The following is a 57,080-nucleotide window of genomic DNA, read 5'->3' as shown; positions in this document are numbered from 1 at the left end:
GGGCTCCGTACCTGCGCGAGCGCCTCGACGGCCACGGCCCCATCATCAACGGCTTCGAAGCCAACGGCTGGAAGCTCGTCTACAACGACAAGCCCTCCGCCGCCACCAAGGCCGTGGAAGCGCGCCTGGGTGGTGCCAACCTCACCTACTCGCTGGGTGTGGCGCTGGGCAAGGGCGGTGACATCGCCGATGTGCTGTGGGACGGCCCCGCCTTCAAAGCTGGCCTGTCGCCGGGCATGAAGGTGATCGCAGTGAACGGCAAGGAATATTCCGCCGATGCCATCAAGGATGCCGTCACCGCCGCTGCGAAGGACAAGAACCAGCCGGTGGAACTGCTGGTGAAGAACTTCGACGAGTACAAGACGCTGCGCATCGACTACCACGATGGCCTCAAGTACCCGCACCTGGAGCGCATCGCCGGCAAGCCCGATCGCCTGTCGGAGCTGCTCAAGGCCCGTTGATGCCGCGGTTCGGGACGCTCCCCATAGGGAGCGTCCCGACACCCGTCATCTCGCGCGTCTCGGCAACCCGCCGTTCGCCCGTCATGCCTGCGAATGCAGGCATCCAGTGCCTTTCCGCCACGCGAAAAGCGCGGCACAACCCGCCCCGCGTGCGGCCCAGCATCTCTTGAGAATGGCGCCCGGCTTGGGCTGGCGAAAACGGGAAGCCCCCCGGCGATCTTGCAAGCCACACCCGCCCCAACTCCGCTATACTGCGCGTCCGCCGTGCGTCCCAACGCACGTGCACACGCTTATGCGCCCGTAGCTCAGCCGGATAGAGTAGTGGCTTCCGAAGCCATTGGTCGGGGGTTCGAATCCCTCCGGGCGCGCCATCTACGTACCAAAACGGCCCCTGCATGCAGGGGCCGTTTTGGTATCCGGGATAATGCGCCAGCCGACCGCGCCAGCGCCGCGCTTGCCCTCAGGGCTCGACCTGCCAACTCGCGTCACCCTCCGGCAAGTTGCCACCGTGGCTGGTCAGGCAACCGACATAAGCAACGCCCGCACCACCAAACGTCGACGACGAACCCGTGATGATCGTGGCGCCGCAGCTAGTTTCGTCACCTATGCGCGCGGCAGCGCGACCATTCACCACCACGCCGCTGGTGCCGCTGGTAACGGTGCCTTCGCCATGCATGGGGCAGCTATGGCGGTGACCGACGAGAACAATGGCAGGCATGCGCAAACTCCTTGTACAAGAAAAATGAGAGTGCCAGGGCGCTCGCGCGCCTCAATGCAGCAACGCATCCGCAGGCGGCATATCGTCCATAGGCAACTGCATGAGCAAGTGATCAAAGATCACCTTTCCCACGGGCGATGCCTCCTGCCAAAGCGTTTCAGAGGCCTCGAACGTGCACCACCGCAACCGATCAAACGCCTCCTCGGCCAACATATAGCGATGCACAATGCGCGGCGTCGGGCTCAGCACGCTTCGAAAGCGAATAACCCACGATTGCATGCCCTCGTCGGGCGCACGTTCCGTCTCCTGCAACACCCGGTGGCGATGGCGTATATCGGCTATCCCTCGCTTGCCGTAAGCGCGTGCAGGCATGCCATATCGGAGCGAGACGTTGTTGGCCACATTCATCGACAACGCTCCGTGGCAATCGCCGCGGCCGTCGTAACTGGGCAGGCAAGCCAGCATACCCGGGTGATGAGGCGGCCCCATCTCGTGCACGATCCAATCCTGCGGAATCAATACCATCGCCTGCACTGTGTCGTGCTGATGCCAGCGAAAACCTTCGGGGGCGGAAAGGGGGATATCCATTGAAACGCGCTCCTGGTGCGTTGTACGCCGCATGCCGTGCGCCTGCGCATGCCTATGTAGTGCACTGACAGGCCATGCCGCAGCAGAGGCGCGCCGAGGCCGCATGGCGCAACGGGTGTTCGCCTGACAAGGCGTTCGGCGGGGCTCTGCTACTTTTCGTCTCGTTGCGCGCGGGGTTCCTCAACGTGTCTCTCGCGCAACACATGACCCTTGGGTCATGAGGCGCGGGCCGTGAGAGTGTGGAGCTCACACGACCCGCTAACCATCACCAACTGTTAGGAAGTTGATCATGGCTGTCCACGATCATACGGCACGCGCACGCCCGTCTTTCCCGCCAGAGGCTACGCACGCGACCTCCGCCGACACGCTGGCTCCCCCAGCCGAGGCGCAGGACGCAGAGCAGCGGTTGTTAACGCTGGTCGGCATTGCCCGCTCCGCAGACGCCTTGCTGGGTCTGCTGATGGATAGCGAGGAGGCTCTCCTCGCCCCGTCGCGCCGAGTTTCCCTGCCGGTACGCAAGCTTGCCCTAACCCCGTTGGAATCCACGGGGTTATCGTTGGCTGTGCATTACCTGCACTCCTATGCGCGCTTGTTGGGCCAAAAAACCGCCGCCAGCACCTGACCCGTCCGTTGATCGCCCCGCGGCGCACCGGGCGTGTTGCCGGTGTGCCGCACCTTGGCGATCACTTACGACCAAACCGGGCAGTTACCTACATTTATCGCTGCACTCGCGCCGGCGTGTTTAAGCGTGCGCGCACATTAACCAAGGATAGTGATGAGTCGGATTTCTCTCACCCCGCGCATGCACGTTGGCCACCGGGTGCCGCTGCGCTCGCCAGCGCAGGTGCTGCTGCACGATTTTTTGCTGCCGCAGCGGTTGCCGTGGGGACAAGCGGCCCGGCGCATGGGCGTCACCAGCTTGACGCTGCAGCGTTGGATGACGGAGGGCGAGCGGACCACACCGGAGTTTGCGCGCGCGTTGGCGCGAGGGTTTGGCACCACGGCGTTTTATTGGATGGTGCTGGAGGCGCGTTGGGTATTGGAGGGGGAAATGAGAGTTTAGATGACGCGTTGATGTTGCCCGTCACTCCCGCGCTTGCTGCTTCTTTGGGGTTCACTGGGATGACGAGAAAAATGTCGGTTCATCGAAACTTCCCTAGCTCAACGCATCAAAAAACAGAGCCCCCGTAGAGCGGGGGCTCTGTTTCGCACCGGTTAGAACTTGATGCGGAACTCCGCGCCGTACATGCGGGGCGGTGTGATGTAGGCGTACGGGGTGCCGAGTACCGATTGCGAGACGGTACCCAGCCCGTTCACGTATTGCTTGTTGAAAAGGTTGTTGACGTACAACGCCACGCCCCAGCGGTCGCCGGGCGCGCTCCAGTCCAGCCGCATGTCGGTGCGTTCCTGTGCCTTGTTGAGGCTGAAGTTGCTCGCGATGGAGCACTTGCCCTGGTACACGGAGGCATCGTTGCAACGTAGCGGGCCGCGGAAACCGTAGTTGGCGCTGTAGGTAAGGTTGCCGCCGATCACGTCGTGCCAGGTGTAAGCGCCGTTGACCGAGTAGTTGATCTTGGGTTCGCTCACGGGTTGGCCGGAGACGTCCTGGTAGACGATCTGGTTGGCGGTGTTCAGGCCAATGGGTACCTTGGCGCTGGTGTACTTGGAGTCGATGTAACCGCCGTTGAAGTTCAGGCGCATGTTGTCGAACGGCACCCATGACACCTGCAAATCCACGCCGCGCGCGTCCTGGTCGGTGTTGCTCACCTGGTACTCCGGAACGTTGAAGCCGGCGGTGGACGGGATCACCGTGAGTGTCTGCACGTTGTCGTAGCGGTAGTAGTACACCGAGCCGTTGACCAGCAGGTTGTACTCGGGGAACGTCGCCTTGAAGCCGGATTCGAAGTTCCACACCTTTTCGGGCGAGAACTCGGCGCCTGGCTCGGTACCGTCGAAGCCGCCGGCCTTGTAGCCCTTGGCCACTGAGGCGTAGCCCATCACGTCGGGCGTGAACTTGTAGGAGAGCACCAGGCGCGGGCTGGTGTCATTCCAGCGGCCTTGCTTCTGGATGCGCTCGTTCACCGCCGTGGCGAAGATCTGGTTCTGTTGCAGCAGGCTCACCAGCTGCGCGCCGGTCACCTTGCCGCCGGTGAGCAGCGACACCAGGTTGAGCAGGCCGGCGGCCTGCATCTGCGCCAGTGTGTTGTCCAGCTCCGGTGCATAGCGCGTGGGCGTGTACCAGCTGAAGTTCTTCTCGTCGTGGGTAAAGCGCAGGCCGGTGGTGAGATCGAGCTTGTCGTTGAGGTGCCAGATTACGTCGCCGTAGCCAGCCACGGCGCTGTACTTGCCGTTGTTGGTGATGGTTTCGGTCCACGGATCGCCGAGCAGGCGATAGGGCAGGCCAAACGACTGCAACACCGAATCGAAGTAACCAAAGATGGTGCCGGTGGGCGTGTACTGCTTGCCCACGCCGGTGTTGAGCGCGAGCGTGTCGTAGGTGTCGGTGTTCACGCGCGCCAGGTTGGTCTGGTTGGCGTGCTCCTGGTAGTAGCTAGCGCCGGCCACCCAGTCCATCAGGTCGGTGTTGCCGGTGAACTTGAACTCCTGGTACCAGGTGTGGCCATCGCCGATGACGCCGGTGTTGAGGTATTCGGTGACCTGCTGCAAGCCGGTGCCGTTTTCCACGTGCGACATGCTGTAGCTGGTCCAGTTGGTGGTGGAGGTGAAGCTGCCCCAACTGAAATTGTGGTCGATGGTGAGGGTGGCGTCGTTGTAGTTGCGCTCCTCGCGGCCATCGGTGGCGCTGTTGTAGAACGGCGCGTTGATCGGGTTGTAGAAGGTGGACGGGTTGGCGGGGAAGGGCGCGCGGGCGTAGAGGTTATCCGCCGGCATGGGCACCAGGCCCATGTCGATGCGCGAGGGCTGCTTCACGCGGTCGTGGTCGTAGGCCAGCTGCACCTGCGTGTCGGAGGTGACGTTCCAGCGGTACACCGCGCGGGTTCCCCATTCGTCGTCCTTGCCGTAGTGCTGGCCGGTGGCGGCATCCTTGAGCCAGCCGTTGCTCTGGTTGTCCACCACGCTCACGCGCAGCGCCATGTCGCTGTTGATGGGGATGTTCACCAGCGCATCGCCGTAGCGCTTGCCGTAGTTGCCTAGGCGCACGCGGGCGTCGCCTTCGAACTTGTCGGTGGGCTGGTTGGTGACGATGGAGATGGCGCCTGCCGCCGTGTTGCGGCCAAACAGCGTGCCTTGAGGGCCCTTGAGCACCTCCACACGGGCGATGTCGTTGAAGGCCATCAGCGAGCCGCCACTGCGGGTCTGATAGATGCCGTTGATGTACACGCCCACGGCCGAGTCGGTGCCGATGCCGAAATCGTTGGTTTCGATGCCGCGCAGACGATAGGTGGGTTGGGTGGCGTCGGTGTTATCCACCACCAGGCCGGGCACGAACAGGTTCATCTGGCTCAGGTCGGTGGCGGCCACCGTGGCGATGTCCTTGGCGGTGACGATATCCATGGCGATGGGTACGTCCTGCATTTCCTGGGTGCGGCTCTGCGCCGTCACCGTGACCTGTTCGAGCTTGGTGGCATTGGCCGCGGAGGGCTTCTGGCCGGTGGTGTTGTCCTTGCGGGCGGGTGTGCTGGCGTCCTGCGCGATGGCCGTGCCGCTAAAACCCATGGCGCCCATGAACAGCGCGCAGCCGATGGCGGAGGCGAGCCCTCTCTTGCGGATAAACATAAGTTGGAAGTTCCCCGTAGTAGTGCGGACAGCTGGTGTCGCCATCGCCGTGCCATGGCTCTCCCCCGAGGCGGCGACGATACGTTCGCGCATGTTCACTTGGGCGATGGCGGCATGTACAGATGCGGCGCAGCATGAGGGCCGAGGCGCGCGGGCTGAGGCGGGCTTGATGGGCTTAGGGGAACTCTGATTTTGATCGTCATCCCAGCGAACCCCAAAAAGGGGGCGAGAGCTGGGATCCAGTGCCTGTAAATCGCTGAATGTAAAGGCACTGGATGACCAGCCCTTCGGCTGTTAGAGAGCACCTCCTGCTCTCGCCCCCTTTTTGGGGTCCGTAGGAATGACGGACAAGAAGTCGATTAATCAGACCTTCCTTAGGTTGCGGGTGTTCCTGGCGGTGTGTGCCGGCGCGACGTTTCGTCCACTTGCCCGCCGATTGGGAAGGCTATATATTAGTATAAGCTAATATATGAATATGTGGAGGCTGTGCCATGCATCCCTGGTTATTGGCGACCCTGGGCGGTGTCCTCATCGGGTTGTCGGCGGTGCTGCTGATGGGGGCGCTGGGTCGCATCGCCGGTATCAGCGGTATCGCCAGCGGCTTGCTGGCCGGTGCGGGCGCGGGCGATCGCGCCTGGCGTTACGCCTTTGTGCTGGGCTTGGTGGCAGCGCCGCTACTGCTGGTGTTGCTGCGTGGCGACAGCGGGGTGGGCCTGCCGCAGGTGAGCTGGCCGTGGATGGCGGTGGCCGGCCTGCTGGTCGGCTTTGGCACTCGGCTTGGCGGTGGCTGCACCAGTGGTCATGGCGTTTGCGGCATCGCGCGGTTGTCGCCGCGTTCGCTGCTGGCGACGATCGTGTTCATGTTGCTGGGTATCGTCACGGTGTTCGTGGCGCGTCACCTGATGGGAGGAGCGGGCGCATGAAAGCCTGGGTAGCTTTGCTGGCTGGCGTGTTGTTCGGCCTGGGCCTGAGCGTGGCCGGTATGACTCAACCGGCTGTGGTGCTGGGGTTCCTCGATTTGTTTGGCGCCTGGGACCCGCGCCTGATGTTCGTGATGCTCGGTGCGGTGACAACCACCGCCGTGGGCTACCGGCTGGTGTGGCGCGGACGACGCCCCTGGCTGGCGGATGGCTTCAAGTTGCCGGTGTCGCAGGATATAGATGCGCGACTGATCGTGGGCGCGGCTGTGTTCGGCATTGGCTGGGGCATCGCGGGCTATTGCCCCGGGCCGGCGCTAGCGTCGCTTGCTGAGGGCAACCCCGCTGTATTGCTGTTGGTCGCTTGCATGGCGTTGGGCTGGTGGCTGGCTGCCAAGCTCACCGCATCCACCGTTTCGACGAAGTAAGGAGCCACCGTATGCAACGCCCCGAGGTCAAAGCCTTCTTCGACGCCGCTTCCAACACCTTCAGTTATGTGGTGTGGGACCCGGCCACGCGCGAAGCTGCCGTGATCGACAGTGTGCTGGATTTCGACTCGGCCTCCGGCCGCACCAAGCGCGACTCGGCCGACGTCATGATTGCCTTCGTGGAGGCGCAGGGCCTCAGCGTGGCCTGGGTCATCGACACCCACGTGCACGCCGATCACCTGTCGGCCGCGCCGTATATTCAATCGCGCCTGGGCGGCAAGCTGGGCATCGGCGAGCATATTCGCCAGGTGCAGCAGACCTTCGGCAAGCTGTTCAACGCAGGCACTGAGTTCCAGCGCGACGGCAGCCAGTTCGATCATTTGTTCGCTGACGGCGAACACTATCGATTGGGCAATATCGATGCCGTGGCTCTGCATACCCCCGGCCACACGCCCGCGTGCATGGTGCACGTGATTGGCGATGCCGCTTTCGTCGGCGACACGCTGTTCATGCCGGACTACGGCACGGCGCGCTGCGATTTCCCTGGTGGCGATGCCGCGCAGTTGTACCGATCCATCCAGCGCATCTTCGCGCTGCCGGATGAAACACGTGTGTTCATGTGCCATGACTACAAGGCACCGGGGCGAGACCACTTTGCCTTCGAAACCACCGTGGGCGAGGAAAAGCGCAGCAACATTCATGTGCACCATGGCGTGAGCGAAGGCGACTTCGTGAGCATGCGCACCGCGCGCGACGCCACCCTGGCCATGCCACGCCTGTTGCTGCCCTCGGTGCAGGTGAACATGCGCGCGGGCCAACTACCGCCCGCCGAAGACAACGGCATCCGCTATCTCAAGCTCCCGCTGGATGCGGTGTAAGGCAGCGTATATGAGTGCATCGCGTACCCGCTCGCGCAAGCCGGATATCAGCATCGAGGCCATGCAGCGTCACGCCGACGAGGCGGTGGCCGTGCTCAAGGCACTGGGTAGTACCAATCGCCTCATGCTGTTGTGCCAGATGCTGGAGGGCGAGCGTTCGGTCAACGAACTGGCCGATGCCCTGGGGTTGGCGCAAAGCGTGGTATCGCAACATCTCTCGCTGTTACGCCGCGATGGCTTGGTGGCCGGGCGTCGCGATGGTCAGTCCATCTATTACGCCATCAGCGACGAGCGCGTGCACGCCCTGATGGATCGGCTGTTCGAACTGTACTGCCGCGAGCCATGAAGTCTCCGGCCAGGGCTGGCCGGAGACTTCAATGATGCCTGTAGCTCGTTTATCGCGCCCCACTCGGAGTTAGAAGGAGTGAGGCGCGCACATTGTCAGTGGTGGTGAATCTTCTTCTCAAAGGCCTTGATTTGCTTTTCCGCTTCGTCGCGAGCCATGCCGTAGCGCTCTTGCAACTTGCCGGAAAGGTATTCCGCATTGCCATCGGCGACCTTGAGATCATCGTCGGTGAGCTTGCCCCAGTGCTGCTTGATCTGACCACTGAGCTGTTTCCACTGGCCCTGGATAGTGTCTTGATTCATGGCATGTCCTCTTGGGTGGGGAGTGCAATGCGCATTGCGGGGATCGATTCGACCAGCCTCTGGGTTAAGTGCGCGTGGGCATGATGTTTTTGGTGCTGGCAACGGTTCACGCGCGTATGGCGTAGCGTGATACCGCTTTCGCGCCGCCTCGACATGGAAGATGCGTGGATGGCGTCTCGTAGGGGCAGGCGACACCGTATTCGTGACATATCAAGCGGCACGAATGCGCCACACACTCGGGGAGTACATCATGGGCTCTGTTCTGCAACACGGCATGGGTCGTACGGGCTGGCTGCTGATCATCTACGGCGTCATATCGATTTTGTTCGGCTTGAGCGCGTTGATTTGGCCAGGCAGCACGGTGATCGCCCTGGCTTGGGCCTTTGGCGTGATGGCTTTGGCGGAGGGTATCGCCAGCCTCTTTGCCCTGTTCCAGAAACACGGAGGCATGTCGCGAGGCTGGCTGGCACTGTATGCCCTGGCTTCCATCGTGTTCGGGTTGCTGGCGATCTGGCATCCGCTGGCGGTCGTGAATGTGTTGCTGATTTTCCTGGCGGCATGGTTGGTGGTCGCGGGCATCTATCGCATCTTGTTTGCTATTCGCGTACGCAAGGAGATCGAAGGCGAGTGGCTCATCGCCTTGAGCGGCCTGCTAGCCATAGCCCTGGGAGTATTGTTTGTGGCGTATCCGGTGGCAGGGCTGCTCACCGTCGCGATCTGGATCGGCGCGGCGGCGTTGGTCTATGGCGTGTTGCAGCTTGTGGCGGGTATTCGACTCCGTCGCTGGAGACGGACGTTCTAGAGCGTTCTGGTGCGGATGAGAAGGGCGCCGAATGGCGCCCGTTCTTTTTTCAGCGGAGCAGCATCACCGCGTGTTGATTCGAAGCTGTTTCGCGAGTCGAGCTTTGCCGTACCCAAAGGCTGGGGTGACAAGCGCAGCGCTTCCCTATAGCGTGTGCGACGCGCCAGATGGGGCGGCGTCATCCACGAATACGCCATGACACCTGTGTTGCCTTTCAGTCGCGCACCGGCGGGCCATCGTGGGCGCTTCTCTTACCTCAACCCACCGTGCACCACTGTGGTGTCGCGCGGATGCTTCCAGGATATTCATTGCTCATGCGTCTACCCGGACTCGACCTGCTACGCACACTCGCCATTGCCTGGGTGATGGTGTTTCACTCGTACCTGGTGGGCGGCGTGGGCGATTATCTGGGTGGGGCCGAGCGTTACGGTTGGATGGGCGTGGATCTGTTTTTCGTGCTCAGCGGCTACCTGATTGGCACCCAGGTGCTAAGGCCATTGGCGGCGGGGCGCCCGCTGGATTTGGCGGGGTTTTATCGTCGGCGCGCGTTTCGTATCTTGCCGGCGTTCTTGGTGGTATTTGCGCTCTATGCGCTATGCCCGGCCTGGCGGGAAACGTCGGGCATGCAGCCGCTATGGCAGTTCCCGAGCTTTACGTTCAATCTGTTGTTCGATCAGCCAGCCAACTACGCGTTTTCGCATGCGTGGTCGCTGTGTGTGGAGGAACATTTCTACCTGCTGTTTCCTTTCGCGGCGTTGCTGATGCTGCGCCGCGCTTCGATGGTTCGCTTCATCGTGCTCTGCGCGATGCTTGTGCTGGGTGGCATGGCGTTGCGTGCATGGTTGTGGTTGCACTTTTACCAGCCTGCCACGCTCGCACAGGATGGCCCGCCTTCGGGCTTGATGTTCCTGCGCTACATCTATTACCCCACCTATTCGCGTCTCGATGGTTTGCTGGCGGGCGTGGTGCTCGCGGCTTGCGCGGTATATCGCCCCGAATGGATGGCGTGGCTGTGGCGTCGCGGGCACGCGGTGTTGATGGTTGGGGTGTTGTTGCTGGCGACAGCGGTGGCGGTGTTTACCGATCGAACGGGTTTTGCCGCGACAGTCGTCGGCTATCCGCTCTTGTCGCTGGGCCTTATGGCGATCGTGACCGCCGCGAGCGGAGGCGTGTCGTGGTTGGCGCGGGCGCGTGTGCCCGGAGCGGGATGGATCGCTGGGATTTCTTACAGCCTGTATCTCAGCCACAAGGGCATGTTTCACCTTGTGCAGCAGAGCTGGGCTGATGGCCTGCAACAGCATCCTTGGCTGCTGTTCGCTACTTATGCGGCGACGACGCTCGCCGGCGGTGCCGCCTTGCACTATGCGGTTGAGCGACCGTTCCTCCGCTGGCGCGACGCGCGACGATCGGTGATGCCCTTAGAGGTGGTAGGGCGGACCGCTGGTTGACCGCGCCGTGCTTTCCAAAAGAACAAGGGCGCACGCGGCGCCCTTGTGCTCGGCGAAGGTTCGGTTCGATCAACTACGAACTTCGAAATCTTCCGTGGCGACCGGTTTGCCGTTGAGCGAGATCTGCACGCGGTATTTGCCCTGTGGCCAGGTGTTGGGGTTTTGCACCTTGAAGGTGGTGGTGGCCGGGCCATCGGTGGCGATGGATTCGGTGGTGCTGCTGAAGGTTTGCCCCTTGCCTTCCACATAACTCCAGGTGGCATTGAGGGTGGCGTTCTCGGCGCGGCCTATGGTTTTCACCGCGGCGTAGATGGCCTTTTCCTCGGGCGCGAAGTGGCGCTGTTCCTTGCTGACGGCGAACGAGCGGTCAACCGCACTACCGAGCGTAACGGCGGCTACCTTGATCTCGTCGGCGGCAGCGTTGCTCGCCATGCCGCCACTTGTTGGCGCCGTGGTGGCGGGCGCGGGTGCCGTGCTCGCCGGCGGCGGAGTCGCGGGGGCTGGCGTCGGCGGCATGGCCGGCGCCGGCGCACTGGTGGCCGGTGCAGGTGGAGGTGTGTTTGATTGCTGCTCGTTCTTGCCGCACGCGCTGAGCATCAGCAGGCCGGCAAGGGTCGCGCAGTACATGGCGGTGTTGCGTACGTGAGCGTTCATGGCTGACCCCGTGGCTGGTGACGGAACAGCGGCTCACTGCCCGGGCAGTGAGCCGCAGTGTCACGTCAGCCTAATACGGCGGCACTGAAGCCCCCTTAAGCGAGGGGCTTTTGCTACGTTTGTTTCACGCGATTGAGACATTTCTACTATTGACGCGCACCACGCGGATTGGCCGGCGCTTCGGTGCCTGTGCTGCGGTAGGGGTTGATATCCAGGCCGCCGCGACGCGTGTAGCGCGCGTACACGCTGAGCTGTTCAGGGCGACAGCGTGCCATGACGTCCACGAAGATGCGTTCCACACATTGCTCGTGGAATTCGTTGTGGTTGCGGAAAGACACCAAGTACCGCAGCAAGCCCGCGCGGTCGATGGTTGCGCCGCGATAACGAATCTGCACGCTGCCCCAATCGGGTTGGCCGGTGACGGGGCAATTGGAGCGCAACAGGTTGGACACCAGTGCTTCTTCCACCACGGGCGCGATGATGGTGCTCAGATAGTCGGCGCGCGGCGGGCCATAGTCATCGATATCAATGGCCTGTTCGTCGATCAACGCGCCTTCCAAATCGATGACCGCGTGATCGCGTGCCTGTGCGTCGCTCAGTGTTACTGCCACGGGCGCGCCAGCGGCAGCGGAGAGGTCGCGCACCATGGTGTCGACCAGTGTGGCCGAGTCGGCCATGCGTTCTTGCGAAAAGCCGTTGAGGTAAAGCTTGAACGACTTCGATTCGATGATGTTGGGCGACGTAGCCGGTACGCGGAACTCGGCTAGCGCGACTACCGGCTTGCCGCGCGCGTCCAGCCAGGACAGTTCGTAGGCGTTCCAGATGTCTTCGCCATGGAAGGGCAGGGGGTGGGAGACGCCGATCTCATCGCGCTTGGCGCTACGCGGGATGGGAAACAGCAAGCGGGGATCGTAACGGTCGGCGTAGACAGTGGTCTTGCCGAGCGGGGAGTGTTCGGGAGTGCTCATGGCGCCATTGTAGCGCCCCGGCGCCGCCCTCTCAGGGAGCCAAGGTCAGCCGCAGTTCCGGGCGATCCCAGGCGACCCGACCTGAGGCTGGACGGGTGCCTACCCGTACGGCGCCCATGCGCAGGTAGAACGCTTCGGCGGGCGGATGCGACACGATGCGTACGGCGGCGATGCCCAACGCCAGCCCGTGCTGGCGCAGGTGCGTCATAAGTCGTACGCCTACACCCTTGCCTTGCAAGCGATCGGCCACGAACAGCAAATCGAGTTCGGCATCGTCAGCGGGCCCGGTCAATGCGTAGAAGCCGCCGATGACGCCGTTGTCCTCGTAAATGTAGACCTCGTCCCGAGCGATCTGAGCGGGGCTCACCGCGTAGTCCTCCAGCATGGCGGCGTAGCCCCCCTGATAGGCCTGCGAGGCATGCATGAGTGCGGTGAGCGCGGGGGCGTCTGCGGCGTGGGCGCGGCGGATGGCGTGCATGAAAGCAGAGGCTACGTCTGGGCAGTGCACGACTGTGGAGCAGGCGGGTGCCGTAGGCAAGTCCCGCAGGTTGCCTATCGGTGACCGTGCCGGCTTGGCTACCATCGCGCGATACCTGGGGAGACAACGTGCAATGCGGAGCGAGTGCATGAGCAAGCGAAACACTGGCGTGGCCGGTCTAGCGGCAAACGTGCGACGGGGGCGACTCGTTCCTGGCCTGTTGGCGGGGGCGCTCTGCCTGGCATGGGGCTTGCCGGTATCCATCGTGCACGCGGACGGCGCGGAACAGGCGCGCTGGGCGCATCAGGCGCAGGCCGTGAACATTACGCGCGACGATTGGGGCATTGCCCATGTGCACGGCAAGACCGATGCGGACGCGGTGTTCGGCATGGCCTATACCCAGGCCGAGGACGACTTCAACCGCGTGGAGACCAACTATCTCAACGCCCTTGGCTGGCTGGCCCAGGCGGAAGGCGAGCAGGCGATCTGGTCTGATCTTCGCCAACAGTTGTGGGTCGATAGTGCGGAACTCAAACGCCTGTACACGCAAAGCCCGGCGTGGCTACGCACCTTGATGGACGCATGGGCCGATGGCCTGAACTATTACCTCGCCAAGCATCCATCGGTGCATCCGCGCGTCATTACGCATTTCGAGCCGTGGATGGCGCTGAGCTTTACCGAGGGCAGCATCGGCGGTGACATCGAACGCGTCTCGCTGAAGGACCTGCAAGCCTTCTACGGCAAGCCCACTGATACGGTGGCCTTTGTGGATACGCCATCGAGCTGGGCGGAGCCCACCGGTTCCAATGGCATCGCTATCGCGCCCAAGCGCAGCGCCGATGGGCATGCACTGTTGTTGATCAATCCGCATACCTCGTTTTTCTTTCGCTCCGAGCTGCAGATGAGCAGCGAGCAGGGTCTCAATGCGTATGGCGCCGTGACCTGGGGGCAGTTCTTCATCTACCAGGGCTTCAACCCGCACATCGGTTGGATGCATACCTCCACCACGGCGGATGTGGTGGACGAGTTCGCCGAAAGCATTGTGCGCAACGGCAACACGCTGAGCTATCGCTATGGCAATGCGTTGCGCCCGGTGCATACGCGCGAGATTCGGGTGGCTTATCGAAAGAGCGATGGCTCGTTGGGCGAGCGCGTGTTCACCACGTATGCGACGCATCACGGACCGGTGGTTCGCGAAGCCGATGGCAAATGGATCGCCACGGCGCTGATGAACAAGCCCATCGAGGCGCTGGAGCAGAGCTGGCTGCGTACCAAGGCGAACGATTTTGCCAGTTTCATGAAAATCGCCGAGCTCAAGGCGAACTCGTCCAACAACACCATCTATGCGGACGACAAAGGCCACATCGCGTACCTGCACCCGCAGTTCATTCCCAAGCGCGACGATCGCTTCGACTACACCAAACCTGTGGATGGCAGCGATCCGGCGACCGATTGGCAGGGTCTGCTGCCGCTGGATAAAGGGCCGCGCCTGCTCGACCCGGCCAACGGCTGGATCATGAACACCAACAACTGGCCGTATTCGGCGGCGGGCCCCAACAGCCCCAAGCGCGCCGATTTCCCGCGCTACATGGACAGCGTGGGTGAGAACCCGCGTGGCCTGCATGCCTTGCGCGTGCTCGACGATCGCAGTGAATTCACCATGGCGTCCTTGATCGACGCCGCCTTCGACTCCTACCTGCCGGCCTTCGCACGGCAAATTCCCATCCTGGTCGCCGATTACGACGCCTTGCCGACCAGCGATCCGCTCAAGGCCACGTTGGCAGGCCCGATCGGCCTGCTGCGGCATTGGGATTTCCGCTGGGGCATTGCCTCTATGCCCACATCGCTCGCGGTGTTCTGGGGCGACATCTTGTGGGACAAGGTGGACAAGTCCGATGTGTCGGAAAGCCTGTCCGTCTACGACATCATGGCCGAGCGTGCGGGCGCCAGGGCGCGGCTGGGGGCGCTGGCCGAGGCCGCCGATCGACTGGAGCGGGATTTCGGTAGCTGGGGCGTGCCTTGGGGCGAGGTGAATCGCTACCAGCGCCTCAATGGCGATCTGGTGCAGCCCTTCGATGACAGCAAGCCCAGCATCCCGGTGCCGTTCACTTCCTCGCGCTGGGGCTCGTTGGCGTCGTTCGGCGCACACCGGTGGCCCGGCACGCGGCGTTATTACGGCACTAGCGGCAATAGCTTTGTTGCCGTGGTCGAGTTTGGCGACAAGGTGCGTGCGCGCGCCATCACCGCAGGCGGCGAAAGCGGTCACCCCGAATCCCCGCACTTCAATGACGAGGCCGAGCGCTACACCACCGGCAACCTTCGCAAGGTGTATTTCTGGCCGGAGGACCTACAAGGCCACGTCGAGCGGGTCTATCAGCCTGGTGGTTGAGCGCCTACAAACGCCCTCGTGAGCCCATCGCTGGCGCCTTGTGCGCTAGCGCACAAAGTTTTGTAAGGTCTTACGATGTGTATTCGCAATTTCGCAAATCCTTCACATAGGTAATGAGGGAATTCACCTGTCCGCAAAACCTTTCAAAAGGCCTGTATTTGTAAGCTTTAGCTTGCCTGGCTGACGGTTTTGGTGGACGACGTGAAAGTGCGAAAAAGCGCAGTTCGGCAGGTATTTGCGTTCTGAGCCAGCCATGCGTGGACATGGTTGCAAGGGTACAAGCCCGACGGTTCGTACAGGCTCACGCCAACCTTGTGGCGCCTTTGGGGAAAGGCGCTGCGTATTGATTAAGGCGACATCGAGGGTCCGAGTCATCGGGCCATCGCGGCGACGTGCACCCGCGCGAAAGCTGTGATCGGTCCGGGCGTGCTGGGGCGCAAGGCCTTCGATCCCAGATCCACGAGAGAGAAAAGACTATGAAGCACACTTTGACATTGCAGGGCCTGGCTGTTGCGCTGACATTGGCGCTTTCCGCAAATGCCGCCGCCGCCGAATTCGGCACCTCGCCTCCCCCGCCCGTGAATTTCGATGTCGGTGCTTTGCAGGCCGATCAAACCTACAAGGGCTTCATCATCACCTACAAAGATGGCAGCACTGAGCGCAGCAATGCCAGCGTTGCCGTACAGAACATCGGTGTCGCCGCTAACCGCGCCCGGCTGATGACCGCCACACGAGCCGCACCACGCGCCCTCAGTGTGCGCTATGGGCGCAAGCTGGCCACCGGTGCCGATCTGGTGGAAACCGATCGCGCGCTGTCGTCGAAGGAAGCGGCCACGTTGATTCGCCAGATCGCGGCCGATCCCGCGGTGGCCTTTGTGGAGCCCGAATACATGCTGCAGCCGGTCAGTAGTATCGAGCCCACGGCAGCGGCCAGCTTTTCGCAGCCCAACGATGGCAACTATGGTGCCTACCAGTGGGATTATCTCGCTCCGAGCGGCGCGGGTTTCTATGACAACTCCCAGTACGTCACCATTCCCAATTGGGGTGGCTCCAACGTTCAGAACGCGTGGCACCTGTCGGATGGCGCTGGCATCACTATTGCCATTCTCGATACCGGCGTGACCAATCACCCGGATCTCAATCTGTCGCTCGCCAATGCGGGTTACGACTTCATCACCAGTGCCGCGGTTTCCGGGCGCGCCACCAATGGCCGCGTGCCGGGCGCCTGGGATACCGGCAACTGGGCTGCCGCAGGTCAATGCGGCACCGGCAAGCCTGCGGCGGACAGTACCTGGCACGGTACGCACGTGTTCGGCACGGCGGGCGGCCAGATCACCAATAATGGTGTTGGTCTGGCGGGCGTGGCTTATGGTGCCCGTGTACTGCCCGTACGCGTGCTAGGCCATTGTGGCGGCTCCAATGCTGACATTGCCGATGCCATTACCTGGGCGTCAGGTGGTGCGGTAGCGGGTGTGCCGGGCAATGCAAACCCCGCACAGGTCATCGGCCTGAGTCTGGGTGGACCCGGTATCTGCACGGCGACCAGTGTGTTGGGCAAGGCGATTACCGGCGCCATTGGTCGTGGCGCGACGGTGGTGGTGGCGGCGGGTAACAACAACGCGAACGTGGCCAACACGTCGCCGGCAAACTGCGCTGGTGCCGTAGTGGTTGCATCCACGGGTACGACCGGTGCGCGTGCGTACTACTCCAACTACGGTGCCCTTGTGACCGTGGCGGCGCCTGGCGGTGGAGTCTTCAAGAACGATGCGTCCGGTGGCGCACAGGTCAACACGGGCTTCGTGTGGTCGGCGACCAACACGGGAAGGACCACACCGGTTGCAGGAACCTATGGCGGCAAGGCGGGTACCTCGCAGGCGACCCCGCACGTGGTTGGCGTGGTGGCACTGATGCAGAGCTACCGTCTTTCGCACGGCAAGGGCCTGCTCTCGCCGGCGCAGGTGACCTCCCTACTGAAGGCGACGGCTACCGTGCCGCACGTGACGCCCAGTGGCAGTGCGCCCATCGGCGCCGGCATCGTCAACGCCTACTCCGCGGTACAGGCAGCGGGCGCGCAGCCGTGATTGAAAGGCCGGCGTCGCGAGACGCCGGCCTCTACGCATTGAATGCAAGTGGGCAGGCGATTCTGTTTGCCGTCGTCCCTACGAACGTTCTGCAAACGGGGTCGCCGGAAAAGCAACTCGCAACACAGCAGCGGAACGCGAGATACATCGCGTTCCGCTGTCGCATGTCGCTAGCGAAAGATCACGGCATCATTCGCCTTGCAGGAAGATCGGTGTTAGTCGACAGCGATGCGCAGGGAGCGGGCGGGACCAACGCACGCGGATTCATCGATAGAGATGCCAATGCGATGAACCTCTCCAAGCGCGATCGCCGAGCCCAAGGAGGCCCGGGCGACTTGGCAGGTCGCGCTGAGCGCGGCCCTCGCGTCGCTCGTTGAAGCGCCTGCGCAGAACGCTTCGATCTCCGCTGGAAAACATACCGCTCAGCGCAAACCACTGTTCGTTCGGGCTGGTGGAAACGCCGAATGGGCGGTTCGAGAGCAACTGTGAACTAGCGCACAAAGACTGTCCGTCGCTCGCTATTTTCATGCAAATATTTGCGATCTCTTCACGCGAGACATGCGGGAATCGTCCCTGTCGCGATTTTCTGCGATAGGCCCAAGCCAACGGTTGGCGGGGCTTTTGAGGCCGCTCCGGTGGAGTTGGCCGGCTCTCCGCGCCAGCGGGTGAGCAAGTTCATGCGGTTCGATCGACCCTGTGCCAACCGTTCGTACTCGATCACGAGTGCGCGCGATGAGTGCGGCTTGCTTTGGCTTTGCGGCGTGCCTGGGAGTGCCGCCGTGTTCTTGGGGGAACCGACGTCGAAGGCCCGAGGTATCGGGCGGTCGCGACTGCGCGTGCGCTATCACCGCAGGCGGTCGAGTCAGTACAGGGAGGTTGTACGACACCTTCGACCCAACACTGACTGCTGGGGAGCAATTTAATGAAGCGTATGTCCAACAAGCATGGCCTGGCCGCAGCGCTGCTGATGGCTTTTTCCGCCGCCGTGGGCGCCACGGGTTTCGGCACGGCGCCGCCGCCGTCGAGCAATTTCGACGTCAGCGCGTTGCAGAGCAACCAGACGTATACCGGGTTCATCATTACCTATAAGAGCGGCAGTACCGAACGCAGCAACGCCAACGTTGCCGTGCAGAATATCGGTGCCGCTGCCGGCCGCGCCAGGCTGGTGGCCGGTACGGCGGCTGCCCCGCGCGCCCTCAATGTGCGTTATGGCCGAAAGCTCGCCACCGGTGCGGATCTGGTGCGCACCGATCGCGCGCTGTCGTCCAGCGAAGCGGACACGCTGATTCGCCAGATCGCCGCCGATCCGTCGGTGGCGTATGTCGAGCCCGAATACATGCTCAAGGCGGTTGATACCATCAAGCCAGCGGGTGCAGCCACCTTCAGCGTGCCCAACGACACCTATTACGCCTCTTACCAGTGGGACTACCTCACGGCGACCGGCGCAGGCTTCTACGACAGCACCCTTGGCACCAACGTGGCCAACTGGGGTGGCGCCAACATCCAGAACGCCTGGAGCTTGGCCGATGGCACCGGCATTACCATCGCGAGCCTGGATACCGGCGTGACCAATCATCCGGATCTCAACCTGTCACTTGCCAACGCGGGTTACGACTTCATCAGCACCGCATCGGTATCTGGCCGATCCACCAATGGTCGCGTGTCCGGCGGCTGGGATACCGGTGACTGGGTCACCGCCAATCAATGTGGTTCGGGTCAGGCGGCGGAAAACAGCAGCTGGCACGGCACGCACGTGTTCGGCACCGTGGGTGGCGAAATCACCAACAACAGCACCGGCATGGTCGGCACGGCGTTCGGCGCCAACGTGGTGCCGGTACGCGTGCTGGGGCACTGTGGCGGCTCCAACGCGGATATTGCCGATGCCATCACCTGGGCCTCGGGTGGCACCGTGTCCGGCGTGCCGGCCAATGCCAACCCGGCACAAGTGTTGAGCCTTAGCCTGGGCGGATCGGGCACCTGCTCATCCTCCAGTGCGCTGGGCCAGGCGATTACCGGCGCCATTGGTCGAGGCGCCACCGTGGTGGTGGCTGCCGGCAACAGCAATGCCAATGCGGCCAACTTTTCGCCGGCCAGTTGCTCGGGCGTGGTGGTCGTGGCCGCGACGGGCACCACCAGTGCGCGCGCGTACTACTCCAACTACGGTTCCATCGTGACCGTGGCCGCGCCAGGCGGTGGCGTCTACAAGAACGACGGCTCCAGCGGCACGCAGGTCAACACCGGCTTCATCTGGTCGACTATCAACGCCGGCACGACCACGCCGACAACCGCGACCTATGGCGGCATGGCCGGCACCTCGCAGGCTACGCCGCATGTGGCAGGTGTGGTGGCGCTGATGCAGAGCTATCGCCTGTCATTGGGCAAGGGCCTGCTCACGCCGGCACAGGTGACGTCGCTGCTGAAATCCTCGGCCACGGTGCCGCATGTCACGCCCAGCGGCAGCAAGCCGATTGGCGCGGGCATCGTCAACGCCTATGCCGCTGTGCAAGCGGCCGGTAGCCAGCCGTAACCCATTGGGCCGGCACCTTCGGGTGCCGGCCCTTTCCACGGGCGTCAGGGCAAGCTGCTAAGGTGCACGCTGCCACCCGTCGCCATGAGAGCCTACGTGTCATGAACACCTCCTCGCACTGAATCGGCAGAACGCGACGCGCTCAGCGTGCTGCCATGGGTATTCATTTGGCAGAGGATCACTTTCATGGCTCGACTTGAAGGCAAGACGGCGCTGGTTACCGGCGCTGCACGTGGTATTGGCGAGGCTATCGCCAAGGCCTTTATCGACGAGGGCGCCATCGTCCTCCTTACCGATATCGACGACGCGTGCGGCATGCGCACCGCCGAAGGGCTTGGCCTGCGGGCGACCTTCGCTCGATTGGACGTGCGCGAAGAGCGGGACTGGGAGCGCGCGATCGCCACCGTCATGGCGCTGAGTGGTCGCCTCGACATTGTGGTGAACAATGCGGGCATCACTGGTTTCGAACAGGGCAACGTATCCCACGATCCCGAACATGCCAGCCTGGATGCGTGGCACGCGGTGCATCGCACCAACCTGGATGGTGTGTTCCTAGGCTGCCGCGCGGCCATTCGCGCCATGCGGCCGGCGGGCAGTGGCTCCATCATCAATATCTCGTCGCGTTCGGGTCTCGTCGGTATTCCCGCGGCCGCGGCGTACGCTTCCAGCAAGGCTGCCGTACGAAACCACACCAAGACGGTGGCGCTGTACTGCGCCGAGCAGGGCTTGGCGATTCGCTGCAACTCCATTCACCCCGCCGCCGTGCTCACGCCCATGTGGGAGCCGATGCTTGGCACGGGCGAGCAGCGCGAGGCCAACCTGCGTGCCTTCGTGAAAGACACGCCGCTGCGGCGCTTTGGCCAGCCATCGGAGGTGGCCGCCGTTGCCGTATTGCTTGCATCGGATGAAGCCAGCTACATCACCGGTGCAGAGCTGAACATCGATGGTGGCCTGCTGGCCGGCAGCGTGGCCGTACCGCGCCAGTGAGTGCACTTGAGCGGACCGCATCGGCGTGACAGCATCGCGCCGATGAGCAAGCGACCCGCCCCGGCGCACCATCTGCGCGACCTCGCACGCCTGCGCCGGGTACGCGACCGGATCGATCGGGAGTATGCACAACCGCTCGATGTGGAAGCGCTGGCGCAAGGCGTGCACATGTCGGCCGGCCATCTCAGCCGGCAGTTTCGGCTCGCCTACGGCGAATCGCCCTATAGCTATCTGATGACGCGACGCATCGAGCGCGCCATGACCCTGCTGCGCCAAGGCAACCTCAGCGTTACCGAGGTCTGCTTTGCCGTGGGGTGCGCCTCGCTGGGCACGTTCACCACGCGCTTCACCGAGCTGGTGGGCATGTCGCCCGGTGTGTACCGGCGCCAGGAGACACATGCCGTTGCCGCCATGCCGCCTTGCGTCGCACGACAGGTCGCGCGACCGATCAGGAATCGAGAAGCGCCGGCCAAGGAGCCCGAACTAGACTGAGCCCATGGTTTTTCACCCACCCGAGAAGACACGCCATGGACATTCGCATCCACGCCAGTTTCCTTCCGCAGAACGATCCCGAGGCCGCCATCGGCTTCTATCGTGACACCCTGGGCTTTGAGGTACGCAACGACGTCGGTTACGGCGGCAAGCGCTGGATTACCGTGGGGCCCGCGGGGCAGGCGGCCACCTCCATCGTGCTGTACCCGCCGGAAGCCAGCCCTGGCATCACCGACGACGAACGCCGCACCATCGCCGAGATGATGGCCAAGGGCACCTTCGGCATCGTCCTGCTCGCTACGCATGATCTGGCCGGTACGTTTGAGCGCTTGCAGGCCCGCGATGCGGATATCGTGCAGGAGCCCACCGATCAACCTTACGGTGTGCGCGACTGCGCGGTACGCGACCCCGCGGGCAACATGATTCGTATCCAGCAACTGGCTTGAATCTGCGCTATCCCCATGTCTCTCATCGCTGCAGCGATGGGTGGCATGCGGGGTACACCCGCGCCTTCTCGCTTTGCGATTGCTTGCCTTAAGGTCATGTGTTCCTGTCCTTCGTTACTCGCATTCGCGTGTGCGGCGTTGGCTTTGGAATGCATGATGACGGTGTGTTTCAACGGAGATGGATAGCGCCATGATCAGGATGATCTTCTTTGACTACGACGGTGTGCTCACCACCGACAAGAGCGGTTCGCAGACCACCTATCGCTATCTCAGCGAGGCCAGCGGAATCGCGCAGCCTGCAATCAGTGCAGCGTTTTCGCCATATATGGGAGCGCTGATGACAGGCCAGTCCATCCATGCGGACGTGTGGTCGCAGGCCTGTGAGGCGATGGGCGTGGCGCTGGATATCGGCTTGCTCGCCGGTGCGTTCGAAAGCACGCCCTTGAACGAAGGCATGCTGTCGCTGGCGAGGGAGCTCATGGGTGTCTATCGGTTGGGCATCATCACCGACAACAGTCGCGATCGCATGAGTCATCTACGGAAGTATCAGCAGCTCGATGCCTTGTTCGATCCCATCGTGGTATCGGCTGAGGTCGGTAGTAGCAAGTGGTCTTCGGAAATATTCCGCAGCGCGGCGGCGCGCGCGGGCGTGTTCGCGCACGAGTGCGTGTTCATCGACAACGGCGTGGATAACGTGGTCATGGCGCGCTCGGTAGGCATGCTTGCCCTTCACCACGACGACCATACGAACGACATGGAGGCCCTTCGGCGAGCTTTGGCGTTACAGGGCGTGCCATGCAGGTCCGGCTAGCGTCGGGAACACCAGGGGCCTTCAAGGCGAAAACGCAAACCATCTTGTGTCGATCAGGCCGCTGTCCGCGGCCGGCATGCGCCGATGATCCGCTCCGTCGACACCCCGCGTCGATGGTTTACGTCATGGAGCCGCAACATATTGCTGTGCGGCTCAGGGCCTCTACCACGAGGAGCATCCGTCCTTGCGGACTTCCACATGCACGCGCACTATGCAAACGGGGGTTTGAAGGTCGTCGTACGCCATGGCTCTTCCCCGTCAGGCCATGCGATCAGGGGTGGAATGATCGAAACGAATGAAACCAATGTTGCCGCGGCCTCACCAGCCGTCCTCCTGATCTTCCTGCTGGGCTTCGCTTGTTTGATCGTCGCCCACGGGATCGACCTCGCGCATGACCCCACTCAGAGGTTGCACGCAAGCTACATCATCCTTGGGCTGATTCAGTGGCTCACCATCGGCGCCCTGATATGGCGTTGGCGGCGCTCGGGGTATCCCAATGCACTGCGGTGGGCCTTGCTGATCGCGGCGCTGCTCTGTTCGCAGGTATCGGCAGACCTGAATCTTATCGAGACGCTCCATGGAAGCTACGAAATAGCCAGAAGGGCTTCGCTGTTTTTTGAAACCACCAATGTCGCGCTGTTGATCCTGGCCTGCGCCACCACGTTTCGCAGAGGGACCAATCGCATTACGGTGATGATCGACGGCGCCATGACGGTCGGCCTGATCGCCATGTTTTATCTCTTCATTTTCTCTGCGATCACCTCGCCGGTTCCCGGCAGTGACGAAGTAGTGCTCTATATCATCCACACGTTCGATGTGCTCAATGCCTTCTTGCTTGCGTGTGCCGTGCTGCGTTTGCTTGGTTCACAGGAGCCGTCGCGTCGTCACTTTTTCTTCGTCCTGGCCGTGTACATCCTGACAAGGGCGGTGATGGCGTCCGTTCGAAACCGCCTACTGTTGTCGCATGCCAGTCCATACAACGAACTCTTGCTCGACCCGGGAACAATCGTGCTGGGTCTGATGTGCCTTGTCGCCCTGCCGGCATGGTTGATGCGCTATCAGCCGCCGTCGGCGATGGTGCACGTCACGCAAAGCCTCAGCCCATTGTTTCTTGGCGTCGGCCTGCTGGGCGTGAGCATGGCCATCTGGAAAAGCCACCATGTGCTGGGTTCGCTCGGCGTGAGCATCGCCGTGCTCGCCTACGGTGCGAGGAACGTCGTTACGCAAAGCTACCTACTTACGACCGAAAAGCACCTGCTTACGCTCCAGGAGGAACTCAAGGGCATGGTGTCGACCGACTCGCTGACGGGCATCTCCAATCGACGTGGATTCGAGGATGTCTCCGAGCGCGAGTGGGCGGTTTCCAGGCGTATTCCGCACGTCTTCGCCGTGCTGGTGATCGATATCGATTTCTTCAAGCAGTACAACGACCACTTCGGGCACGTCATGGGCGATCAATGCCTGCGCACGGTGGCTCGCCTGCTCGCGGGAACCTTGCGGCGGCCTTCGGATTTCATTTGCCGCTTCGGCGGCGAAGAATTCGTGGCGGTGCTGCCCGCTACCGATCTGCCAGGCGCGCGGATCGTCGCTCGGCGCATGAACGCGGTAGTGCGCGATGCGGATCTTCCCCATGTTGCCGCCGCCTCATCGCGCGTGACGGTGAGCATCGGCGTGGCGGCGCTCGACGATTCGGACGAGTCCATTCAAGCCTTGCTCGACCGTGCCGACGCCAATCTGTATCGCGCCAAGGCGATGGGGCGCAATCAATACCAGTAATTGGGGTGAGTACGTGGCTCGGAATAGTCTACGGCCAGCCAGGTGGTGCGCTGGATGCAGCATCGGCTCGGCGTGACGCCGTCGCAACAGGTGCATCCACGCCTTTCGCGCTAATCGACGGCGCTAAGCGCATGTCGCTGACCTGATTAGTCATAGTTCAGGTCTATCGCTGGCATCGCAACAATCAAATTCTATCAATCGTGCCTTCGGCGTAGATTCCGGTGGTGGGACGTTGATCGCCGCCTTGCTTTGCCTGTCGCCCGAGCGACGGCTTTGGGTGCGGGCAGCGCCTTCAGGGCGTCATTGGCTGCTCCCAGACTTGGGGCGAATACGTCGACGCGTTCTAGAACTTCGCCCGCCTAGCATCGGCAGGTCTGGGTGGACCCTTCCAAGGAGAGAAAGCATGTCAAACGAAGCCAAGTGCCCGTTCAAGCACACCGCCGGCAGCGGCACCACGAACCAGGATTGGTGGCCCAAGCAATTGCGGCTGGATCTGCTGGCGCAGCACTCCAGCAAAACCAATCCGCTGGATGAGGGCTTCAATTACGCCAAAGCCTTCAAGGGTCTCGACTACGCCGCGTTGAAGAAAGACCTCGCCGCGCTCATGACCGATTCGCAGGATTGGTGGCCGGCCGACTTTGGTCACTACGGCCCGCTGTTCATCCGCATGGCCTGGCACAGCGCAGGCACCTATCGCGTGGGCGATGGTCGTGGCGGCGGCGGGCGAGGCCAGCAGCGCTTTGCGCCGCTCAACAGCTGGCCCGATAACGTGAGCCTGGACAAGGCACGCCGCCTGCTGTGGCCGATCAAGCAGAAGTACGGGCAGAACATTTCCTGGGCGGATCTGTTGATCCTCACCGGCAACGTCGCGCTGGAGACCATGGGCTTCAAGACCTTCGGTTTCGCCGGCGGCCGCGAAGACACCTGGGAGCCCGATCAGGATGTGTACTGGGGCACCGAGCGCACCTGGTTGGGTGGCGACCTGCGTTACGGCAAGGGCGCAGTCGGCACGAGTGACGAAGGCGTGGTGGTGGCGGAGAAGGAACTGCACGGCAAGGAGAGCAGCCGCACCGACCAGGGCCGTAATCTGGAGAACCCGCTGGCCGCCGTGCAGATGGGCCTGATCTACGTAAACCCGGAAGGCCCCGACGGAAACCCCGACCCCATCGCCGCCGCCAAGGACATTCGCGACACCTTCGGCCGCATGGCGATGGACGATGAAGAAACCGTGGCGCTCATCGCCGGCGGTCACACCTTCGGTAAGACGCATGGCGCCGGCCCCGCTGACAACGTCGGCCCTGAGCCGGAAGCGGCGGACCTGGAAAACCAGGGCCTGGGCTGGACCAACCGCTTTGGCACCGGCAAAGGCGGCGACACCATCACCAGCGGCCTGGAAGTGACCTGGACCAGCACGCCCACGCAGTGGGGCATGGGCTTCTTCCAGAACCTGTTTGGCCACGAGTGGGAGCTCACCAAGAGCCCGGCCGGCGCGCACCAGTGGGTGGCCAAGAACGCCGACGCGAGCATTCCGCATGCGCATGATCCGTCGAAGAAGCTGCTCCCGACCATGCTCACCACCGACCTGTCGCTGCGCCTGGACCCGGAGTTCGAAAAGATCTCGCGCCGCTTCATGGCGCATCCGGAGCAATTCGCCGATGCGTTTGCGCGCGCCTGGTTCAAGCTGACCCATCGCGACATGGGCCCGCGTGCGCGTTACCTCGGCCCGGAAGTGCCGGCCGAAGCGCTGATCTGGCAGGACCCGATTCCGGCGGTGAATCATCCGCTGGTGGATGCCGCTGACATCGCCGCGCTCAAGCAGAAGATCCTCAGTGCGGGGCTGAGCGTGAGCGATCTCGTGTTCACCGCCTGGGCATCCGCCTCCACCTTCCGTGGCTCGGACAAGCGCGGCGGCGCCAATGGCGCGCGCATTCGCCTGGCCCCGCAGAAGGATTGGGCCGCCAATGATCCGGCGCGTCTGGGCAAGGTGCTCAAGACGCTCGAAGGCATCCAGGGTGAGTTCAACGGTGCCGCCGCGGGTGGCAAGAAAATCTCGCTGGCTGATTTGATCGTGCTGGGCGGCAGTGCCGGCATCGAGCAGGCTGCGAAAAATGCCGGCCACACGGTAGCGGTGCCGTTCACGGCTGGCCGCATGGACGCCACGCAGGAACAGACCGACGTGCATTCGGTGGGCATGCTGGAGCCGGTGGCCGATGGTTTCCGCAACTTCCTCAAGGGCCACTTCGCCATTCCGTCCGAGCATCTGCTGGTGGACAAAGCGCAGCTGCTTACGCTCACCGCGCCGGAGATGACCGTGCTGGTCGGTGGCTTGCGTGTGCTCAACGCCAACACCGGCGGTTCGGCGCATGGCGTGTTCACCGATCGCCCCCAAGCGCTCACCAACGACTTCTTCCGTCACCTGCTGGACATGGGCACGGAGTGGAAGCCGCAATCGGAGTCGCGCGAGGTGTTCGAAGGCCGCGACCGCAAGACCGGCAAGGTCAAGTGGACCGGCACGCGCGTGGACCTGGTGTTCGGCGCCAACTCGCAGCTGCGCGCGGTGAGCGAGGTGTACGCCAGCAACGACGCGCAGGCCAAGTTCGTGCGTGATTTCGTCGATGCCTGGGTCAAGGTGATGAACCTGGACCGTTTCGACCTGGCCTGAGTCCAGGCCAAGCAGCCGCTACGCCGTGCCATGGGCCCGGCGTAGCGGGCGTCTGGTCGGTGATTCATCGGGCAGCGGGGCGCGGTTTGTTCTAATGCTGCGCTGCACTATCGCCCGTACCGACCCCTTCGCTCATGGAACCCTACCGCTTCGGTGACATCGCCGCGTTCGTTTCGGCGGTGAAGACCGGCAGTTTCACCGCTGCTGCCACGTCGCTGGGGCTGACTCGCTCGGCGGTGGGCAAGAGCATCGTGCGGTTGGAAACCCAGCTTGGCGTGCGCCTGCTCAACCGCACCACGCGCAAGCTCAGCCTCACCGACGAAGGCGCCATCGTCTACGACCGCTGGCGGCAGATCCTGGACGAACTGGAAGACGTGGACGCCACCATGGCGCTGCGCCGCAGTCGTCCCACCGGCACGCTCAAGCTGATGACGCCGCCGTCGTTCGGGCAGCGGCACATCCTGCCGGTGCTGCATGCGTACCTGGCGCAGTGGCCGGAGTTGCGCACCGAACTGTGGTTTACCGATCGCTACGTGGACCTGGTGGAAGAAGGGCTGGATGTCGCCGTGCGCATCGGCGCCCCCAAGGACGACTCCCAGTTGCTCACCCGCACCGTGGCGTGGCAGCAGTTCATCGTTTGCGCCTCGCCCGCGTACCTCGCGCGCCACGGCACGCCGCAGACGCCGCAGGATCTCGCCTCGCACGACACCATCGTCTACTTGAGTGGCGATCGCCCGCGCGTATGGCATCTGCAAACGCCCGAGGGCCCGTACGTGTACGACGGCCCGGGCCGCATGAGCACCGACAGTTCCGAATCGATGCGCCAATCGGCGTTGGCCGGTTTCGGCCTCGCGTATCTGGCCAACTACATCGTGGGCGAGGACCTGCGCAACGGCAGCCTGGTGGAAGTGTTGCGCGCCTATCGGCCGCCGCCGGACCCGATTCGCCTGGTGTATCCCAGCCGTCGTCACTTGCCGCCGCGTACGCGCGCCTTCATCGACCTGCTCGCCGAGCAGTGGGAAGGCGGCGCGCCGTGGGAGCGCGACACCCGCGACTGATTCGCCGCGCATCGCGCCGATGCATTGGGGATCGACAGGACCGAGTGAAGGTCGCGGGCGGTGATTTATCCGCGGCAACGAATCCGTAACACTCGCCACTTCGCTGCTCCGCTCGTGCTTCGCCCCATGACCGCGCCTGTATTCCCGTCGTCGCCGCGACGGCCGACCACCTTGGCTGACGTGCGCGCCCTGCGGCACATCACCTAGCGCTGCACCTTCCCCCGTTGACCCGTCCATCGCCGTGCCTTGCGCACGGGGATCGGCCTTACACGCCCCTTCGTCCGCTACGCCCCGGGCCCGTCGCCCGGCGCGAGCACTCCCGGAGAGCCCGGCTCTCCCTTTCGCCCAACGAGATACGCCACCATGAACCTGCTACGCCAACTTCCTTTCCTTGCCTGCGCCCTCGCCATGATCGCGGTGCTGGCCGGTTGCCACGCCACCGTCGAGGCCAAGTGGGCCACCGGCGATGACACCGTGTACCGCTGGGAGAAGGCGGCGCCCACCCTGCCGGTGGAAGTGCGCGGCCAGTTGCCCAACGCCAGCCAGACGCAGATGGTGCAGGCCATCCCCAACGCGGTGGCGACCGCCAGCGCCGGCGAGCGCTGGGTGGTGGAGGTGAGCCAGCAGGCCGCGCCGCACGACGATGCCTACTGCCAGCCGGCCGCGCACAACGGCGCGCCCAGCAGCACCCAGGCGGCGCTGGCGCTGACCGTGACGCTGTGCGATGGACACCGCCTGGTCGCCACGTCGCGCTCGCCGCTGGATGCGCAGAAGTCGTCGGTGGACGAGCTGCCGCGTCGCATCAAGCGTCTGAAGAACCTCGCCCTGATCGGTATTGCGCGCAGCCCCGCGCAGTACATCGAAGTGCAAAGCTGATACGCGATGGCGCGTCGCCACCTGCGACGCGCCCAGCGTTTGCATCCGCGCCGTGGGAGGCCTCGCCCACGGCGTCTCGCGTCATCGCGTTACCCGCACCGGCCCGCTGGCCGGTGACCTCTATGCCGACACCCGCAGGTTTTCCTTTGATCGACCGACTCCGCGTTGCCGTGTCCGCATGTTCGCCCCGCGCATGGCGCCGAGGGTGGTTGCCTCGCCGCCGTGCACACGGCCGCTTCCTCCTGTCGTTGTCGGCTCGGTAGCAGCTCCATGTCCGTCACCGATCCGGATCGCGCCAGCGCGCGGTCCCCGGGCGGTTTTACCGCCTTTCTGGCCAGCGAGCGACAGGCGTGGATTTTCGTCGGCAAATGCCTGCTGGCGCTGTATCTCACCGCGTGGCTGTCGATGTTGTTCCAGCTGGAGCAACCGGCCACGGCGATGATCACCGTCTCCATCGTCATGCATCCGCATACCGGCATGGTGATGGCCAAGAGCTTCTATCGCGCGCTGGGTACGCTGGCCGGCAGCCTGTTCGCCGTGCTGCTGATGGCGGCCTTTCCTCAGGATCGCGAACCCTTCCTGGCCTGCCTGGCGCTGTGGGTAGGCCTGTGTTCGGGCGGCGCGGTGCTCTACCGCAACTTCATGTCCTACGGTTTCGTGCTCGCCGGCTACACCGCCTCGGTGGTAGCGCTGCCGGCCATCAACAACCCCTACAGCGTGTTCGACACGGCCATGCTTCGCGTGAGCGAGGTGATGCTGGGCATCGTGGTCGCAGGGCTGGTGAGCGACGTGATCTTGCCCGAGCGCCTGCGCGATACCTTGAACCGGCATGTGCGCGAGCACTACGAACATTTCATCGTCTTCACCCGGGAGTGCCTGGGTGGCGTCACGCCGCGCGAGCGCATGGAGCAGGCGCACCTGCGCGTGGTGCGTGCCTCGGTGCAACTGGAAGACCTGCGTGCGTCGGTGATCTTCGAAGATCCCCACGCACGTGCGCGCAGCAGCCGCATGCGTCTGTTCAACCTGCGCTACATGGCCGCCGCCACCAGCTTCCAGTCGCTGCAGCACCTGATCGATCGCCTGCAACGCCACCATCACCCGCGCACGGCCGGTGCGCTGGTGCAGCTATGCGAACCCGTTGCGCATGCCCTGTCGGCGCAGGGGCAGGGTGCGGAAGATCCCCGCATGCTGGCCTCGCGGCTGGCGGCCTGCGATGCGCAACTGATGGTGCTGGCGGCGCAACTGCGCACGTCGTTGCGTCAGGAGTCCGCGCTGCTGCTGGAGTTCGACAGCGGCACCGCCTTGCTGCGTCGCTTCACGGGCGAGCTGCGCGATGTCGCCGCCGCCGAAGCCAGCCTGCGCGACACCCATGCGCACGCAGGCACCGCCGAGCGCGTCACCTTCAAGCGCGCCAACGATCGCGCCGCACCGCTGTTCGCCGTGCTGCGCACCGTGCTGGTGATGGGCGGGCTGAGCGTGTTCTGGCTCGCCACCGATTGGCCTTCCGGCCCCACGGCGATGTTGCTGGCTACCTTGTTTTCCGGGCTGCTGGCGACGTCGCCTTCGCCGGTTACCGCCACGGCCTATACGGTGGGCGGGTTCGCCGTGGGCGTGGTCGCATCGTTCATCGTGTTGTTCGGTCTGCTGCCTGGCAGCGATGGGTTCCTGATGCTGGTGCTGGCGACCATGCCGCTGCTGCTGGTGGGGCCGTACCTGAGTACGCGCAACGCGACGTTGCCCGGCGTGGGCGCGGGCTACACGCTGGGGTTCGTGCTGACGCTGGCGTTGAAGAACCCCATGGTCTACGGGCCCGAGCGCTTCCTCAACGAATCGCTGGCGTCGTTGTTTGGCCTGTCCGTCACCGGCGTTGCCTTCATGGTGATGCCCGCTCTGGTCGGCACGCGCTGGTTGCGTCAGCGCCAGCTCACGCAACTGCGGCGCCAGGTGAAGCAGGCGGCGACATCGCCACTGGAAGGCTTGTTGTACGGATTCGAAAGCGCCAACCGCGACCTGTTTCACCAGATCGTGCAGTTCACGCCCGCCTACAGCGAGGAATCGCGTGGTTTGCTGGCCTGGGGGCTGGCGGTACACGACTGCGGCCGTGCACTGATCGAGCTGCGCCTGGACATGGAGCACGCCGAGTTGCCGCCGCCCTTGCGCGACACCATGCAGCATGCCGTGCTGGCGCTGGCGCAGTTGTACGACGCGCCGAACGCGCTGCACTGGTCAACAGCCGACCGCGCGGTGGAACACGCCATCACCCTCACCACCCAGGCCCTGCCCTGGGCGCGGGCCAGTTGCCAGCCGGCGCTGGGGCATCTGCTGCAACTGCGCAGCGCGCTGCGCGACGACGAGTCGGCCATCGCGCCGTTCATCGCTCGCTGACGGCATGGCGCTGGCGCAGCCGTTGCGTTGCGTTCGTGCAGCGTGCGGGGCATCGAAGCGGCCATCGTCAGCCTGTCACAGGCGATGCCTAGCCTCTGGCCTCGGCGTGCGTCGTGGCGGCCATGCGTCGGCGTATGTGGCATGTGGACGGCCGGCGTGAATTCGGGCTTACTTATCTCGATCTAAATGATGGGTGGGGCGCCGGTGCGATCGCGCCAGCGAATGCCATCGAACGGCCGGGCCATGGCCTGGCATGGCCGGTTCCATCAGGGGAGAGCGGATCACATGGGCGCTTACTGGAATGCACGACGCGTGGCTTCGTTGGCGACACGCGCACTCACCGCGTGCCTTGGCCTGTGGCATGGCCTGGCGATGGCGGACCAAGCGTTGCCCATCGGCACGGCGCAGCGCATGGGCGATGGCGTGGTGGCCTTCCTGCCGCAAGGCATGACGACCTACCCCAACTCGCTGGCGCTGGCGAAGCCGCCGGTGATGCAAGGCCCCGCGCCGACCGACACCGGCCTGCGCCCGCGCTATGTGCGTCGGGGCGACCACACGGTGGTGACGGTGGACGTACCCTCCGGGGCTGACCTGTATGGCACCGGCGAAGTCACCGGGCCGCTGCGGCGCAACGGCCAGTGCGTAGTGCTGTGGAATACCGACAACCCCGCCTACGAGCGCGACCATGGTCGTCGCCTGTACCAGTCGCATCCCTGGGTGCTGGGCGTACGCAAGGATGGCAGCGCCTTCGGCGTGCTGTTCGACTCCACCTGGCGCGCCACCTTGTGCACCGACAAGCAGATCGTGTTCGACGTGCAGGGGCCGGCCATGCCGGTGATCGTGATCGAGCAGGCCACGCCGCAGGACGTGGTGCAGAGCCTGGCCGCGCTGACCGGCACCATGCCGCTGCCGCCACGCTGGGCCCTGGGCTATCAGCAGTCCCGTTGGTCGTACACGCCGGATACGCGGGTGCTGCAGATCGCCGAGCAGTTCCGCCAGCGTCGCATTCCCGCCGATGCGATCTGGATGGACATCGACTACATGGACGGCTTTCGCGTCTTCACCTTCGATACCAAGACGTTCGCCGACCCCAAGGGGCTCAACGATGCCTTGCATGCGCGCGGCTTCCACAGCGTGTGGATGATCGACCCGGGTGTGAAGGCGGACCCCGCGTACAGCGTGTACGCCAGCGGCACCACGCAGGACGTGTGGCTCAAGGACGCCAAAGGCGACACCTTCCACGGCGAGGTATGGCCGGGCATGGTGGCCTTTCCGGACTTCACCCGCCCAGCCACGCGCACCTGGTGGTCTGCGCTGTACAAGGGCTTCATCGCGCAGGGCGTGGATGGCGTGTGGAACGACATGAACGAGCCGTCGGTGTTCAACGTGCCCAGCTACACTGCGCCGGAGGATGCCCAGCATCGCGGCGGCGACGATCTCGCGCCGGGCCCGCACCTGCAGTATCACAACGTGTACGGCATGCTGATGGTGCGCGCCACGCGCGATGGCATTCAGGCCGCGCAACCGGAGCGTCGCCCGTTCGTGCTCACGCGCGCCAACTTCATCGGCGGCCAGCGCTATGCCGCCACCTGGACGGGTGACAACGCGTCGGACTGGAAATACCTCAAGTGGTCGATTCCCATGTCGATCAACCTGGGCTTGTCGGGGCAGCCGTTCAGTGGCCCCGATATCGGTGGTTTCGGCGGCAAGGCGACGGCCGACCTGTGGGCGAACTGGATTGGCGTAGGCGCGTTCTATCCCTTCGCGCGCGGGCATGCCATCAAGGATTCCAACGACAAGGAGCCGTGGGCGTTTGGCCCGGCGGTGGAGAACACCGCGCGTATCGCCATCGAGCGTCGTTATCGCTTGCTGCCGTACCTCTACACGGTGTTCCGCGAAGCGTCGGTCGATGGTTTGCCGGTGATGCGGCCGGCGTTCTTCGCCGATCCGAAGGATCTTCGCCTGCGCGCCGAAGAACGTGCGTTCTTGCTGGGTGCCGATCTGCTGGTGGTGCCGCGCTGGCCGGGCAAGCAGGCGCTGCCATCGGGCGTGTGGCGTGACGCATCGCTGGTGGATGGCGATGTTGCCGACCCCATGCAGCCCACGCTCAAGGTGCGCGGCGGCGCCATCGTGCCGCTGGGGCGCGTGGTGCAGCACACGGGCGAGGAATCGTTCGACCCGCTGACCCTGCTGATCTCGCTGGATGCGCAAGGGCAAGCGCAGGGTGAACTCTACGAAGACGCCGGCGATGGCTACGGCTACCTGCACGGGCAGTATCGCCTCACCCGCTATCGCGCGAGGCGGCAGGGCGACACGCTCACGGTGTCCGCCGAGCGGGTGGCCGGCGAGCTGCCCATGCCATCGCGGACGATCCAGGTGCAGGTACTTACCGAGCATGGCGTGGTCACGGGTGCCGGGCCCGAAGCACAACTCGCGGTGTCGCTGGCCGGTTCGCGCTGACCTCGTACTGTCACCAAGAAGGCGGACGCGCGCACATTCCTAAGGAATGGATAAACGCGACGCGTCGAGGAAAGGATCGCGTAATCCACAACCGATATCTGATGCGCCACGACGCCGCGATGGTGCGGCGTCGCTCAACCCGCGCACCGAATTCCTTGGAGGACGCATGAAGTTGCTGTTGAAGCGCATGATGTTGACGGCCGGTCTTGGTCTGCTGCTGCCGTTGGCCGCGCACGCCGATCTGCCGGGTCGCCACCCGTACTACCTGCATGCCCTCTCGGATCTGCGCGCGGCGCGCTGGATGCTGGAGCATCGCCCCGGCGATGCCGCTGTGAGCGCTCAGGAGGACGTGGCCATCACCGAAATCGATCGCGCCATCGGCGAGATCAAGCATGCCGCCATCGACGACGGCAAACCGCTGGAAGACCACCCGCCGATCGACGCCTCGCTCGATCATCCGGGCCGCCTGCACAAGGCGCTGGAGCTTTTGCACAAGGTGCACCACGACGTGGATCGCGAAGAAGACGATCCGGAAACCCGTGGCCTGAAGGATCGTGCGCTCATGCATATCGATGAGGCATCGCACGCGGTCGAGCATGCCATCCACGATGTGCGCGACGGTCGCTGATCGCGCCGTGGCATGACGGTTCAAGCTGCCGCCTTTCGTGCAAAGGCGGCGGCTTTTTCTTGCGTGCAGCGCGCGGGTGCGTGAGCACGGGCGCGCTGGTCACGGGGTGCGTCAGATACCGAAGCGGTATTCCAGCGTGCCCGACAGCAGGTACGGGTTGTTGGTGTGGGTGAGGAAGCTCTTGGCCTTGGCCTCGTAGCGATCGAAGTTGATGCCGATGCTGAGATTGCGGCTGATGTTGTAGCCCGCGCCGGCACCGACGTAGAGGTTGGTGTCGTGGTCGGTGATGCTGTCGGAGTAGCCTTCCACGGTGAGTTTGGAGCGCGAGAAGAACACGCCAGCGCGGGCGCTCACATACCAGTGTTGGGCAAAGTCGAACTTGCCGTTTGCACCCAGCGTCCAGCCCGTCACGCCAAGTTTGAGGTTGAGCGTGCTCGAGCCCACGGGATAGTTCTTGGCCTCAGGCTTGCCAAGGTCCACATAGCCCACGTCCAGGCCCCAGGTGTCGTTGAAGCGATAGCCAAAGTTCGCGCCAAAGCCCGTGTCGTTGCGCGAGGTAAGCCCGCTGACGTCGGAATGAGCGGTACCCACGCTGCCGCTGACGAACAGATCGCCGTTGCCGCCCTCCTGGGCCATGGCAGCGAAGGGGGCGGCCACCAGAGCGGCGGCGAGTGATGCGGAAAGAAGCAGATGTCGCATGATTGTCCTTATCGGTGTCAATGACAGTGGCAACGCCAGGTTGCCGCCAGGTAGTACGTCACTTCCTTTGCTTGCTTTCGCGCGCTGCGGTTCACCCGCAGGCGGAATCGGCGGCCTGCGCGACGGCGCAGCCTATGTGTGCGGGGCTTTGGCGGCACATGGGCCCGTGGCGTGCATCGCGGCGGACGCGAGCCGGTTTCGGGTGAGTGTTCCTTCCGTGGCGCGGCTCCGTGCGCACGCCAACGGTCGCGGCAAGCGCGACGACATGGCCAAACATACGTTCTCCCCTGATCTGGCACGGGAAGCTAACACGGCAAAATTTGTTGAGTCCATCTGACGAATAGGCTAGAAAACGCCAGACGTCACGCAAGAAAATACGTTTCGTGACGACATCGGTTCCGCCTTGGGCAAACCGAGCGCAGCGATGGTGAGTAGCCGAAGGGTTCCGCACCACGATGCTTCATCGCACTATGCAATTCACTGAAACAGTCCAAGACAAGGAGCCCACGGTGTCATCCGTCACGACGCAACCGGTAACCAACCCACTGACGCACGCCGCCATTTTTCTGGTGGTTACCCTCAAGCCCGTGCCGGAGGCACGCGACACAGTGCATGCGCTTTGCGCGGACATGGCATCGTTGCTTCGCGCCATTGGCTTTCGTCATCCGCAGCGCAGACTCTCTTGCGTGCTAGGTGTTGGCTCTGATGCATGGGATCGCCTGTTCGGCCAGCCGCGTCCGGCGCAGCTGCATCCGTTCAAGGAAATCCGCGGTGTGCATCACGCCGTATCCACGCCGGGCGATCTGTTGTTCCATGTCCGTGCCACGCAGATGGATCTTTGCTTTGAGCTGGCCGCGCAGATCATGGAGCGCCTGGGCGGGGTGGCCGAGGTGGTCGATGAGGTACATGGTTTCAAGTACTTCGATGAGCGCGATTTGCTCGGCTTTGTCGATGGCACGGAAAATCCGGTGGAGCAGGCTGCGCTCGACGCCACCATCGTGGGCGCCGAAGACGCGGATTTCGCCGGTGGCAGCTATGTGATCGTGCAGAAGTACCTGCACGACCTCAAGGCGTGGAACGCCGTGCCGGTGGAGCAGCAGGAGAAGATCATCGGCCGAAAGAAGCTGTCGGATATCGAGCTGGATGACGAAGCCAAGCCAAGCTACGCCCACAACGTGCTGACCAGCATCGAGGAGAACGGCGAGGAGCTGGAGATCGTGCGCGCCAATATGCCGTTCGGCGAGATCGGCAAGGGTGAGTTCGGTACTTACTTTATCGGCTACGCACGTTCGCCCGCGCGTATCGAGAAGATGCTCGAGAACATGTTCGTCGGCTCGCCGCCGGGCAACTACGATCGCCTGCTCGATTTCAGCAAGGCGGTCACAGGCAGTCTGTTCTTCGTGCCATCGGCCACGTTCCTGGAGAATCTGTAACGCGTTCCGCCATCACGACAGCACACAGACGGATGGCGCGCGAGGGCGCGACCATCCGTCAGTGGGACCCTGTCAGGATTTCAGCTCGGCGCTTAGTACTTCGGCCTGCTTGGGGAACCACGGGCCGTTGGCCTCCAGTACATCGTCCGCCAATTTCTTTGCCTCGGCCGAGCGGTGCAGCGCCTTGAGCGCGCGTACCTGTTGCAAGGCCACAGAGAGGCGGTTGGCGCCATACGCCTTGTCCGCCGCTTTGCTCAGGAACGGCAACGCGTCGGCAGGCTTGCCCGTTTCCACCAGGCTGCGGCCGTAGCGATACGCATAGACATAGTCGTTGGGATAGGCCGCGATCAACTGGCGTTGATAGGCATCCAGCTCATCCTTGCGTTCGGCGCGAGCCAGGTAGACGCGCAGGTTGTCGGCCAGGTTGCGATCACTGGTGAGGTTGTTGCCCAGGCGCTGGCGCGTGAGCGTGATGGCGCGATCGAGCACGGCCTGTTCGGCGGTGTGGTCGCCCAGGGCCTTGTCGAGATCGGCGCTGGCGATCACCGCGCTGCGCTGGTCCGCGCAGGCCGGTGTGGCGACCCATACCTGGGTGTTCACATAGGTGTCCAACGGCGCGCGCTGGGGCGCCAGCAAGGCCTTGCGCGCCGCAGCGGCTTGCTTGGCGCTGGCTTCGAGCAGGCTGTCCAGCACGTAAGGGCGTTGGCAGCCGATGTCCTGTGCCAACAGCTTCTGTGCCGCTCGCACCACGGCGGCATCGTCGTTGGCGTCGCTGGCCTTGGCGAGGGCGAGTTGATCAAGCGCCAGCGTCACGCGCGGCTGTTTGCGCGCATTGGCCTGCGTGCTGGCGGGCAGGCTGGCGAACCAGGCGAGGCCGCCCGCGCCGTCGCCGCGTGCCTGGTAGGCGTCGAGCGCGCTTGCCACGTCGTCCACCGAACCTTGCGCGGCGCGCTGCTTGAAACCTTCCAGGGTGTCGCCGTGCGCCAGGATGGCGTTGATGCGCGGATAGAACTTGTCGCGCGGCTGCTCGGCGGCGATGCGACCCAGTTCGTTGCCCTTGGCGTCGAGCACCACGTAGCTGGGCAGGAAGGCCGCGTTGAGCTTCTTCATCCAGGTCTGCGCTTCTGGGGAATCGGCATCGGACTCCACCACGATGGCCTTGCGCTTCACGGCTTCCCAATCGGGGCCCGTGAGCACGTGGCTGGCCATGTAGTAGCAGGAGTAGCACCACACCGCCTGGAAATCGACCAGCACCGGGCGATGCTGTTGTGCGGAGGCCTTGAGCGCATCGGCAATGGTGGTGGGCTCGCTCTCCTGTGCCGCGTGGGCAAGCACGGGCGACAGCAGGGCCATGGAGAGCGCCAGGGGCGCACGACGAAGCAGGGCCGGTAGAAACATGGTGGAACACCTTTGCGATGCGCCGGATGGACCCGGCCGGTGGAAGAGAACGGCGGATGACTCGTTGAGGATCATCCGCCGTGGCGCGGCAGCGAGGGGGCCGCCGCGCCAGGGACCGTCAGTAGTCGTAGGTAACGCTCAAACGCACATAGCGAGGCTGCTGGCGCACCACCGCCGAACCGTACAGCGGGTCAGCGGTGCCCGGCGAGATCTGATAGTACGGGTACGCGTTGAGGATGGCCTGTGAATTGAACAGGTTGAACACGTTGAGCGACAGCGCGAGCTTGTGCGCGGCGAAGTCCGGGCTATAGGTGGCGCCGACATCGACCTGCTTGTTCCACGGCAGGCGATGCGTGCCCGGCGGCGAAGGTTGGCCGCCGCACCAGTGGTAGTAGCTGCCGTAGCCGTCGGGGTCGGTCTGGCCGGGGCCGTAGTAGCCCAGGCAGTTGCGCGGGTTGCCCGAGACCAGCGACACGTTGCCGCTCACCAGCCACTCCGGCGTGAACTGGTAATAGCCGAACAGCTTGATCTGGTGGGTGTGGTCGTTGCTCTGCGCGCCGTTGCTGTATGACATCAGCGCCGGGAAATCCCAGTCGATGCTGGTGGAGGCGGCGGTCTGGCGGATATCCGAGCGCAGCTGGCCCTCGGTATCACCGTAGCTGCGCGAGAACACGTAATCGATCTTGCCGTACCAGTGGCCGTCGAACGGATGCTCGAGGAACGCCTCCAGCGCGTAGTACTTGCGCTTGAGTGCCGGGAAGCCCATCTCGTCATTGGTCAATGTGACGTTGCGATAGGTACCACTGGTATCCACCACGGTAAAGGTGTTGGCGCGGCCCGGGTTGATCAGGTAGCAGCTGTTGGTGGCGCTGACGCTGTAGCCCAGCGCGGCTGCCTTGTTCTCGATGGCAGGCACGTCGCAGTAGTCGTCGATGCCGTTGCGCAGGATGCGCTGGGTGAGCTTGGCGCCGTACACCCACTGGTTGTCGATAGCCTTGGTGAAGCCCAGGATGAACTCGTCCTGGTACTCCGGCTTGATGTTCTGCGCCGTCACCGTCTTGGGATCGGGCAGCACGCCATAGGTGTTGTTGGGCGACACCGGGTTGGAGAACGCGGTAAGCCCGGTGGGCGTGCCGTCGGCCGCAATGCCGGTATAGGTGAAGTACTGCTGGGTGGCCACGTACGCACCGGCCGCATTGAGTGCCGGGTTGAGCGGCAAGCCCAGGTAGTAGCGGCCGGCGTTGCCGTACACCTTGAAGCTGGCATCACCGTTCACGTCCCAGCTGAAGCCCAGGCGAGGCGCCCACTGCGCGCTGCGCTGGCGGATATAGGCCTGGCCATTGGCGTTGTAGTCGGTGAACTGGTCGTTGCGCAGGCCCAGCGAGAGCAGCCAGCGATCGGTGAGCTGCCACTTGTCTTCGATGTACTGCGCGCGTTGCGCCGAGCGCACGCTGGCAATGGAGCTGTTGACGTACTGGATGGCGTAGTAGCCCGATGCGCCGCCCGGGTAGTTCGCCGGCGCCCCCACGCCCAGGTTGGGAATTAGCGCCACGCCGGGCGTGGTGGTATAGGCGTAATCCCAGTAATAGCCGGGGCCGGAGGTCTGGCTGCCCTGGTCGATGGCGCGCGAGTTCTGGTTGTCGATACCCGCCGACAGCGTATGCGAGCCGAGCTGGTAGCTCAGGTCCACGCGCAGGTTGTTGGTGGTGTTCTTGCGGTTGGGGTTGAACAACGACGAAGTGACCTGGCTGTTGGTGATCGGGTTGCCACCGTTGAGCGCCGGGTTCTGGTTCTGGGTATCGGCCAGGTAGGTGAGGCTGCCGTCGTAGTTGCCCGGCACGTCGTAGTTGGTGGTGCTCATCTTGCCGTACATGGCCGAGAACGTGAGGCTATCGGTGAGATAGCTGGTGAACTTGGCCGTGTACAGATCGCCGCCGGTCTTGGTGCGATCGTTCTGGTTGATGTAGCTGCCCTGGCTGAGCGTGGTGTAGTTGTAGTTGTAGATGGTGCCGGAGGTCTCGCGCTTGTTGGATGCGCCAGTAACCTCCAGGATGTTGCTGTCGGTGATATTCCAATCCAACTTGGCGTACCACTTGGGCAAGGCGTAGTGGTAGTTCACGTACGGCTTGGCGTTGGATACCTCGTTCACCGTGTTGCCGTCCTGGCGCTGCGCTTCGGCCGCCAGGAACAGGAACAGCTTGTCCTTCACCAGCGGGCCGCCCACATAGGCGTCATACGTAGTGGACCACTGGCGGTTCTTGCTGTTGGGGTCGTACAGGTTGCCGGCGATGGGCGAGGCGGGCAGGCCGTTGGTGTAGTAGGTGTTGGTGGCGTCGGAACGGGCGAACTCCGGCTCCCACAGCACCTGGCCACCAAAATGCCACTCGTTGGTTCCGCGCTTGCCCACCATGTTGATCACGCCACCATCCGAGCGGCCGTACTGCGCGCTGTAGCCGCCGGTGTAGATCTCCTGCTGCTCGATGGCGCCGTAGGGCAGGGTGAGGCCACCCAGGCCGCGCTGCGGTTCGGTGGTGTTGAAGCCGTTGATGTAATACGCGTTCTCACTGGCGGCCGAGCCGCCGAAACTGGCCAGCGCCTGGCCGGTGGGGCTGGTATAGCCGCCACTGTTGTTGGCCACGCCGGGGGCGAGCAGGGCGATGGCTTCGGCCGAGCGCGCCAGCGGCAGGCGTGCCAGCTCCTGGGCCGTGACGACGGTGCGCGAGTCCACCGTGGTGACGTCGATCGGCGGCGTGGTGTTGGCCGACACGGTCACGGCGCCCAGGTTTTTGGCGGCCTCGAACGACACTTCGGTGCCGGCGCCCACGCGCAGGGAGATGTCATTGCGGCTGTCGACCACATTGCCCGCCTGCAGCAGCGACACCGTATAGCTGCCCAGCGGCAGCTCGGTGGCGTTGTAGCGGCCGCGGCTGTCCACCGACACGGTGCGGCTGAGGCCTGTGCTGCTTTTGATCAGCACGGAATCACCCTGACCGGCGGCCACCTGGCCGAAGATGCTGCCGGTGGTGGATTGGGCAAAGGCGGGCGCGGCGCCGAGCGCGAGCAGAGTCGCAAGGGCGAGGGTGCCGACGCGCAGGTAGGATGCGCTAGGACGATTCAAGTGGTGGTCTCTCTCTGATGGGTCGCAACGTTGGGTGCCGCCTCGCGCATCCATGCGCGTTACGCGAGTCAGGAGAGTCCCGCGCTGGCGGCAATCTGTGTATGGGCTCAAGCCCCTTCGCCGGGATCGGGGAACCCCGGCGGCTCGAAGGCAGGCCACACGCGCTGGTGTGGGTGCCGAGCACGGTTCCTATGGAAGCGCGGGTTTGGAACGATTGAAAGGCTTTGCCAGATGAGCATTCCTCATCTGCATACAACGCTGGGTTATAAGCCAGGCGCGCCAAGGCCTGGCGCGCGCTGGACGTCCAAATACCATCGCCTGACACAAGGGAACCGGCGGGTGTCGCCACGGTCCGCGGGGCGACTCAGGGGCGCACCGCGATCACCTCGATCTCCACCCGGTAGCCGGGGTTGGCCAGCGCCGCCACCTGAAAGGCCGAGCGCGCGGGCAGGTTCGGCTGCGCGGTGGTGCCGAAGAACTGGGTGTAGCCAGCCATGAATCCCGCGAAATCCATGTGCCCGCCATGCGCCTCGTCGCCCACCAGGAACACCTGCATCTTCACCACGTCGCCAAGGCCAAGGTGCATGCCTTGCAGTTGCTTCTGGATCGCGCTGAGCACGCCGATGGTTTGCGTGCGGGTGTCGCCATAGGCCTCGGGCGAATCCTTGGGGGCGCTGGGGTCCACCACCGGCGGCACGTTGCCGCTCACGTACACCGTGGCCTTGCCGGCCGGCACCTCCACAGCGGCGGCGATGGGAAAGCTGCTGCCGGGAATGGGGTGGCGCACCACCTCGGCCGCCTGAGGGGCGCTGAGTGTGAGCAGCAAGGCGCTGCCGAGCAACCAACGAGAACCTTGAGTCATGCGGGTGTTCCTTAGTGTTCGTGGGAAAGGGCGGCGACGTCGCTGGCGCTGATCGTGTCCGGGTAACGATTGCCGAAATGGCTGCGCACGTAGTTGATGACGTCGGCGATCTGCGCGTCGCTGAGCGAGGTGCGGTTGAAAGCGCTTTCCTCATCGGCCGGCACCGGGCCGAACGCAGGCATGTCGCGCCGGCCGTGCAGGATGACCGCCGCCATGTACTGCGGCGAGACCAGTCGCGGATTTTCCGCCAACGCTGGATAGCTGCCTGCACCGGTGGCGCCACGCGCATCGGGCATGTGGCAGCCCTGACAAATGCGCTGGAACACCGCCGCGCCATCGGCATGCGCGAGCGTGCCAGCCATGTGGCCGGCGTTGTCCGACGACTGCGCATGACCATCCCACGCCAGCGCCAGGAGCAGGCACGCCGCGAGCGCCTGGCGACAAGCCTGGCGGGAGAAAGACGATGTGCTCATGCCGCGGCCCTCGCGATAGCGTGTTGATGAAGGCGGCCGATGGCATCCAGCGCCGAGGTGACGGCGCCCTCTTGCCAGGCCGGCAGGTAGGAGGCGTGCTCGCCAGCCAATGCGATGCGTCCGTCGATCTGGCACAGGTTGTCGTAGTGCGCGGCGCGCGACTCCTCCGACCACACGCCGAAGCAGCCCATGGTGAAGGGTGAACGATGCCAGGCCACGGCCATGCCCGTGTCGAACTCCTGCTTGTACTGCGGATGGATCTGGCTGCCGTATTCCACCGCCTTGCGTATGCGCTCCTGCGGCGACATGGCGGTGAACTCATAGGCGTCGGAGCCCCAGATATAAGCGCCGAGCAAGACGCCCTTGCCACTGCCATGAAAGCCGCTGCTGGGGTAGCTGATGGTGCTGATGGGCAGGTCGGTGTAGCTGATGCCGCCGTAGATGTGCTCGTCCTCCTCCCAGAAGCGACGCTTGAACTGCAAGCCCACCTTGACCGACGACGCATACGGCACCGCGGCGATCGCTTCGGCCATGGCCGGCCCGACGTTCATGGGTAACTGGCTGAGCACCGATAGCGGGATGGTGCATAGGCACCAGTCCGCTTGCGCGGTGTGCACGGGGCCGGGTGTGCGCGTGTCCTCGTAGGTCACGCTCACGCCGTGTTCGTCCTGCTGAATGGCGGTGACCTTGGCGTGATAACGGATCAAACCCTCCAGTGCCTGGCCGAAGGCTTCGCCGATGCGACCCATGCCGCCCACCGGTTGCATCAAGGCGGTCTGGAACTCGTAGATCTCGCCGGCTGACAGGTTTTGCCACAGGCGCGAGGCCAGCATGTCGTGAAGCGACAGCGGTGTGGAGGGCACAGGCCGCGCGGACAAGCCGCCGCCTGGTTCCTTGTCATAGCCGCGTCGGTCGCTGCTCTGGGTGCCGCGCACGTAGGCGTAGTTGCGATCCAGGGCGCCCCAGTCGCGCAGGGACTCAAGCAATAGTTGCTGGTCTTCGTGCGTCACGGCGGCATCCAGTGCGCCCTGCCGCGTGACCTTGCCGAGCAGTTCCGCCACGTGGCCGCGATAGTCCGCGTTGTACGTGCGGTAGCGCTGGGGCTTTCCATCGAACGCCTTGGCGCTGTGCACATAGGCGTTGTGATTGACCTGCACGAACGGCTCCAGCGCCACGCCAAGTTTCTTGCAATAGGCGAGGATGCCGTGATGGTGATAGGGAATGCGCCACGGCCCCGGGTTGAGGTACAGCCCGTTGTCGAACTGGCAATGTTGCGTAGCGCCGCCAAGTTCGGTGAAGCGGTCGCCGCCGCGCAGCGACCAGTTGCGGCCGCCGGGGCGATGGTTGTACTCCAACACCTGCACGCGATAGCCCGCGTTCCGCAATTCGTACGCTGCCACCATGCCGGCGATGCCCGCACCGAGAACCAGCACCGATGCGCCACGCGGCGCACTGCCCAGCGTGGGCGTACCCCGGTACGTGGATGGCTCGGCCAAACCCAGGCTGCTCATCGCCTGATACATCACGGCGCCGCCCGCGGCCTGGCCGATCATGCGCAGCAGATCGCGCCGGCTCATGGCACGGCTACAAGACCCTTCTCCCATCCCTTACCCCCCAAGCGATATCCACATCGTGGAATGGCTGCGGAGTGCACCGTCCGCGTGCGACGGCATGACGGCGCACTCGCCCCGGATCAGAAGCGGTACGTGACCTTGCCGTACCAGTAGCGCCCGTTGAAGCCGAACGGCGACAACGCGGAGTACTGCAAACCGTCCGCGCGGTCCTCGTACACGTTGGCCAGCGTGGCCTTGGTGGGGTACTGATTGGTGAGGTTGTCCACGCCCAGGGTGAAGGTCCAGGCCTGCAGGTTGTAACTGCCCGCCAGGTCGAGCAGCCAGCGCGCGGCGAAGGTCTGGTCTTCGCTGCCGTCGCTGAGGTCACCCAGGCGTGTCACCGCACCGTAGCGGGTGAGGTTGGCATGCAGGGTGAAATCACGCAGCTGCCAATCGCCGCCGATGATCCACTTGGTCTTGGGCGTGGCGTCCGTGAGCAGGCCTTCGCTGGCGCGGCCAAACGCCGGCGTGGATACGCTCAATACCTTGGTGGAGTTGTAGTTGCCGCTCAGCGTGAGGTTGAGCTTGCCGTAGTCGTTGAGGTCCAGGCGGTAGTTGGTGATCAGGTCCGCGCCGCGCGTGCGCGTGGTGGCACCGTTCACGAAGAACTGCGCACCGGTCACCTGGCTGGTGGCCGTAGGTGTCACCGCAATCTGGTCGGAGTAGAGAATCTCGTTGCCAATGCGGATCTGATACAGATCCAGCGTGGCGCTGAAATTCTCCAGCGGCTGCCATACGCCGCCCAGGCTGTAGTTGGTGGACTTCTCCGGCTTCAACGGCTTGGCGCCCAGCGCGATGGCCGCCGGGTTGGAGGTGCGGAACGTGCCGATCTGTGCGAGCTGCCCGTTCTGGATCAGCGTAACCACCGACTCGTAGTTCTGCTGTGCCAGCGACGGCGCGCGAAAGCCGTTGGATACCGTGCCGCGCAGCGCGAACGTATCGGTGAACTGGTAGCGTGCCGAGAACTTGCCGGATTTGGTGGAGCCGGCATCGCTGTAATCTTCGTAGCGCCCCGCGAGGCCCGCCGAGAGCTTGCTGGTGAGGTCGGTTTCGAAATCCACATAGGCCGCCTCGCTATGCCGCCCGAAGCTGCCCGCCACATCCGGCGTCAGGCCGGGGTATACCTGCGAGCCGCCGGCGTAGGGCGAGGTGGTGCCGGGGATGAGCGTGTTCGGATCGAAGAAATACGAATCCGGGTCGCCCGCGTCGATCACATAGGTTTCCTTGCGGTACTCGCCGCCAAAGGCCACCGTAACCGGGTTGGGCAGAAAGCCCCAATTGAACTCCTTGCTCAGATCCAGGTTCGCCACACCCTGCTTGTTGCGGAACGTGCCGGCATGGAAATAGGTGGGCGAGTAACCCAGCGTGTAATAGAGATTGGTGTTCACGCTGTTCTGGATATCGAACACCAGGTTGTTCTCGCCGTAGTCCAGCGAGAAATCCCAGTGCCAGCCACCATCGGTCTTGCCGCGTACGCCAAGCACGGCCGCCACGTCGTTGCTGTGGTTGACGATCTGCGGCAGGAAACCGTTGGGGTAGATCTCCGGCACATTGCGCGCGGAGTCGTACGCGCGGTAGTAGCCGTTGGAGGTAACGTCGCGCTTGCTGCCGTTGAGATAGCCGTACAACTCCACCGCCGGCGAAAAGGTGTAGCCGAAGTTGAGCAGCACCTGGTACGTCTTCACCGCGGGGTCGCCGTAGCGCTCGTACGGAATGCCGCTGGGGTTGGGCGCGCCGGCCAGTGTGGTGGCCTTGTCGGTGTTCTCGGCGCGGTTGGTGTTCATGGCATTCTGGTAATTCCACGCCAGGCGCGCCCAACCGGGTGCCTGGTCGCCGGTGCCGCCCAGCGGAATGCCCACGGAACCCTGCACGCCATTCTGCGCGCCGTCGCCCTTGTCCATGATGCCGCCGCTGGCCGTTACGCTGTTGCCGCCGGCTGGGGCGCCGTGTTTCAGCACCACGTTGATCACGCCGGCAATGGCATCGGAGCCGTACTGCGCGGCGGCACCATCGCGAAGCACTTCGATGTGGTCGATGGCCGAGATGGGGATGGAGTTGAGATCCACCGGCGCCGAGCCGCGCCCTACCGACGAGTTGTAATTGACCAGGCTGGTGGTGTGGTAACGCTTGCCATCCACCAGCACCAGCACTTGGTCGGGCGACAGGCCGCGCAGCGTCGCCGGACGAATGGCGTCATTGCCGTCGTTGATGGCCGGTCGTGGAAAATCGAGCGAAGGGAGCAGGGTGCTGAGCGCGCTGGCCAGGTCGGTGCTGCCACTGGCGGTAAGGTCGGCGGGCGTCAGTACATCGATGGGAGAGAGCGATTCGGCAGCGGTGCGATCAGTGGCGCGTGTGCCGGTAACAACGACTTGCTGGAGCTGCTTGGCCGTGGTCGGCGATGCGGGGTCGACGGTGTCGTCGGCGCGGGCAACGGTGGAGGCCAGGGCAAGATTCAAACCGCAAAGAGGCAGCAGTGCGGCCGCCAAAGGGCGTCGCATAAGTCGGTATTTCATGTTGTCTCCCCAAAGTCAGGCGATTAAAGCGATGGCGTACCCTCTGTTTATGTGTCCATGAAAGTTCTTGCGTCGCACCAACGCTGGTCCATGCACGCGACGTTTCCAGGCTATGACGCATGCTGCACTGCGTCAATATCAGATAATCCTATTGACACGCTGCGGTCACACTTTTCGACGTCGCGCACGCGATCACTCACCTGCGCGACACGCAGGTGGTGCTGACTCATGGGAGGACGGCCGTGTGCGTGCGATCAGCACGCAAGTGCCAGGCGCCGCCGTGGACGGCGGGCGCGTCGCTATCAGCAGGGTTCGGCTACGGCGGCATCGTCGTCGCGTCGATCCATCGCCATCGACACGAACCACAACAACAAACCGCCCAAGGCCAGCGCGCTGCCCACCCAGCCGGGCGAGGTCCAGCCGTAGCCGTTGGCAATGGCAAGGCCGCCCAGGAACGGGCCCAGCGCATTGGCGGCGTTAAAGGCGGAGTGGTTGAGCGACGCCGCGAGCCCTTGCGCATCGCCGGCCACGTCCATCAGGCGTGTTTGCAGCACGGTGCCGAGCGCACCACCCATGCCGACCAGGAACACCGAGGCACTGAGTGTCCATACGTTGCCGGCGGAGAACGGAAACAGCGCCAGCATGATCATGCTCCACAGCAGCAAGCCGCCCGCCGTGCGCATGAGTGCGCGATCGGCAAACACCGGTATCACCACATTGCCCAGAGTCATGCCAACGCCGAACACGCCCATCACCCACGGCAAGGTATCCAGCGACAGGTGCGTGACGCGCAGCATGATGTCCGCCAGGTAGGTATACACCGCGAACAAGCCACCAAAACCAATGGCGCCGATGCCCAGCGTGATCCACACCTGTGGCCGGCGGAGCGCGCCCAGCTCGCGCAGCGGGCTGGCGTTCGGGTCGGCCGGCGTGTTCGGCGCGAAGGCCAAGACCGCGCTCATGGTCGCCACGCCCAGCAAGGCCACCAGCGCAAAACTCCAGCGCCAACCCACCGCCTGGCCCAGCCAGCTCGCCAGCGGCACGCCCACAATGGTGGCGCAGGTGAGGCCCAGGAACATTTGCCCCACCGCGCGGGTACGCCGGTTCGCCGGCACTAGCGAGCTGGCCACCAGCGCACCCACGCCAAAGTACGCGCCGTGCGGCAGGCCGCTCAAAAAGCGGAACAGCAGCATCCAGTGATAACTCGGCGACAAGCCCGTGAGGCCGTTGAACACGGTGAACATGGCCATCAACAGCACCAACAGTCGACGGCGCGGCAAACGCGCCCCCAACACCGTAATCACCGGTGCGCCCACCACCACGCCCAATGCGTAAGCGCTGATCGCATGCCCCGCGGTGGGTGCATCGATGCCAAGCCCCTGCGCGAACAAGGGCAACATGCTCATCGTGGCGAACTCGGTGGTGCCAATGGCAAAGCCACCGATAGCAAGGGCAAGGATCACCAGGCCGACATGGGGAGCGCGAACCGGCGCATCACCCGAGGCGATTGCGGGAATAGGGGCAGACATGGGGAAACTCGCGGGGCTTACGGGGAATTGATGCAGTGCATCATCACAAAGCATACCGCGTGGCTATATGGGTTGCCAGCGCAGGCGCTGTTGCCGGGGCTTGGCACGCACACCCAAAGCATCCGCTACAAGTGGTTGGCTCAGCCAGCTACGGTTGCCGTAGTGCGCTCGCGCCGACGGTGCGTGATGCGAGAAAAATCGGCCATCCTGCCCAACAACTCGGCCGCCTGGCTCGCAGCCGGTGAGGCAGCCAGACCAAGCCGCTGCCCGAGCATCAAGAGTTGATGAAGGTGGTGGAAGTCCTGCTGCTTTACGCATCGGAAAAGACCCATATCCAGAAGCAAAGGCGCGAGCGCGTCGCGCTCCCGAGTGCGAAGTTGGGCAAAAGACTCAACCCAGTGAGGTGAGGTCTCACACGCACTCATCAACTCCAGCACACAGTTCGCCGCGCCAGGGATCGCCGAATGGCTCGGCACCCGAACAGGCGGTAAGCGCTTCATCCCAAGAATCGATGCACACAGAAGGCCCATCACATAGATGGTGTGATAAGCCGTGGCCAGAAGGTATGTCTTGCGCTCCACGCCTGTCAGCGTACTGAGCTTGTCCAAACGCGTGGTAGGCGCAGGCAAGAATCCAGCCGCATCCTCCACGCGGGCCAAGACATGGAAGGCAAACGTGGCCGATGCGTTCCACCGGCCACGGGTGAGCGGCCATGCGAGCAGAAGTTCGCCACAGAGGTCGTAGTCCTGCTCGTCCATGCATCGGGCTAGCAGGCATGAAGCTTCGCCTCGAATATCGCTCGCGGGTCGCGGCCAGCGAAGCGATGGCGGGCAGAAACGGCTGGTGTACATCAATGCATGCGTGAAGGCATAGATGTCGTCTCGGCTGCCGCGAAGCAGGTCCACAGGATGGAAGAGAACGGTCTGCGCCGCGATCTTGTCTCCACGGCGCATCGCCGCTTGGGAAGGTGATGCATGGAGGTCGCTGAACCACAGTCGTTCCAGCATCCGATGCGGCGGGCGTTCCCTCCCTTGCGCCGCCTGCGATTGGAGGCTGCGCGTGACCGATGCATCGAACTCGCCATCGAACAACCCCAATTGACTGAGCACGATGTGTGCCTGCGCATAATCCAGGGTGTTGGCCGGATCGAGGCAAACATGCATGAGCATGTGCTCGCTGCGCGCAAAGGGTGCGAGTTCCCTTGCGACGTGACGAACCCTGGCATCGACCGCCGGCCGATCGTTGACTTGAGACGCCACCCATAGCAGCAACGCCGTCTCCGCAATCACCTTTTCAGGCCGAAGTGCTTGGTTGTTCGGGTTTGTGCCGTCCGTGTAGCCATGACTTGCCAGAAGCGCAATGACTTGTTCGGCCAGGCTCAGTATGTGGCACAGTCGTCTTTCGACATCTTCCGTGTCCCACCTGCGCTCGGCTGAGCTCATGGCATGTAACTCCTAGAATGATGCGCTGTCGGCAGCCGTGCGAACGCCATTCAAATGAGATTTTTTCACCGAAGTAAAAAAGAGTTTCGCGGTTAACGCGAAACTCTCGGATGCCACTCGGGTACCGGTTGATGCAGCAAGAATGGCTAGCCTCTCAGTTCAGCGGCCGAGCTACTCAAGCCTTCCAGATTTTCCACGGTTCCGCCCAATTCCGGTTGGTGAATAATGTAGAGGCGAACAAAGAACCTCATGGTGCCGCAGAACCCCTCCCAGGGTTCATCGGCCATAGCCACCGACGGCCCGAGCTCTGACACGACCTTGCCAATGGCGTTGAAATCAACCGCCTTGGTGTCAATGAGTTTCTTGACGATCTCCTGATGGTTTACTCGAGTTGCCATGTGATTGTCCTCGACTTTGCAAGTGAGTACGTCGCAACCTCGGGTAGCACCCAATCACCAGTGTTCATATAAAGGGAGATTCCGTAGCGTAACGCCTGCAGGCCAGCGGACTCTGGCGACGACGTCCTTGAATCTTCCCCTGGCGTCGTCTCTGCAGTCGATGTGCGTTTATATGGAACCTACCGTTGCATCGCCATAAAGAGCTGGTGAAGCTCGTAAATACATTTGATCGGTGGCTCGTGTATGGACGTCCAAATGAAATGACTACGCGTCGATGTCATGGGTAATGACGCGATTGTCGCGAAAAAAGCGCGCATCTCCCATTGAACACAGAGACCTCTGTGCCCTTTGAGTCATCCGGGTTGGTGATGCGACGGTTGACGTTATCTGTTGTTGACTTCCTCCATGCCGCGGCTGATCGGGTGATGGATCCGCTTCCCATTCGCGCTCGACCGGGAGCGGCGTTGCGGGTTCCGATAGAGCGTCGATGATTGAAGGTGCCTTGTTGGAAAACTGGCGAGTTCCCCTGGATATGAAGCTGGGCAAACCGCCACTGAAAGCGTTCACTGGGTAACGCAAGCAAGGCCCGCGTCTGGGTCGCCGTAGACCTTGTCGGCCTAATGGACCACCGGTGCTGCCAGGTGGAGATGCAACAATAAGAAGCAGTCGGGGTGGCGTTATGTGCGCCAGCTAGCAGTCTTGCGTCGACGCTTCGCGTGACCCACATGGATGCCGTGACAGGAATGGGGCGGCGGGCGATAGGCGCCGATCATGGCAACGGGCGCGTCAAGTCATGCGACCTCGCCAGCACGGCAATACTTGGCGGGACGATGCCCCGACCGTCGACGCCCTGCCCGCAAGAACGGTGAAATCGTGGGCTTGGGGCCATTCGGCCATGCGTTTCGGCGTGTTACCTAAGGAAGGTCTGATGAATCGACCTCTTGTCCGTCATTCCTGCGGAAGCAGGAATCCAGTGTCTTCACAATTAAAAAATTTCAGGCACTAGATGACCAGCCCTTCGGCTGTTGAAAGGCGCTTCCAGCCTTCGCTGGGATGACGATCAAAATCAGAGTTTCCTTAAGGATGCGCTTATCTTGATCATCATTCCGGCGAATCCCCTTTCGAGGGTTCGCTGGGATGACGAGCCATAGGTCGGTTCATCAGAACTTCCCCAGAACGCGCGTGAATGGCTTACTTGTCAGAGAAAACAAGCGGTACGTTACGATGCGGCCGTCGTCGCCATGCCCTACATGTACAGAGTTTTTGCCAAGTGAAGCCAGAAGATCTACAGCGCCTTGTCACCATGACCATGCCTTACGGTAAATATCAGGGGCGGCTCATCGCCGACCTGCCGGGCGCCTATCTCGCATGGTATGCCCGCAAGGGGTTCCCGCCCGGCGATCTTGGGAATCTGTTGGCGCTGGCGCTTGAGATCGATCACAACGGCCTGAAATCGCTGCTCGAACCGCTGCGCAAGCCTCGATAGCGTCGACGGAACTTAGCGACTTCGCGGGGACGCGGCTAGCTACGACCCGGGGTGCGCCCGGGTGCAGTTCTACTTGCGCGCCTGCTCACCCGAACTCCGGCCCATGCTTCCAGACCTCGTTCCACGGCATTCGCAACGGGCCGCACACAAAGATATCGGGGTGCTCGCCGCTTTCCTCATTGAGCACGCCCAAGGCGTTAGTCGTATGACCGGCGAGGTGGCAGTCAGTGAAAAGCTCATCGGCCCGTTCGCGTGAACTCCCGAGAACAATGAGGGTGGTGGGCGGCGGCCGCGGGTAGCCGCGCAACCATCCGGAGTTGACTGCGGTGATTGGCGTGGGAAGGTGGTAGCGCTGACCCAGAAGGGCAATGGAGCCGTACTCGCCGTAGTTGCCGACGACGATGCCAAGATGGGCTTGTTGCTCGGGGGACAACGTGTCGCGGATGGCGGCCACTTGCGCGACGATTTCCTCCCAGCCGATCTGCTCGCGAAGATCGCCATTGTGACGTAGCGCAAAGTCGCGCAGGGGGCCGCTGGATGCGATCGGTACGATGCGAAGCGTCGCATAGGTGCCAATGGCAAACACGCCGACGAAGGCCAGCACCGTTACTCCTGTGCGCCATGCATGGCGCAGGGTGCCAAGCCATCGCTCGCTTACGACGGAGCCCATCGCCAAGAGCATGGGGTAAGCACCGCACAGGTAATAGAAGCGGCCCTTCGCCAGGAAGAAGAACAGCAGCGGCACCAGATACATCCACGCAAGCATGCGATAGCGACGGCTGTTGAAGAACGCAAACAGGCCCGCCAGCCAAACAGGGGCGGCGAACAGGTTGGCGTTCAGGAGAAGCTGGTCGCGTAGGAAGCCATCCCCTCGCCCCAGACGGACGTCTCGCGCATGGATGCCTTGCAGGAAATGGTAGGAGACGAAGTCGTGTCGGATGAGCCAGATCACGTTGGGCAGAAAGACAAGCAGTGCGATAGCGCCGCCGAGCAAGAACCAGCGACTCATGACATAGCGCCGGGCATCGGTGAGCAACACACCCACCAGAACGCCGACCAGTTCAAAGGCGATCGAGTACTTGGTTTGCAGGCCAAGACCGGCGACCAGGCCGATCGCCAACCACCAGCGAGGTTCGTCATCACGTAGAAGACGAATCACACACCAGGCGACAAGCACCCACCACAAGAGATCGAACGAGGAATACTGAAACTCGGTGGCCTCGAACATCGGCAACGGCGAAAGCCCCACGGCAATGGCCGTAAAGATTTGCGCCAGTCGCCCGCCGCCGAGATCGCGAGCCATCATCCCGCTGACGAAGATAACCAGTGTTTGTGCGAGTACCGAAAACAATCGCAGGCCAACCAGCGAAAGGCCGAACATCTGGAGGCCAAGATGCTCCAGCGCGGCTGTCAGCGGCGGATAGGGCACGAAACCCCAGTCCAGATTCTGCGCGTCGCTCAGGAACTGCCATTCGTCACGATGAAAGCCGTACTGGCCGTTGGTCAGCATGTGGGCTATGCCAAAAACCAAGGCAATCAAGATGACTGGCATAAGTCCATGCCGGTGGCCCGGCGCTCCGCGTTGGGCGGGGATGTCGATCACGGTCATGATCATATCCTTGGGACGAATGGCAGTTCGACCGGCACCTATGCGGCGGCCGGACGGCAACGGTCGTGCTCGCCTAAGATAACGAATGTCCGATTTCTCGTGTCGGCCCGATCCGGAAGAATGCCGCCCTGGCACCGCTTCGACACGAGGCGAGTTGAGACTTCGCCAGAAACCAATGAGCATGGGGTGCGGAATCACTCGGTCGATGCGGCGCCATTGACGCAAGATCGATGCATGGATTTCACCACCACCAGGCCCAGGGCCGGCGATACTCGGTGACAGGAGCATATGGATGTACACGAAAACGCTTTATGCGGGATGGAGCGATATGGACTTCAACTCCCATATGAGAAATACGGCGTACCTGGATAAGGCGGTCGATGTACGGCAGATGTTCTTGATGGAGCATGGGTTTCCCATGGAGGAGTTCCTGCGCCTGAGGATCGGCCCCGTGGTCATGAAGGACGAGGTGGAGTACTTCAAGGAAATAGGCCTGCAACAGAAGATCACCGTGACCTACGCGATGGCCGGCCATTCCGATGACGGCAGCCGGTTTCTGCTTCGACACGAGATATTCCGACAGGACGGAAAACTCAGTGCGCGCGTGACCAGTGCCGGTGGCTGGCTCGATCTCAACGAACGCAAGCTGATAGCGCCGCCGCCGGCGCTGATGGCGGCAATGGCGTCTTTGGAAAAGACGGCTGACTTCGTTGTTCTTCCATCGAGTATCAAGGCGCGGGTTTGATTCGCCGAAAGAGGTCGCCTTTGACGATCGTTGCCCGGCAACGCAGCACTCCTTTTGTTGTTTTGGCGAGGTAAGTCGGCGCGATGATCGATAGTACGTTGCCGCCCAGGCTCGCCCTCTCGGGTCGGGCCTTTGCCTGGGCAATCCTGCCTCAAGGCGGCTCATTGTGTGGGCCGGTGAGACATTTAGTCGGGGGACACGGGTGATGATGCATAAGCGGGTCGTTCTCGTTGCTGATCTTGCGGGCACAGTGGTTTTCGCGATGGAAGGTGCCAACGCGGCCATTGGTGCAGGGCTCGACCTACTCGGCGTCCTCGTGCTGTCGTTTATCGTCGCGCTGGGCGGTGGCGTGGTTCGTGATCTCTTGATCGGTGCGAAGCCGCCCAGCGCCATCCAGGATTGGCGCTATCCACTGCTTGCGTTTGTCGCGGGACTGGCGACATTTCTGCTTCATCGGCAGGCGGCGATGGTGCCCGCATCACTCATCACCACACTTGACGCCGCCGGGCTCGCGCTCTTTGCGGTGGCGGGAGCGGAGAAGGCTCTCGACTTCCACATTCATCCATTCAGCGCCGTGCTGATGAGTGCCATCACCGGTTGTGGCGGTGGCGTTCTGCGCGACATGCTTCTGGCGCATGTCCCCATGGTGCTGGTGGCCAACGTCTACGCGAGCGCGGCCATTGTTGGCGCCACGGTGGTGATCGTCACCCGTCGACTGGGGTGCCCGTCTGCGCTCGCGGCAACGCTGGGTGGCGTGATGTGCTTTGCGTTGCGCATGGCGGCGGTGTATTTCCATTGGCAACTGCCCAAGGTGGTGTGACGGCGCGGCTTGCGGACCACGCCGTTCCGGTCGATGGCGCGGCTCCAGGGGCCAACCCGTCGATCACTGGCACCGCAAAAGGCCATCGCCAATGCCAAGGCATAGGCGCCAACGCGATACCGCTTGTTTGGCGCGTGCCATGCTGCCGGTCTTTGGGTCGGGCCGTGGGCGCGGTGGCTCGGCAGGGCGCATCGTCAGTCGGCGAAGCAAGGTTGCATCGGCGATATGGCCGTGCAGGCATAACAGGTCAATCCATGGTGACGGCATGGCGCGCTCCGGCTTCGATGGCTTGGGGACGGTCGATGGTGTCACCGGAAAGGGGCGTGGCCATCATCGATGGTCGTGCACAGAACTGGCGGTACCACGCCGACAGCCGCGGGCGACCTGCCTGGAAATCGTGGATGTGGCGAAACTCGATCCAACTGAGTGTGGTGGCCAGTGCGATATGGCCAATGTCCACGGGCGCGTCATCGGCCAGATGGGTTTCCAGATAGTCGCAGGCCGCGATGACCTTTTGCAGGTGACCTTCGAGCAGTGGTGGCCATCGCGTGGCTTCCGGGCGGCGCGCACTCTCCCAGCGGACCGCTATGCCTGCGTCGGCCATCCCGGTGGCAATGGCCTGATTGAGCAGGGCCGGAAAGCGTAGCGCGGGTGTGCTGGGAATGAGCTTGGGGCCGTTGTGCAGGCCATCCAGGTATTCGCAGATCACATGGGAATCGAAAAGCACGGTTTGGTCATCGCAGACCAGCACGGGAACCTTGCCAAGGGGGTTGAGGGCGAACACCGCTTCATTGCGTTGCACCGGGCTGGTTTCCTGGTGGATCACCTCGATGCGATCGGCCAGCCCGACTTCATGGGCGAACACAAGGGCCTTACGCGCATACGGCGAATGCAGTTGGTAGAAGAGTTTCATGGCGCGGATGCCCTGGGGTGTGGATAGCCCCGGCTATGCTAGAGTCCGCCCACGCGGCCAACCCGCAATCTTGGGGTGTGCGACGCATTTTTTCCCCGCCTTTCAGGGTTCTTGCGCTCCATGACCACTGAGCTGGACAAGATCGACCGACGTATCCTGGCGGTTCTCCAGAAAGACGCGCGCCGCTCGGCCGAGCTGATCGGCGCCGATGTCGGGCTGTCCGCGTCGGCCGTGCAACGGCGTACGGCCAGACTGCGCGAGGAGGGTGTGATTCTCGCCGAGGTGGCTGTGGTCGATCCCAAGCGCGTCGGCCGACCGCTGACCATGATTGTCGACGTTGAGGTGGAGCGCGAGCGCCCCGAATTGCTCGCCAGCCTCAAGCAATGGATCGGCGCGGAGCCGTGCATCCAGGAGGCCTGGTATGTCACCGGCGCGGGCGACTATGTACTGATAGTCGTGGCGCGCGATGTCGAGGATTTCGAGGCGCTGATGCAACGATTGGTGGCGGATAACGCTAATGTCCGCCGCTTCCAGACACGGGTCGCGCTGAGTACGCTCAAGCGCAGCACGCTGGTGCCGCTGGATGGAGCCAATTGAGGCCAAATCGCAGCGGCATTCGGCGCCGGCAGAGGCTACCCATGACCTACGGAACGGGCTGCGTGGCGTCGATAGGAACGAGAGGGTCTTAGCGGTCGCTATGCCGTGAAAACCCTCGTACAGGGGAGGCGCCTGCGGTTTGCACGCTGGCGTCGCATAGTTACCTTCGCACAGGGGAGAGGCGATGTTGCGTGTTGTTTTGCTTGGACTGGGTTGCCTGCTGGCGAGTGCCGCCTGGGCCGACGAGTGTCGTTTGACGACCTACGGCACCTTGCCCGTGGAGATGGTGGGCAACCGCGCTACCACGGTGGTGAAGATCAACGGACAGGATGCGCACTTCATCATCGACACCGGTGCGTTCTTCAACATGATGTCCAGCGCCAACGCGGCCTCGCTAGGCTTGAAGCTTGAGCCGGCGCCCATGGGCTATCGCATCAGCGGTGTAGGCGGCAGTGCGAGCGTTCAACAGACGCATGTCAAGGACTTCGGCATCCTTGGTAGCTCGCTACCTAAGGTGGCTTTCATCGTTGGCGGCACCGATGCGGGCATGGGTCTGCTCGGCGCCAACCTGCTCGATATCGCCGATCTGGAGATCGACCTCGCACACGGCAAGCTGTCCTTGTTCAAGCCGGAGCATTGCGAGAAGACGTCCCTGGCGTACTGGGTAAAGGATGGCAACTACAACCTGGCGGATCTCGAATCGGGTGAAGATCGGAATGACCGGCGCACCTTCGTCAAGGTCATCATCAACGGCAAGGCGGTGCGGGCCCTGATCGATACCGGGGCGGAGGCTACCGTGCTTAGCCGCGCCGCCGCCGAACGCGCTGGCATCGACCTTCAGTCGCCCGATGCCAGGGTGGGCAGCAGCAGCTATGGCATCGGCGCCAAGGCGGTGAAGACCTGGACGGTCAAGGTGGACACCTTCTCGGTGGGTTCGGAGACGATCCAGCACAGTCAGATGCAGGTGATCGACGGAGCGTTTGGCGATCGAACCGAGATGTTGTTGGGTGTGGACTTTGTTCTCGCCCACCATATGTTCATCGCGAATAGCAAGAAGAAGCTCTACTTCACGTATAACGGCGGGCGTGTTTTCACCTTTGCCGATGCCCCGGATAACGGCGACAAGCC

General features: G+C 63.3%; 49 protein-coding genes and 1 tRNA gene (2 of these 50 running past the window's edge). 31 read left to right on the top strand and 19 right to left on the bottom strand.

The genetic code is table 11. The features are described from left to right. Both AC3G2C_RS14745 and AC3G2C_RS14740 read left to right on the top strand, forming a co-directional pair. Nucleotides 1-461, top strand: the 3' portion of a protein-coding gene (locus tag AC3G2C_RS14745) for a M61 family metallopeptidase (RefSeq protein ID WP_488385380.1). It extends 1,438 nt beyond the left edge of the window; 461 of the gene's 1,899 nt are visible here — the last part of the coding sequence; its start codon lies beyond the left edge, outside the window; it ends in the stop codon at nt 459-461. Between the two features lie 294 nt (nt 462-755). After that, a tRNA-Arg gene (locus AC3G2C_RS14740) sits at nt 756-832 on the top strand. A gap of 89 nt (nt 833-921) precedes the next feature. Here the strand turns inward: AC3G2C_RS14740 and AC3G2C_RS14735 are convergent. Together AC3G2C_RS14735 and AC3G2C_RS14730 are read right to left on the bottom strand one after the other, a co-directional pair. Beyond that, nucleotides 922-1,179: a PAAR domain-containing protein gene (locus tag AC3G2C_RS14735; RefSeq protein ID WP_488385379.1), complete on the bottom strand. Its 258-nt coding sequence runs from the start codon at nt 1,177-1,179 to the stop codon at nt 922-924. Between the two features lie 51 nt (nt 1,180-1,230). Further along, the gene (locus AC3G2C_RS14730) at nt 1,231-1,767 is read right to left on the bottom strand and encodes a hypothetical protein (RefSeq protein ID WP_488385378.1); all 537 of its coding nucleotides are present in this window, start codon (nt 1,765-1,767) and stop codon (nt 1,231-1,233) included. Nucleotides 1,768-2,056: 289 nt separating this feature from the next. Here AC3G2C_RS14730 and AC3G2C_RS14725 point away from each other — a divergent pair, with 289 nt between their 5' ends. Together AC3G2C_RS14725 and AC3G2C_RS14720 are read left to right on the top strand one after the other, a co-directional pair. Further along, nucleotides 2,057-2,389, top strand: coding sequence for a hypothetical protein (locus tag AC3G2C_RS14725; RefSeq protein WP_488385377.1), 333 nt, complete (start codon nt 2,057-2,059; stop codon nt 2,387-2,389). Between the two features lie 153 nt (nt 2,390-2,542). Further along, on the top strand, nt 2,543-2,830 hold the full coding sequence (locus AC3G2C_RS14720) for a helix-turn-helix transcriptional regulator (RefSeq protein WP_488385376.1): 288 nt from the start codon (nt 2,543-2,545) through the stop codon (nt 2,828-2,830). 152 nt (nt 2,831-2,982) lie between these two features. Here the strand turns inward: AC3G2C_RS14720 and AC3G2C_RS14715 are convergent, their stop codons facing one another. Next, a complete protein-coding gene (locus AC3G2C_RS14715) occupies nt 2,983-5,505 on the bottom strand; it encodes a TonB-dependent receptor (protein ID WP_488385375.1) in 2,523 nt (840 codons plus the stop codon). 491 nt (nt 5,506-5,996) lie between these two features. Between AC3G2C_RS14715 and AC3G2C_RS14710 the strand changes: the two genes are divergently transcribed. The 4 genes from AC3G2C_RS14710 to AC3G2C_RS14695 are packed head-to-tail and all read left to right on the top strand — an operon-like array spanning nt 5,997 to nt 8,074. Beyond that, nucleotides 5,997-6,428: a YeeE/YedE family protein gene (locus AC3G2C_RS14710; protein WP_488385374.1), complete on the top strand. Its 432-nt coding sequence runs from the start codon at nt 5,997-5,999 to the stop codon at nt 6,426-6,428. Further along, entirely contained in the window at nt 6,425-6,850 is a 426-nt protein-coding gene (locus tag AC3G2C_RS14705; protein ID WP_488385373.1) for a DUF6691 family protein, read from the top strand. Before AC3G2C_RS14710 ends, AC3G2C_RS14705 begins: the two co-directional genes overlap by 4 nt. Before the next feature lie 11 nt (nt 6,851-6,861). Then, on the top strand, nt 6,862-7,728 hold the full coding sequence (locus AC3G2C_RS14700) for an MBL fold metallo-hydrolase (RefSeq protein ID WP_488385372.1): 867 nt from the start codon (nt 6,862-6,864) through the stop codon (nt 7,726-7,728). A gap of 10 nt (nt 7,729-7,738) precedes the next feature. Then, entirely contained in the window at nt 7,739-8,074 is a 336-nt protein-coding gene (locus AC3G2C_RS14695; RefSeq protein ID WP_488385371.1) for an ArsR/SmtB family transcription factor, read from the top strand. A 95-nt stretch (nt 8,075-8,169) separates the two neighbouring features. Here the strand turns inward: AC3G2C_RS14695 and AC3G2C_RS14690 are convergent, their stop codons facing one another. Beyond that, on the bottom strand, nt 8,170-8,376 hold the full coding sequence (locus AC3G2C_RS14690; RefSeq protein ID WP_488385370.1) for a CsbD family protein: 207 nt from the start codon (nt 8,374-8,376) through the stop codon (nt 8,170-8,172). 250 nt (nt 8,377-8,626) lie between these two features. On the opposite strand from AC3G2C_RS14690, the gene AC3G2C_RS14685 reads away from it, so the two are divergent. Both AC3G2C_RS14685 and AC3G2C_RS14680 read left to right on the top strand, forming a co-directional pair. Then, nucleotides 8,627-9,178 (top strand): HdeD family acid-resistance protein, encoded by a 552-nt coding sequence (locus AC3G2C_RS14685; protein ID WP_488385369.1) that lies wholly within the window; start codon nt 8,627-8,629, stop codon nt 9,176-9,178. Nucleotides 9,179-9,492: 314 nt separating this feature from the next. Further along, entirely contained in the window at nt 9,493-10,626 is a 1,134-nt protein-coding gene (locus tag AC3G2C_RS14680; protein WP_488385368.1) for an acyltransferase family protein, read from the top strand. A gap of 69 nt (nt 10,627-10,695) precedes the next feature. Here the strand turns inward: AC3G2C_RS14680 and AC3G2C_RS14675 are convergent, their stop codons facing one another. The 3 genes from AC3G2C_RS14675 to AC3G2C_RS14665 all read right to left on the bottom strand — a co-directional run bounded on the left by AC3G2C_RS14675 (nt 10,696) and on the right by AC3G2C_RS14665 (nt 12,726). Next, nucleotides 10,696-11,280 carry a hypothetical protein gene (locus tag AC3G2C_RS14675; protein WP_488385367.1) on the bottom strand — a complete coding sequence of 195 codons (585 nt, stop codon included), beginning with the start codon at nt 11,278-11,280 and terminating at the stop codon, nt 10,696-10,698. A 146-nt stretch (nt 11,281-11,426) separates the two neighbouring features. Next, on the bottom strand, nt 11,427-12,248 hold the full coding sequence (queF, locus tag AC3G2C_RS14670; RefSeq protein WP_488385366.1) for an NADPH-dependent 7-cyano-7-deazaguanine reductase QueF: 822 nt from the start codon (nt 12,246-12,248) through the stop codon (nt 11,427-11,429). A gap of 31 nt (nt 12,249-12,279) precedes the next feature. Further along, nucleotides 12,280-12,726: a GNAT family N-acetyltransferase gene (locus AC3G2C_RS14665; RefSeq protein ID WP_488385365.1), complete on the bottom strand. Its 447-nt coding sequence runs from the start codon at nt 12,724-12,726 to the stop codon at nt 12,280-12,282. A gap of 148 nt (nt 12,727-12,874) precedes the next feature. Here AC3G2C_RS14665 and AC3G2C_RS14660 point away from each other — a divergent pair, with 148 nt between their 5' ends. The 14 genes from AC3G2C_RS14660 to AC3G2C_RS14595 all read left to right on the top strand — a co-directional run bounded on the left by AC3G2C_RS14660 (nt 12,875) and on the right by AC3G2C_RS14595 (nt 34,304). Beyond that, complete coding sequence (locus AC3G2C_RS14660; RefSeq protein WP_488385364.1) at nt 12,875-15,115, top strand: penicillin acylase family protein; 2,241 nt, start codon at nt 12,875-12,877, stop codon at nt 15,113-15,115. Between the two features lie 476 nt (nt 15,116-15,591). Then, a complete protein-coding gene (locus AC3G2C_RS14655; RefSeq protein ID WP_488385363.1) occupies nt 15,592-17,196 on the top strand; it encodes a S8 family serine peptidase in 1,605 nt (534 codons plus the stop codon). 922 nt (nt 17,197-18,118) lie between these two features. Then, nucleotides 18,119-19,723 (top strand): S8 family serine peptidase, encoded by a 1,605-nt coding sequence (locus AC3G2C_RS14650; RefSeq protein WP_488385362.1) that lies wholly within the window; start codon nt 18,119-18,121, stop codon nt 19,721-19,723. Between the two features lie 186 nt (nt 19,724-19,909). Further along, complete coding sequence (locus AC3G2C_RS14645) at nt 19,910-20,710, top strand: glucose 1-dehydrogenase (protein WP_488385361.1); 801 nt, start codon at nt 19,910-19,912, stop codon at nt 20,708-20,710. 42 nt (nt 20,711-20,752) lie between these two features. Continuing rightward, a complete protein-coding gene (locus tag AC3G2C_RS14640) occupies nt 20,753-21,202 on the top strand; it encodes a helix-turn-helix transcriptional regulator (RefSeq protein WP_488385360.1) in 450 nt (149 codons plus the stop codon). Nucleotides 21,203-21,237: 35 nt separating this feature from the next. Further along, nucleotides 21,238-21,648: a VOC family protein gene (locus AC3G2C_RS14635; protein WP_488385359.1), complete on the top strand. Its 411-nt coding sequence runs from the start codon at nt 21,238-21,240 to the stop codon at nt 21,646-21,648. Between the two features lie 190 nt (nt 21,649-21,838). Beyond that, nucleotides 21,839-22,459 carry an HAD family hydrolase gene (locus tag AC3G2C_RS14630; protein WP_488385358.1) on the top strand — a complete coding sequence of 207 codons (621 nt, stop codon included), beginning with the start codon at nt 21,839-21,841 and terminating at the stop codon, nt 22,457-22,459. Between the two features lie 198 nt (nt 22,460-22,657). Next, nucleotides 22,658-24,235 carry a GGDEF domain-containing protein gene (locus AC3G2C_RS14625; protein WP_488385357.1) on the top strand — a complete coding sequence of 526 codons (1,578 nt, stop codon included), beginning with the start codon at nt 22,658-22,660 and terminating at the stop codon, nt 24,233-24,235. A 403-nt stretch (nt 24,236-24,638) separates the two neighbouring features. Beyond that, nucleotides 24,639-26,897 carry a catalase/peroxidase HPI gene (katG, locus tag AC3G2C_RS14620; protein ID WP_488385356.1) on the top strand — a complete coding sequence of 753 codons (2,259 nt, stop codon included), beginning with the start codon at nt 24,639-24,641 and terminating at the stop codon, nt 26,895-26,897. Between the two features lie 134 nt (nt 26,898-27,031). Beyond that, nucleotides 27,032-27,955: a LysR family transcriptional regulator gene (locus tag AC3G2C_RS14615; protein WP_488385355.1), complete on the top strand. Its 924-nt coding sequence runs from the start codon at nt 27,032-27,034 to the stop codon at nt 27,953-27,955. 363 nt (nt 27,956-28,318) lie between these two features. Beyond that, nucleotides 28,319-28,831 carry a hypothetical protein gene (locus AC3G2C_RS14610; RefSeq protein ID WP_488385354.1) on the top strand — a complete coding sequence of 171 codons (513 nt, stop codon included), beginning with the start codon at nt 28,319-28,321 and terminating at the stop codon, nt 28,829-28,831. 270 nt (nt 28,832-29,101) lie between these two features. Continuing rightward, nucleotides 29,102-31,216 carry an FUSC family protein gene (locus AC3G2C_RS14605; protein WP_488385353.1) on the top strand — a complete coding sequence of 705 codons (2,115 nt, stop codon included), beginning with the start codon at nt 29,102-29,104 and terminating at the stop codon, nt 31,214-31,216. Between the two features lie 285 nt (nt 31,217-31,501). Next, nucleotides 31,502-33,676, top strand: coding sequence for a TIM-barrel domain-containing protein (locus tag AC3G2C_RS14600; RefSeq protein WP_488385352.1), 2,175 nt, complete (start codon nt 31,502-31,504; stop codon nt 33,674-33,676). 166 nt (nt 33,677-33,842) lie between these two features. After that, nucleotides 33,843-34,304, top strand: a complete 462-nt coding sequence (locus AC3G2C_RS14595) for a hypothetical protein (protein ID WP_488385351.1) — start codon at nt 33,843-33,845, stop codon at nt 34,302-34,304. A gap of 111 nt (nt 34,305-34,415) precedes the next feature. Here AC3G2C_RS14595 and AC3G2C_RS14590 read toward each other — a convergent pair whose 3' ends face one another. Continuing rightward, nucleotides 34,416-35,003, bottom strand: coding sequence for an outer membrane beta-barrel protein (locus AC3G2C_RS14590; protein WP_488385350.1), 588 nt, complete (start codon nt 35,001-35,003; stop codon nt 34,416-34,418). Here AC3G2C_RS14590 and AC3G2C_RS14585 point away from each other — a divergent pair. Both AC3G2C_RS14585 and AC3G2C_RS14580 read left to right on the top strand, forming a co-directional pair. Further along, nucleotides 35,002-35,340: a hypothetical protein gene (locus AC3G2C_RS14585; protein WP_488385349.1), complete on the top strand. Its 339-nt coding sequence runs from the start codon at nt 35,002-35,004 to the stop codon at nt 35,338-35,340. The genes AC3G2C_RS14590 and AC3G2C_RS14585 overlap by 2 nt on opposite strands. 172 nt (nt 35,341-35,512) lie before the next feature. Beyond that, nucleotides 35,513-36,436, top strand: coding sequence for a Dyp-type peroxidase (locus AC3G2C_RS14580; protein WP_488385348.1), 924 nt, complete (start codon nt 35,513-35,515; stop codon nt 36,434-36,436). 72 nt (nt 36,437-36,508) lie between these two features. On the opposite strand, the gene AC3G2C_RS14575 is transcribed toward AC3G2C_RS14580, so the two are convergent. From AC3G2C_RS14575 to AC3G2C_RS14535, 9 genes are all read right to left on the bottom strand, one after another. Then, nucleotides 36,509-37,834: a thioredoxin fold domain-containing protein gene (locus AC3G2C_RS14575; RefSeq protein ID WP_488385347.1), complete on the bottom strand. Its 1,326-nt coding sequence runs from the start codon at nt 37,832-37,834 to the stop codon at nt 36,509-36,511. A 118-nt stretch (nt 37,835-37,952) separates the two neighbouring features. Further along, on the bottom strand, nt 37,953-40,952 hold the full coding sequence (locus AC3G2C_RS14570; protein ID WP_488385346.1) for a TonB-dependent receptor: 3,000 nt from the start codon (nt 40,950-40,952) through the stop codon (nt 37,953-37,955). 364 nt (nt 40,953-41,316) lie between these two features. Next, the gene (locus tag AC3G2C_RS14565) at nt 41,317-41,814 is read right to left on the bottom strand and encodes a RidA family protein (RefSeq protein ID WP_488385345.1); all 498 of its coding nucleotides are present in this window, start codon (nt 41,812-41,814) and stop codon (nt 41,317-41,319) included. A gap of 11 nt (nt 41,815-41,825) precedes the next feature. Continuing rightward, complete coding sequence (locus AC3G2C_RS14560; RefSeq protein ID WP_488385344.1) at nt 41,826-42,287, bottom strand: c-type cytochrome; 462 nt, start codon at nt 42,285-42,287, stop codon at nt 41,826-41,828. Next, a complete protein-coding gene (locus AC3G2C_RS14555; RefSeq protein ID WP_488385343.1) occupies nt 42,284-43,864 on the bottom strand; it encodes a flavin monoamine oxidase family protein in 1,581 nt (526 codons plus the stop codon). The genes AC3G2C_RS14560 and AC3G2C_RS14555 overlap by 4 nt, the downstream gene beginning before the upstream one ends. A 116-nt stretch (nt 43,865-43,980) precedes the next feature. Further along, complete coding sequence (locus AC3G2C_RS14550; protein WP_488385342.1) at nt 43,981-46,413, bottom strand: TonB-dependent receptor plug domain-containing protein; 2,433 nt, start codon at nt 46,411-46,413, stop codon at nt 43,981-43,983. Nucleotides 46,414-46,715: 302 nt separating this feature from the next. After that, nucleotides 46,716-47,942, bottom strand: a complete 1,227-nt coding sequence (locus tag AC3G2C_RS14545; RefSeq protein WP_488385341.1) for an MFS transporter — start codon at nt 47,940-47,942, stop codon at nt 46,716-46,718. Nucleotides 47,943-48,082: 140 nt separating this feature from the next. After that, the gene (locus tag AC3G2C_RS14540; protein WP_488385340.1) at nt 48,083-49,384 is read right to left on the bottom strand and encodes a DUF6895 family protein; all 1,302 of its coding nucleotides are present in this window, start codon (nt 49,382-49,384) and stop codon (nt 48,083-48,085) included. 146 nt (nt 49,385-49,530) lie between these two features. After that, the gene (locus tag AC3G2C_RS14535) at nt 49,531-49,782 is read right to left on the bottom strand and encodes a hypothetical protein (protein WP_488385339.1); all 252 of its coding nucleotides are present in this window, start codon (nt 49,780-49,782) and stop codon (nt 49,531-49,533) included. Between the two features lie 1,270 nt (nt 49,783-51,052). Here AC3G2C_RS14535 and AC3G2C_RS14530 point away from each other — a divergent pair. Further along, the gene (locus AC3G2C_RS14530; RefSeq protein ID WP_488385338.1) at nt 51,053-51,268 is read left to right on the top strand and encodes a DUF3820 family protein; all 216 of its coding nucleotides are present in this window, start codon (nt 51,053-51,055) and stop codon (nt 51,266-51,268) included. An 85-nt stretch (nt 51,269-51,353) separates the two neighbouring features. On the opposite strand, the gene AC3G2C_RS14525 is transcribed toward AC3G2C_RS14530, so the two are convergent. Beyond that, nucleotides 51,354-53,177 (bottom strand): glycosyltransferase family 39 protein, encoded by a 1,824-nt coding sequence (locus AC3G2C_RS14525; protein ID WP_488385337.1) that lies wholly within the window; start codon nt 53,175-53,177, stop codon nt 51,354-51,356. Here AC3G2C_RS14525 and AC3G2C_RS14520 point away from each other — a divergent pair. Both AC3G2C_RS14520 and AC3G2C_RS14515 read left to right on the top strand, forming a co-directional pair. After that, complete coding sequence (locus tag AC3G2C_RS14520) at nt 53,170-53,622, top strand: thioesterase family protein (RefSeq protein WP_488385336.1); 453 nt, start codon at nt 53,170-53,172, stop codon at nt 53,620-53,622. The genes AC3G2C_RS14525 and AC3G2C_RS14520 overlap by 8 nt on opposite strands. 205 nt (nt 53,623-53,827) lie before the next feature. Continuing rightward, nucleotides 53,828-54,442, top strand: a complete 615-nt coding sequence (locus AC3G2C_RS14515; RefSeq protein WP_488385476.1) for a trimeric intracellular cation channel family protein — start codon at nt 53,828-53,830, stop codon at nt 54,440-54,442. Nucleotides 54,443-54,689: 247 nt separating this feature from the next. On the opposite strand, the gene AC3G2C_RS14510 is transcribed toward AC3G2C_RS14515, so the two are convergent. Further along, nucleotides 54,690-55,355: a glutathione S-transferase family protein gene (locus tag AC3G2C_RS14510; RefSeq protein ID WP_488385335.1), complete on the bottom strand. Its 666-nt coding sequence runs from the start codon at nt 55,353-55,355 to the stop codon at nt 54,690-54,692. Between the two features lie 120 nt (nt 55,356-55,475). Between AC3G2C_RS14510 and AC3G2C_RS14505 the strand changes: the two genes are divergently transcribed. Both AC3G2C_RS14505 and AC3G2C_RS14500 read left to right on the top strand, forming a co-directional pair. Further along, entirely contained in the window at nt 55,476-55,952 is a 477-nt protein-coding gene (locus AC3G2C_RS14505) for an Lrp/AsnC family transcriptional regulator (protein WP_488385334.1), read from the top strand. A 184-nt stretch (nt 55,953-56,136) separates the two neighbouring features. Then, on the top strand, nt 56,137-57,080 hold the 5' portion of the coding sequence (locus AC3G2C_RS14500; RefSeq protein WP_488385333.1) for an aspartyl protease family protein. Its footprint extends 817 nt past the window's final position; the window shows 944 of its 1,761 coding nt (coding positions 1-944); it begins with the start codon at nt 56,137-56,139; its stop codon lies beyond the right edge, outside the window.

The sequence above is a fragment of the Frateuria sp. sgz306004 genome (assembly GCF_057750885.1).
The sequence above is the reverse complement of the archived record's forward strand: the minus strand, read 5'-3'. Positions and strand labels throughout refer to the sequence as shown.

What these genes read in the sequence shown, in the direction of transcription:
- AC3G2C_RS14665 (WP_488385365.1), bottom strand. Translation starts at nt 12,726, where the DNA reads ATGCACGCCATCCGCCGCGCCCACGCCGCAGACGCCCCCGCGCTCACC.
- AC3G2C_RS14505 (WP_488385334.1), top strand. Translation starts at nt 55,476, where the DNA reads ATGACCACTGAGCTGGACAAGATCGACCGACGTATCCTGGCGGTTCTC.
- AC3G2C_RS14555 (WP_488385343.1), bottom strand. Translation starts at nt 43,864, where the DNA reads ATGAGCCGGCGCGATCTGCTGCGCATGATCGGCCAGGCCGCGGGCGGC.
- AC3G2C_RS14705 (WP_488385373.1), top strand. Translation starts at nt 6,425, where the DNA reads ATGAAAGCCTGGGTAGCTTTGCTGGCTGGCGTGTTGTTCGGCCTGGGC.
- AC3G2C_RS14635 (WP_488385359.1), top strand. Translation starts at nt 21,238, where the DNA reads ATGGACATTCGCATCCACGCCAGTTTCCTTCCGCAGAACGATCCCGAG.
- AC3G2C_RS14725 (WP_488385377.1), top strand. Translation starts at nt 2,057, where the DNA reads ATGGCTGTCCACGATCATACGGCACGCGCACGCCCGTCTTTCCCGCCA.
- AC3G2C_RS14720 (WP_488385376.1), top strand. Translation starts at nt 2,543, where the DNA reads ATGAGTCGGATTTCTCTCACCCCGCGCATGCACGTTGGCCACCGGGTG.
- queF (WP_488385366.1), bottom strand. Translation starts at nt 12,248, where the DNA reads ATGAGCACTCCCGAACACTCCCCGCTCGGCAAGACCACTGTCTACGCC.
- AC3G2C_RS14545 (WP_488385341.1), bottom strand. Translation starts at nt 47,942, where the DNA reads ATGTCTGCCCCTATTCCCGCAATCGCCTCGGGTGATGCGCCGGTTCGC.
- AC3G2C_RS14640 (WP_488385360.1), top strand. Translation starts at nt 20,753, where the DNA reads ATGAGCAAGCGACCCGCCCCGGCGCACCATCTGCGCGACCTCGCACGC.
- AC3G2C_RS14685 (WP_488385369.1), top strand. Translation starts at nt 8,627, where the DNA reads ATGGGCTCTGTTCTGCAACACGGCATGGGTCGTACGGGCTGGCTGCTG.
- AC3G2C_RS14625 (WP_488385357.1), top strand. Translation starts at nt 22,658, where the DNA reads ATGCACGCGCACTATGCAAACGGGGGTTTGAAGGTCGTCGTACGCCAT.
- AC3G2C_RS14510 (WP_488385335.1), bottom strand. Translation starts at nt 55,355, where the DNA reads ATGAAACTCTTCTACCAACTGCATTCGCCGTATGCGCGTAAGGCCCTT.
- AC3G2C_RS14535 (WP_488385339.1), bottom strand. Translation starts at nt 49,782, where the DNA reads ATGGCAACTCGAGTAAACCATCAGGAGATCGTCAAGAAACTCATTGAC.
- AC3G2C_RS14650 (WP_488385362.1), top strand. Translation starts at nt 18,119, where the DNA reads ATGAAGCGTATGTCCAACAAGCATGGCCTGGCCGCAGCGCTGCTGATG.
- AC3G2C_RS14715 (WP_488385375.1), bottom strand. Translation starts at nt 5,505, where the DNA reads ATGTTTATCCGCAAGAGAGGGCTCGCCTCCGCCATCGGCTGCGCGCTG.
- AC3G2C_RS14595 (WP_488385351.1), top strand. Translation starts at nt 33,843, where the DNA reads ATGAAGTTGCTGTTGAAGCGCATGATGTTGACGGCCGGTCTTGGTCTG.
- AC3G2C_RS14560 (WP_488385344.1), bottom strand. Translation starts at nt 42,287, where the DNA reads ATGAGCACATCGTCTTTCTCCCGCCAGGCTTGTCGCCAGGCGCTCGCG.
- AC3G2C_RS14515 (WP_488385476.1), top strand. Translation starts at nt 53,828, where the DNA reads ATGATGCATAAGCGGGTCGTTCTCGTTGCTGATCTTGCGGGCACAGTG.
- AC3G2C_RS14675 (WP_488385367.1), bottom strand. Translation starts at nt 11,280, where the DNA reads ATGAACGCTCACGTACGCAACACCGCCATGTACTGCGCGACCCTTGCC.
- AC3G2C_RS14605 (WP_488385353.1), top strand. Translation starts at nt 29,102, where the DNA reads ATGTCCGTCACCGATCCGGATCGCGCCAGCGCGCGGTCCCCGGGCGGT.
- AC3G2C_RS14550 (WP_488385342.1), bottom strand. Translation starts at nt 46,413, where the DNA reads ATGAAATACCGACTTATGCGACGCCCTTTGGCGGCCGCACTGCTGCCT.
- AC3G2C_RS14700 (WP_488385372.1), top strand. Translation starts at nt 6,862, where the DNA reads ATGCAACGCCCCGAGGTCAAAGCCTTCTTCGACGCCGCTTCCAACACC.
- AC3G2C_RS14600 (WP_488385352.1), top strand. Translation starts at nt 31,502, where the DNA reads ATGGGCGCTTACTGGAATGCACGACGCGTGGCTTCGTTGGCGACACGC.
- AC3G2C_RS14690 (WP_488385370.1), bottom strand. Translation starts at nt 8,376, where the DNA reads ATGAATCAAGACACTATCCAGGGCCAGTGGAAACAGCTCAGTGGTCAG.
- AC3G2C_RS14610 (WP_488385354.1), top strand. Translation starts at nt 28,319, where the DNA reads ATGAACCTGCTACGCCAACTTCCTTTCCTTGCCTGCGCCCTCGCCATG.
- AC3G2C_RS14630 (WP_488385358.1), top strand. Translation starts at nt 21,839, where the DNA reads ATGATCAGGATGATCTTCTTTGACTACGACGGTGTGCTCACCACCGAC.
- AC3G2C_RS14585 (WP_488385349.1), top strand. Translation starts at nt 35,002, where the DNA reads ATGATTGTCCTTATCGGTGTCAATGACAGTGGCAACGCCAGGTTGCCG.
- AC3G2C_RS14540 (WP_488385340.1), bottom strand. Translation starts at nt 49,384, where the DNA reads ATGAGCTCAGCCGAGCGCAGGTGGGACACGGAAGATGTCGAAAGACGA.
- AC3G2C_RS14730 (WP_488385378.1), bottom strand. Translation starts at nt 1,767, where the DNA reads ATGGATATCCCCCTTTCCGCCCCCGAAGGTTTTCGCTGGCATCAGCAC.
- katG (WP_488385356.1), top strand. Translation starts at nt 24,639, where the DNA reads ATGTCAAACGAAGCCAAGTGCCCGTTCAAGCACACCGCCGGCAGCGGC.
- AC3G2C_RS14520 (WP_488385336.1), top strand. Translation starts at nt 53,170, where the DNA reads ATGTACACGAAAACGCTTTATGCGGGATGGAGCGATATGGACTTCAAC.
- AC3G2C_RS14710 (WP_488385374.1), top strand. Translation starts at nt 5,997, where the DNA reads ATGCATCCCTGGTTATTGGCGACCCTGGGCGGTGTCCTCATCGGGTTG.
- AC3G2C_RS14735 (WP_488385379.1), bottom strand. Translation starts at nt 1,179, where the DNA reads ATGCCTGCCATTGTTCTCGTCGGTCACCGCCATAGCTGCCCCATGCAT.
- AC3G2C_RS14645 (WP_488385361.1), top strand. Translation starts at nt 19,910, where the DNA reads ATGGCTCGACTTGAAGGCAAGACGGCGCTGGTTACCGGCGCTGCACGT.
- AC3G2C_RS14590 (WP_488385350.1), bottom strand. Translation starts at nt 35,003, where the DNA reads ATGCGACATCTGCTTCTTTCCGCATCACTCGCCGCCGCTCTGGTGGCC.
- AC3G2C_RS14655 (WP_488385363.1), top strand. Translation starts at nt 15,592, where the DNA reads ATGAAGCACACTTTGACATTGCAGGGCCTGGCTGTTGCGCTGACATTG.
- AC3G2C_RS14565 (WP_488385345.1), bottom strand. Translation starts at nt 41,814, where the DNA reads ATGACTCAAGGTTCTCGTTGGTTGCTCGGCAGCGCCTTGCTGCTCACA.
- AC3G2C_RS14660 (WP_488385364.1), top strand. Translation starts at nt 12,875, where the DNA reads ATGAGCAAGCGAAACACTGGCGTGGCCGGTCTAGCGGCAAACGTGCGA.
- AC3G2C_RS14680 (WP_488385368.1), top strand. Translation starts at nt 9,493, where the DNA reads ATGCGTCTACCCGGACTCGACCTGCTACGCACACTCGCCATTGCCTGG.
- AC3G2C_RS14615 (WP_488385355.1), top strand. Translation starts at nt 27,032, where the DNA reads ATGGAACCCTACCGCTTCGGTGACATCGCCGCGTTCGTTTCGGCGGTG.
- AC3G2C_RS14695 (WP_488385371.1), top strand. Translation starts at nt 7,739, where the DNA reads ATGAGTGCATCGCGTACCCGCTCGCGCAAGCCGGATATCAGCATCGAG.
- AC3G2C_RS14575 (WP_488385347.1), bottom strand. Translation starts at nt 37,834, where the DNA reads ATGTTTCTACCGGCCCTGCTTCGTCGTGCGCCCCTGGCGCTCTCCATG.